This is a genomic window from Aquimonas sp. (assembly GCF_044377145.1).
GTDB lineage: Bacteria > Pseudomonadota > Gammaproteobacteria > Xanthomonadales > Xanthomonadaceae > Aquimonas.
The window spans coordinates 1-56,735 of record NZ_JBILJQ010000022.1; the positions used below are offsets into that span (position 1 = coordinate 1).

A 56,735-nucleotide genomic window follows, 5' to 3' on the forward strand; every position below is an offset into this window, starting at 1 on the left:
ACAGGCCGCAGCGGCGGTCAGGATGCGCTGCTTCACGGCTGCATTGAACTGGCGTCGGCTCTTGGTACGAGGAGCCAGCACTTCAACGGCGGAAGATGTTTCTGGCGGGCGAACCCGCAACGGCTTCGGCATGGGAGTCTCCGAACAAAGCCGCCCTAGAATGAGAGATAACGTGCTGCGTCACTGTCTCGTGGAGTGTAGGCGCGTAGGGCTGGCCGGCCACAAAGCGATGACCCGACAGCACCTGTGGGAGCGCTATCGCGAGGACCACCCCGACGGTCTACGCAACGCCCAGGGCATCCTGCGCATGTCGCGCGACTTCACGGCCGCACGACTGCAAGAAGCCTGCCGTCGAGCCTTGGGATTGAAGACACTCAGCTATCGCGCCGTACGCCGGCTGATCGAGCGTGTCGAAGCACCGCCCGCACCACAGCCCAACACCAGTCCAAATCGATGGCAAGCGCAGTGCTTGCTAGCACTTCAGAGTGGTCCGCACAGGGCGCTCATGGCAGCAGCCCGACACCTGAGCACAACGGGCTGCCGGATACAGCAGATCGATGCACACACCGCGCAAGAGCAACCGCAGTATGCAACCCAGCTCGTGGATCGACTCACGCGTCGGGTGGCGCAGTTGGCCCATCACCCCCACTCGGGAAGGATCGTGCTGGTGTATCGGCAGAATGAACTGCGCGAGTTGATCGAGTCCCGCCAGCGGATCAGCTACCGGCCCTTCGCCGAGCGCATCGATATCATCACGGTGCGCGATACCAGGCGTCGGCTGCCGCGCCGGCTGAGCGATCTGGAACGCCGCGGCATGGTTCACACCTGCTGATGCGAAGGGGGCATGGAAAATCCCGATTGCCTTGTGCCCAACGCGCCAAAGTTGTCACGCAAGGCCGGCCCAGGGCGTATGGCTGGGCCAACCCATCCGCTGCGAGGAGCAACGGGTATCGCCCGACACAAGAGATCGAGTGGTCGCCAGTCGCTGCTGCCTGCAGACCAAGACCTGCTTGCCAGACAGTTGAGCGGGGCGCGATGATCGGGTCCTGCCCGCCACACGCCAAGCGCGACCGTTGCCGCTTGTGGCTGCACGGCAACCGGCTTCACGCCCCTCCCCTTCAATGGAGTGCCGTCGGATAGCCCAGCACTTCCGTCTGGCGCCCTGTGACCGTCCAGCGCCGCATTTACGCCCACTCCGGCCCGCTCAGTCCAGAGAAGACCCGCCGCAGCCCTTCGCCCCACTGCTGGCGGATCAGGATCAGGTAGGGGTCGCCTTCTTCCAGTCGCTTCTGCAGTTCGATCGAGAAGCTGTCCTTCCGGTAAACCAGCACGTCCAGCGGCGGGCCGACCGAGATGTTGCTGCGCATGGTGCTGTCGAACGAGATCAGCGCGCATTTCACCGCGTCGTCGAGCGGTGTGCCCGGCACCAGCACGCGGTCGAGGATCGGCTTGCCGTACTTGACCTCGCCGATCTGGAAGAAGCTGGTGTCGTGCGAGCTCTCGATGAAGTTGCCTTCGGTGTAGACCATGAACAAACGCGGCGGCTCGCCCTGGATCTGCCCGCCGAGCACGAAGCTGGCCGAGGCGTCGATGTTGTTCTTGCGCATGTAGTCGCCATCGCGGCGCTGGATCTCGCGCATGGCTTCACCGATCAGGCAGGCCACGTCGTACATCGAATCGACATGCCAGACGCTGTTGGCGCCGCCCGCGCGGGCGCGCTGCTCGATCAGGCTGAGCACGTTCTGGGTCACCGACAGATTGCCGGCCGACAGGGTGACCAGCATGCGGTCGCCGCTGCGCGCATAGACGCGCATCTTCTCGAACTTGCCGATGTTGTCGACGCCCGCATTGGTCCGCGAGTCGGAAACGAACACCATGCCGGCGTCGAGGTTCATGCCGAGGCAATAGGTCATGGATTCAGGCGCTGCTGTAGAGGCGGAGGAGTGTAGCGGCGGCACCGCGGCGGCCCCAGCGTCGGCGGGCAGAGCGCGCAGCTGCGCGTCTGCTCGAAGACTGAGCGACCGGCGACGCGCGGGTCTGTACGCCAACGCACCGCCGCTAGGCCGCAACGATGTCGGTCGACATCATGAACTGGCGGTTGATGCCGTCGGAGATCGCATACAGCCGCGACATCACCGATTTCAGGAACGGGCTGGTGCCCTGCCCGAGCAGACTGTCCATGCGGCCATAGCGCAGTTCGGAGGCCAGCGCCCCACATTGGCGCACCAGCTCGGGCGCCTGCCCGCGACCGAGGCCTTCGACACTGCGATGGATGGCAGCCGTGCAGGACGCCAGCGATCGCGGCATGTCCGGCCGCAGCACCAGCATCTCGGCCACGCGGGCTGGCGTGATGGTGTCGCGGTAGATCTTGCGGTAGGTCTCGAACGCCGAGATCGCCTGCAGCAGGGCGCTCAAGCGGTAGTACTCGACCGCGCTGTGGGCCTCCTGCGAGGGCCGCTGGCGGGTTTCGCCGAAGTAGAGATCAAGCAGGCGCAGGGTGTAGTCGGCGCGCTCCAGAAAGGTGCCAAGGCTCAAGAAGGTGTAGGCCTCGTCGCGCACCAGAGTGCCGAGCGTGATGCCGCGGAAGGCGGCGGCGCGGCGCTTCATCCAGTCCAGAAACTGCGGCAGACCTTCGGCATTGAGCTGGTCCCAGTCGAAGTCGCGCACGCGCAGCCAGCTGGAGTTGATGTCCTCGTACATCTCGGCGCTGATCGCACCGCGCTGGGCCCGACCCGACTCGCGCGCGCCGTGCAGGCAGGCGTAGATCGAGCCGGGGTTGTCGGCATCGAAGATCAGGTACTGCAGCACCGAATGCTCATCCAGCCGGCCGTAGCGACGCGCGTAGTCTTCCTCGAAACCGAGCGCGCCGAGCGCGGCGCCCCAGGACTCGGTCAGCGCGCGGCCCTTTTCCAGGCGATCCGGCAACAGGGCGACACGGTGGGCGTAGTCGATCATTCGCGCGCAGTTGTCGACGCGCTCGATATGGCGCGCCATCCACAGCAGGTCACTCGCAGTTCGGCACAGCATCAGTCGGCCTCCACAACCCAGGTGTCCTTGGTCCCGCCGCCCTGCGACGAGTTCACCACCAGCGAGCCCTCGCGCAGGGCGACGCGGGTCAAACCGCCGGGCACGATGCGCACCTCTTCGCCGGACAGCACATAAGGACGCAGGTCCACATGGCGCGGCGCGATGCCGGCGGCGACGAAGGTCGGACAGGTCGACAGCGCCAGCGTCGGCTGGGCGATGTAGCCGGACGGATTGGCGAGGATGCGTTGACGGAAATCCTCGATTTCCTGCTTGGTTGACGCCGGACCCACCAGCATGCCGTAGCCGCCGGCGCCCTGGGTTTCCTTCACCACCAGTTCGGCCAGATGTTCCAGCGTGTACATGAGGTCATCGGCCTCGCGCAGCCGATAGGTCGGCACGTTGTGCAGGATCGGCGCCTCATCGAGGTAGAAGCGGATCATCTCCGGCACATAGGGATAGATCGACTTGTCGTCGGCAACGCCGGTGCCGATCGCATTGGCCAGGTTGACCCGACCGGCGCGGTAGGCACGCATCAGCCCGGGCACGCCCAGCATCGAATCGCTGCGGAACACTTCCGGGTCGAGAAAGTCGTCATCAACCCGCCGGTAGATCATGTGCACGCGCTGCAGGCCGCGGGTGGTGCGCATGTAGACGGTGTCGTCGCGGACGATCAGGTCCTGACCTTCGACCAGCTCGACGCCCATCTGCTGGGCCAGAAAGGCGTGCTCGTAGTAGGCCGAGTTGTAGGCGCCCGGCGTGAGCACCGCGACCGTGGGCTCCTCGCTGCCGGGTGAGGCCACCGAGCGCAGGATGTCGAGCAGCGCATCGGGATAGTCCTCGACCGGGGCGATGCTCTGGCGCGCAAACAGCTCCGGAAACAGCCGCATCATCATCTTGCGGTTCTCGAGCATGTAGGACACGCCCGAAGGCACGCGCAGGTTGTCCTCCAGCACGTAATACTCGCCGTCGCCGGCGCGCACGATGTCGATGCCGGCGATGTGGGCGTATATGCCGCCGGGCAGGTTCAGGCCGCGCATTTCGGGGCGGTACTGGGCGTTGAACAACACCAGCTCGCGCGGAATCAGGCCGGTTTCGACAATGCGCTGGGCGCCGTAGATGTCGCTCAGAAAAGCGTTCAGCGCGCGCACCCGCTGGCGCAGCCCGGCGTCCAGCATTTTCCACTCCTGCGCCGGGATGATGCGCGGAATGATGTCGAACGGAATCAGCCGCTCGGTGCCGGATTTCTCGCCGTAGACGGTGAAGGTGATGCCGACCCGGTGGAACGCGAGCTCGGCCTCGCGACGCTTCTGCGCAGTGCGCGGCTCGGGCGTGGTGCGCAGCCAATCCGAGAAGAACTGATAGTGCGGCCGCACCGGCGCATCCGCTTCCGGCCCCGCATGCATTTCATCGAAGAACACTCACACCCCCTGCGTGCTTTGGCCGATCCGCTTCCGTCCGTCTTCAGCCACTGCGGCGCTCTGCATCGATCTGCATGCGCCGCGGCTCGCGTGCTCCCCCGAGCACCGCGCTCGGCGGACGTGTTGCATCGCAATAGGACACAGACGCCTGAGGAGTTCAAGCCCGCGCGCTGTGCTTCAACCAAAGTCGCCGATGGGTCTGCACGCGCGAAGCCGTCCCAGAACGAACAAGGGCGGCCGCGCATGCACGCGGCCGCCCAGTCAGGAGCCAGAACTGGCTGCGAGGATCAGTCGGTCATCACCACGCGAGTGCCGGCGAGGAGGTCATGCAAGCAACGACGGTCGTCACGGAAGATAAACAGCACGTTGACGAGTCCGACCACGTAGCCGAGGAACGGAATCAGCTGTGCGAACTGGAACACTGCGTAGCGCAAGCCGAGCAGCTTGACGAACTCAGGCTTGTTGCCGTTTTCGTCGACGATACGCATCTTCAGAAGCTTCTTGGCGATGGTCTGACCAGAGCTGTGTAGGAAGTAGCCCTGCACCGCGACAAACACGACGAAACCCAGCACGACCGAACCGATCTGCATCAGCGGTCCCGGCTCAACCGCCTGCCCGGTAAACGCCGCACCAAGACCAAACACAAACGCGAGCGGAATGACCACGATCACCAGAATGATCGTGTCGATAACGGCGCCACCCAAGCGCAGCCAGCGCGAGGCCAGCTCACCGGTCACAGGCGCAGCATCCGCAACTCGCGCCTGCGGAGCAGCGTAGGGGTTGTGCGGCGCCTGTGGCGGGTTCTCGTTCGGTTCCATCGGTCTACTCCCTGGGAAAGCCGGTGCCTGACCGGCGACGTGCGAGTGTAGCAGTGTGAACGGATGTGACGACGGCCGACATGGTCATGCGAACAGGCGCCCACCTGAACCCGTGCACCCCGCTGGCTGTCACGCGGACGCCGCAACCTGCATCCTGTCGCCCTGTTTCCGCACTCACAGGATGTCCGCGCGTGGAGTTCTCCAACTACGTTCCAGCCTTGCTGCACACCCTCGCCGTTCTGCTGATCGTGGTCGGCCTGGCCGGTACCGTCCTTCCCGCCCTGCCCGGCATTCCGCTGATGTTCGGCGGCATGCTGCTGTCGGCTTGGGTAGGTGATTTCAGCCAACTGGGTTGGCCGACCTTGACCCTGCTCGGCGTGCTCACCGTGCTCTCGCTCGTGGCGGACCTAGTCGCCGGCCTGCTCGGTGCCAAACGCGTGGGTGCCAGCATGTGGGCCTTGGTTGGCGCTGCAATCGGCACCGTGGCGGGCTTGTTCTTCGGCCTGTTCGGCCTGCTGCTGGGGCCCTTTGTGGGCGCGCTGCTGGGCGAACTGATTGCCGGCAGCACCCTGCGCCGCGCCACCGATGTCGGAGTCGGCGCGTGGATCGGCTTCGTGGTAGGCGCGGTGCTGAAGGTGGCGATTGCGTTCGCGATGCTCGGCGTGTTCGTCTTCGCGCTGATCTTCTAGGGTGCTGGCCGGGCGGCGCGCTTCAATCGCCCCGACCGCGCCCATGCCCGCTTCGAATCCCGAATCCCGAATCCCGAATCCCGAACGAATGAAAGACAGCTTCCTCTGGTTCGACCTCGAAACCTTCGGCCGCAATCCGCGGCAAAGCCGGATTGCCCAGTTCGCCGGTCTGCGCACCAATGCCGAGCTTGAAGTGATCGACGAGCCGCTGATGCTGTATTGCCAGCCGGCGCTGGACCTGCTGCCCTCGCCCGAGGCGACCCTGATCACCGGCATCACCCCGCAGCGCGCGCACAGCGAGGGCCTGCCGGAACCCGAGTTTCTGGCCCGCGTTCACGCCGCCCTGGCCGAGCCCGGGACCTGCGGAGTCGGCTACAACAGCCTGCGGTTTGATGATGAGTTCATCCGTTACGGCCTGTACCGGAACTTCTTCGATCCTTACCAGCGCGAGTACGCGCGCGGCAACTCGCGCTGGGATCTGCTCGATCTGTCGCGCCTGCTGTATGCGCTGCGTCCCGAGGGCATCGAGTGGCCGCTGCGCGAGGACGGCCTACCCAGCTTCAAGCTCGAACACCTGGCGCGCGCCAACGGGCTCGGCCACAGCCGCGCCCACGATGCGCTCTCCGACGTCGAGGCCTTGATTGACCTCGCGCGACTGTTCCGGCGTGCGCAGCCGAAGATGTGGGACTACTACTTCGGTTTCCGCAAAAAGCAGCGCGCGCTCGGGCTGCTTGACGTCGCCCAGATGAAGCCGGTGCTGCACGTGTCCGGAATGTTCAGCGCCGAGCACGGTTGCGCCGCGATCGTGGCGCCGATTGCCGAGCACCCGGTGGTGCCCGGGCGGATCATCTGTTTCGATCTCGGCACCGATCCCCAGCCGCTCTTGGAGCTTGAGCCCGACGACATCGCCGATCGGCTCTATGTCGCCCAGGCCGATCTGCCTGAAGGCGAGCAGCGCATCGCGCTGAAGGAAATCCACCCCAACCGCAGCCCGGCCTTGGTCGAGCTGCGCCACGTCAGCGATGCCGAGCTGGCGCGCCTGAAGCTCGACCGGGCGCAGGCGGAAGTGCGTCACGCCCAGCTGCTGGAAGCCGAGGGGCTCGCCGCCAAGGTGCGGGCAGTGTTCGCGCGCGAACGCGACTTCGGCAGCGAGGACGCCGATGCCGCCCTGTATGCGGGTTTTCTGCCGGACGCCGATCGTGCGCTGTGCGAACAGATTCGCGCCGCCGCGCCAGCGCGCCTGGTCGACTTCGAACCGCGTTTGCGCGATGCGAGGCTGAAGACCTTGCTGTTCCGCTACCGCGCTCGCAACTATCCGCAAACGCTTTCGCTGTCCGATCAGGACCGCTGGCGCGAATATCTGCGCCAGCGTCTGGCGCCGGAGAGCGGGCTATCCGAATACAGCATTGAAGGCCATGCCGAGCTCATCGCCACGCTTCGACAGCAGCACGCTACGAATTCCGAAGTGCTCAGCTGGCTGGATGCGCTGGACGGTTGGCGCGGCGAAGTGCAGCTCGGGCTGTAGCTGCGCTGAGTACATGCGGCAAGCGCGTTGATCTTCGGCGCGAAGCAAACAGTGCGGTCATGATGACCCGACAAGCGCGCGCCTCGGGCTAACTCCGGCGCCAGCGCGCGCCCTTGCCGCGACCTTCGATCACCAGCTTGCCCTCGCTGCGCAGGCCGTCCAGCACACGCTTGATGCGCGCCGGCGCCAGCTGCGGAAACTGCGCCCGCAGCAGCGCGATCGGAAAGCCGTCCGGCAGTTCCTGCAGTGCGCTCAGGCGTATCCGCGTATCGAGGCCACCATCGGCGGGGCTGGCGCGGTAGTGCGCGGTGGCTTCGGCTACTTGCGGCAAACGCGGCTGGCGCAGTGCGCCCTGCACCGCCGCGAACCAGCGCTGGGTCCAGATGTTGGCCAACTTGCGGTTGCCGGCGAAGATGCACTGCACGTTCGGAAACAGCACCGGCAGTTCGGCCAACACCCGCAGCAGATGCGCCGCCGGCCAGCGACCGGACTTGTCGGCATCGCCGAAATCGGCGTACTGCGCCTCGATCACCAGCGCGGCATGCGGATAGTTCGCGAGTTCGGCCAACTGCTGGTGCAGGCCCTTCAACTCGCCCAGATCGGTCAGCAGGTTTTCAAGCGTCTTGCGCTCGACCACGGCGATGATGCGCTCATTGAAGATCAGTCCGTAGTCGCCCACCGGCAGCTTGCGGCGCTGCTCCTGCGCACCCGGAAAGCGCCAGGGATAGCGCTCGTGCGCGTCGATCACCACTTCGTAATCGTCGCGGGTGCTGAGCTCAACGCTCTTGGCGTTCTTGTGGCTGCGGGTGGCGGCCTCGGTGCGGAAGAACACCTGCTCGTAGCTGCCGCTGCCGTCGCGCAGCGGCTTCTCCAGAATCAGGAATTCGCAGCGCTTTCGCTGGGCGCGGTCGAGCGTGACCGAGATCTTGCGGCCGAGCCGGGTCAGGTGGGCCACCGCGACCTGCTCGATCGGCGTCAGCAGCTCATCGACCGGCGACTCGCGCTCGCGCAGGCAGAACACCTGGGTGCCGGCGCCCGGCCAGGCGGCCTTGGCGCGAAACGCGAACAGGGTGCGGCCGCCCTGTTCGATGACGATGCGAAACGGAAACTTGGGGTCCTGGGTGGTTTGCACCGTCCACGACGCCGACATTGCGCTCAGCTCCGCCGCGCGCGCGCGGCCACCAACTTCAGGCGGCGAATCCACTCGCCGTTGAGCTCGCGCGCATGCGCCGGCATACGCTGGGCCGAATTCAGCGATTCCTCGGCCAGGCTGGCGGCTTCGCTCAGTTCAGCCCAGTCCAGCAGGGCCTCGGCATAGCGAGCACGCGCCTCCAGCCCGGCGAAGCCGTGGATCACCGCCTCGAACTCTTCGCGCGCCTTGGCGCGATCACCGCTGGCGGCGACGGCTCGCGCATACACCAGATGCCCGCGCGCGGAGCGGAAATCCGGGCGTCGCAGAATCAGCGCGTCGAGCAACTCGCGCGCGCCGGCTGCATCGCCCGATTCAAGCAGCGCCTGCGCATGGCGCACGCCGATCTCGGGCTCATCCGCCTGCACACCCTGGCGCGCCTGTGCGTAGTGCGACAAGGACGCCTCTGCTTGGCCTGCCGCCAGCAGAGCATCGGCCAATCGTAGATGCGAGCCCGCACTCGGCGTCTGCTCCAGCGCCAGGCGCGCCTCGCGCAGCTCGCGGCCCGGGTTCAGCAGCCCGCTGGCGGTGCGCTGCACCGTGCGCAGCGTGCGGCTGCCGCGCATCTCCGGCAGCCACACGCCCAAGCCATAGACCAGACTGCCCAGCAGCGGGAATGCGAACAGGATGAACAACCAGTAGAACTCGCGGCCCGTGCGCAGGGCATGGATGGCGAAGTAGAGCGCGATCAGTACGTGCAGGCCGAGGCCGAAGATGTGCATGCGGGTGGGGCTCAGAAAGCGTTATGGATTTTCGAGTGCTTGCTCGGCGCGCTCAGGACAACCACAAGCGAGCATGCCTCGGCGCTCCGGGATGCAGCCGAACTACGAGGCCAGCGCGCCCCGAGCACCAGCCATCAGGAGAGACCCTGGTGCGAAACGAATCGAACAGGGCGGCAGACGCCCGGAAAACCACCGGATGACTGCAGTCGCGGCGGAGTCTAACAGCCCCTTCACGCGCCTGCTGACCGTGGCGCGTATGACGCGAGCAGGTGCTCGACCACCGCCTGCGGCTGCTTCAACCAGCCGAAATGATCGGCACGGCGCGGCGCGAAATCGGCGTCATGAAGGGTGTCGATTCGCCACTGCGCACGCGGCGACTTGCGCGCCAGTTGCTCCAGGGATGCTCGCGGGCACAGCCAATCGGAGGCCAGGTGCAGGCCTTGCACATCACCACGGAACTCCGTCAACGCAGCCTCGGGATCGAACGAGCTGCCGCGCAGGCGGTAACGGCCCTGCCGACCGCTATGCGCCCAGTCACGCATCAACCCGCGCGCCTCGCGGCCGGCGAATCCGAGTCGTTCACCGGGGTAATGGCCCAAGGCCACTGCGGTGGCCGGCAGCAGATGCAGCGCTGCCCAGATTCCAAGCCCATGCAAACGCGGATAGCTGCGCCAGTCCGGCAGGCCGCTGGCAACCAGGTGGACGCGCTGGAACAGCTTCGGCTGCAGCGCCGCGCTGAGCAGAGCCAGCTGGCCACCAAGGCTGTGCCCGGCAATCGACCATTGCAGCCCGGGCAGCGCTGATCGCGCGGCCTGCAGACCGGCCGGGATGTCGCCTTCGAGCAGCTCGCGATAGCCCCAGTCGCGGTCGCGTGCTGCGCGCAGGCTGCTGCTGCCGAGGCCACGCCACTCGTGGATGGCGACCGCAACACCGCGCTCGGCAAGCGCTGCAGCAAAGACTTCGTTCGGGCGGATGCCCACGCCCAGTGCGGGCAGCAGATACAGCGCCCGCGTCGGCTGCTCCGGATGAACCAAGCGCAGATCTGCGCTGGCGCCATCGCTGACACACACGCGCAGGGTGGTGAACGTTTGCTGCATCGCATTCATCGGCGCAGCCGTATTTGCTGAACTGGCGAGCATGCTAGCGCGCCGCATCGGCAGGCGTGACAAACTCCGCCAGCGCCCTGCGCTCCGTCTCACTGCATAGGATTGCCATGAACACCGCCACCCCGCTGCACCGCGAGGAGCTGTTCAACGCCTTCACCCACGGCATCGGTGCGTTCGCCAGCGCCGCTGCCGGCGCCGTGCTGATCACCCTCGCCGCACTGTGGGGCGATGGCTGGCAGCTGGCTGCCGCGATCATTTTCGTTACCACCCTGCTGCTGCTCTACATCGCCTCGACCCTGTATCACGCCGCTCGCCATGAGCAGCTCAAGGCACGGCTGAAGGTTCTCGACCACTGCGCGATCTTTCTGCTGATCGCCGGCACCTACACGCCGTTCACCCTGCTCGGCCTGCGCGACGGCTGGGGCTGGACCCTGTTCGCGGTGATCTGGGTGCTGGCGGTGCTGGGGGTGATCTTCAAGCTGTTCTTCACCGGACGCTTTCCACGTCTGTCGACCCTGATGTACATCGGCATGGGCTGGCTGGTGGTGATCGCGTTCGAGCCGATGCGCCAGGAGCTGGGCGCCGGCACCTTGATCTGGCTGTTCGCCGGCGGCCTGGCCTACACCTTGGGCACCGTGTTCTACCACCGCGATTCCCTGCCCTACGCGCACGCGATCTGGCATCTGTTCGTGCTGGCCGGCAGCGCATTCCACTTTGTCGCCGTCAGCACCCAGGTGCTGGCCACCACCTACTGATGGCGGGCCTGCCGCGGGTGCTGCTGACGGGCTTCGAGCCCTTCGGCGGCGAAGCGATCAACCCCGCACTGGAAGTGCTGCACGAGCTCAGCGGCGAGCGCATCGCCGGTCACCGGGTGGAACCTGCCGCGCTGCCGGTGTGCTTCGAGGCCGGCCCACGCGCGCTGATCGAGGCGATCGAACGGGTGAATCCCCGCTTGGTGATCTGCGTCGGGCAAGCCGGCGGGCGGACGCGGGTGTCGATCGAACGCGTGGCGATCAACCTCGCCGATGCGCGGATCGCCGACAACGCCGGCGCCCAGCCGATCGACCACGCACTGATCGAAGCTGCACCCGTGGCCTACTTCAGCAGCCTGCCGGTGAAGGCGATCCACGCCAGCCTCAACCAGCACGGCGTGCCGGCCGAGATCTCGCTGTCAGCCGGCACCTTCGTCTGCAATGCGGTGTTCTTCGCGCTGATGCATCACCTCGCCCAGCGGCGGCCACAGGTGCGCGGGGGCTTCATCCACATTCCCTACTTGCCCGAGCAGGCCTGCCGCCATGCCGGCGCGGCCAGCATGGCGCTGGGGACGCTGAGCAAGGGCCTGGGGATCGCCATCGGCACGGCGCTGGAGACGCCCACCGACCTGCGCATCGCCGGGGGCGTGGAGTGCTGAGCGGCGGCCCGCGTGATCACCTCAGGCGCAAACAAAACGGGAGCCACTGAGGGCTCCCGTCAAACTGGCTGATGCCGCCAGTGTTGTATTTTTTTGGCGCCGCGTGCGCGGTCGCTCTGCAGGGTGCTCGCTGATGGCTTTGGAACCGTCAGTTGGCGAGCGCAAGACTAGACCATGCAAGCACTTGATGCAATACCTGAGCTGTGTTTTGCATCAAGCTGAAAATACAGGCCTTTTTGTCACGCCCCCACTCATGCAGCCGGCACCGCCGCCTCGATTTCGTCGACCAAGGCGTCCGCGGCCAATCGGGGATCCGCCGCCTGACGGATCGGCCGCCCCACCACGATGTAGTCCGCGCCGTTGGCGAAAGCCGCCGCAACACCCACCGTGCGCTTCTGGTCATCGCCGCCAGGACCGTTGGGGCGAATGCCCGGGCAGACGATCAGGAAATCCTTGCCGCGCGCCGCCCGCAGGCTCGCGGCCTCCTGTCCAGAGGCGATCACCCCGTGACATCCAGCCGCCTGTGCCGCCTGCGCGCGCGTCAACACCTGTTCTGCCGGCGAACGGGTGATGCCATCGGCGCTGAGATCACCCGCATCCATCGAGGTGAGCACGGTGACCGCGAGGATCTTCATCGCCCCGGCGGCCCCGGCGGCCTCGGCCGCGGCGCGCATCATCGCCGGCTGCTGGCCATGGATGGTGCAGAAATCGACCGGGAAGCGGGCCAGTCCGCGTACGGCGTGCCCAACGGTCGCCGGCACGTCGTGAAACTTGAGATCCACGAAGATCCGCTTGTCCTGCTCGGCGAGATAGTCGAGGACGCGGAAGTAGTCGCCCGAGGTCAGCAACTCCAGCCCGATCTTGTAGAAGGCGACGCTGTCGCCCAGGCGCTCGATCCACGCATGCGCCTCGCGCGCGGTCGAGACATCCAGCGCAAAAATCAGACGCTGTCGGGCGGGGACGATGCGGCTCATAAGGCTCTCCGAAACGGCGGACGACGCGCATTGTAGGTGGGCGCGCCGCGCTGCGACGCCGGTGCCACCATCCGCAACTCACACGCATAAAGTCTGCGCACGCCTGCAGATGACAGGCTGGCGCTGCGCACAAGGCAGGCGCCACTCAATCGCCCAGCAAGGCCGCCAGTCGCGCCATGTGCGAGGCCGCCACATCCTCCTTGCGCTCGGCGTCCTTCTCGGCATCGCGGCCGATCCAGTGCAGCTCGGCGGCCGGGAGTTCTGTCAGAAAGCGGCTGGGCTCGTTGCGCACGACCTCGCCGAAGCGCTTGGCGCGCTTGGGATAGGACAGGTGCAGCAGCTCCTTGGCGCGGGTGATGCCGACGTACATCAGCCGGCGCTCCTCCTCCAGCCGTCCCTCGTCGAGGCTGGCCTCGTGCGGCAGCGAGCCCTCGTGCACGCCGATGATGAACACATAGCGGAACTCCAGACCCTTGCTGCCGTGCAGGCTCATCAGCCGCACGCTGGGGCCGGGATCATCGCGATCAGAGTGACTGAGCAAAGCCAGCTGAGCCGCCAGTTCACCGGGGCCACCTCCGCCACGCGCGGCCTCCAGCCAGCCGGCCAGCTCCTCCAGATTGCCGCGCCGGCGCTGGAACAGGCTGTCGTCGCGCGAGGTCGCGCGCACCTCGGCCAGCAGCCCGGAATCCTCGATCAGCTTGCGACACAACTCGCCGGCCGGCAGCGCGTTCGAAAGCTGGCGGAAGCGCCGGATCAACTGCGCGAAGCCATCCAATGCCGCCGAGGGCCGCGCTGGCAGCGCCTTCAGCACCTCGATCCGTTCGGCGGCTTTCAACAGGCTCTCGTGACGTGCGCCGGCCAGTTCGCCGAGCTTGGCCAGGGTGGTGCTGCCAATCTCACGCTTGGGCGAGGTGACCGCGCGCAGGAAGGCCGCATCGTCATCCGGGTTCGCGACCAGGCGCAGCCAGGCCAGGGTGTCCTTGACCTCGCCGCGATCCAGAAAGGCCGTGCCACCCGCCAGGTGATAGGGAATCCGCAGCAGCTGCATCGCTTTCTCAAGCGGCCGCGACTGGTAGTTGCCGCGGAACAGCACGGCGAAGTCCGTCCAGGGCGCGCGGTGTTTCTCGGCGAGATGCGCGATCTCGGCGGCGACGCGTTCGGACTCGTGCTCGTCATCGCGGCATTCGAACACGCGGATGGGCTCGCCCTCGCGGTGCTCGCTCCACAGCGCCTTCAGATGCTCGTGAGGGTTGTTGGCGATCAGGGCATTGGCCGCACGCAGGATGCGCTTGGCGCAGCGATAGTTCTGCTCAAGCTTTATCAGGCGCAGGTTCGGGTAGTCGACGCTGAGCTGGTTCAGGTTCTCCGGGTTGGCGCCGCGCCAGGCATAGATTGACTGGTCGTCGTCGCCGACGCAGGTGAAACGTCCGCGCGGCCCGGCCAGGAGCTTGACCATCGCGTACTGGGCCGGGTTGCTGTCCTGGTACTCGTCGACCAGCAGGTAGCGCAAGCGCTCGCGCCAGGCCATCGCCAGCGTCTCGTTCGCACTCAACAGCGCAACCGGCAAGCGGATCAGGTCGTCGAAATCGAGCGCATTGAAAGCGCCCAACCGACGCTGATACTCGGCGTAGATCTCCGCCGCCTCGCGTTCGCGCGGGCTGTGCGCGGCGGCCATCGCCTGTTCGGGGTTCAGCACATCGTTCTTGGCGCGGCTGATCAGGCCGCGCACGCCGTCGATCACATCGGGCTTGGCGCCCTTAGGCAGCAGCTCCTTGATCAGCGCCGAGCTGTCGTCGGAATCGAAGATCGAGAACCCGCGGCGCAGGCCGGCGGCCTCGTGTTCGATCTGCAGAAACTTCAAGCCCATCGCATGGAAGGTGCAGACGGTCAGCTCCTGCGCCTGCTCCGACTTCATCAGCTTGCCGACCCGCTCGCGCATCTCGCGCGCGGCCTTATTGGTGAAGGTAATCGCCGCGATTTTGTTTGGCCCAAGCCCGTCCTCGCGCACCAGACGGACGATTTTCTCGGTGATGACCTTGGTCTTGCCGGAGCCGGCGCCCGCCAGTACCAGCAGCGGGCCGGTGCGGTATGCCACCGCAGCGGCCTGTTGGGGATTGAGTCCGGACATCAGTGCTCGAAAGCAGAAGCGAAGGCTGCGGATTCTACGGTGCTATCGCGCTCATTCCTCGTAGGCCTCGAAGCCGCTGCTGAAAACGATGTCGGCACTCACGCTGTGCGCCGCGCTGGTGTTTGAGGGCAGATACTCGGCGCTACCCGCGTACTGCGCCTGCAGGCTGCGCGGGCCTGCGTCGCCCAGGTTGAGCACGCAGAAGCCGGCGGCGACGCTGCCGCTGCAGGTTTCGCCGGCCGCCGCCGTGACCGTCACCGTGCCGCTTGGCTGGCCGGCGCCGGGCGCCAGCGAAAGCACCTCGAAATCGATCCGAGAGTTGCTGCCAACCGCCGAAGGATTCGGAAAACTGCGCAGGATCCGGATTTGCGTGTTCGCCGGATTCACCTGATGCGCGGTCGTGCTCGTGCTGGGGGCGAAGTTGGCCGAGCCCGAAAAAGTGGCCGTCAAGGTGCGCAGACCGGCCTGCAGCGAGCTGAGCTGACAGGCACCAAAGCCTGCCGACAGCTGACTGCTGCAGCTCTGGCTGCCGTCCGACACGCTGATGCTGCCGTTGGGAATGGCGTTCGGACTGCTGACATTGAAGAACACGGTGTAGTTCTGGCCCACCAGCGAGGGGTCCGGACTGTCGCCCGTGATCGAGGTTACGGTGATCGCAGGATTGACCTGATGCGGCAGGTTGCCGGTTGAGCCGCTGAAGTTCGCATTCTCGGCGTAAGTGACGGTGAGTACGCGCTCGCCCTGTTGCGACAGCGTGAGCGAGCAGCCGCCCGCGGCAACCGTGGCGGTGCAGGTTTCCGGCCCGCCGCTGGCGCTGACCGTCGCGCTACCGCTGGGCTGGGCGGTGCTGGGTGCAAGCGCGGTCACTGCGAAGTTCACTGTCACCGGTTGGGCGAAACCCGATGGACTCGGCAGAGCCGAGACGATCACCGAACTGGTGCTTGCGCGGCTGACCAGGTGGCTGGCGGTGCCACTGCTGGCGCCAAAGTTGCCGCTGGGGCTGAAGCTCGCGGTCAGCGTCTTGGTGCCGGCGCTGGTCGAGTTCAGCGCGCAGCTCATGCTGCCGCTCGCCAGTGCGGCGGAGCAGCTGACGCTGCCGTCGCTGACGCTGACCGAACCCGTCGGTGTGCCTGCAGATGCGCCGACCTGCACGCTGACGGTATAGGGCTGACCCACCACGGTGGCGCTGGGATCGCGCGCGGTGATCGTTGTGATGGTCGGCGTGGTGTTGCTCACGGTGTGGGCAGCCGTACCCTCGCTGTAGTCGAACCCGCCGCGACCGAAAAAGCGCGCGCTCAAGGTTCGATTGCCGCCGCTGCTGCCGCTGAGCTGGCAACTGCCCTGCCCGTTCATCGCCGAGCTGAGCTCGAAGCTGCAGCTGGCACCGACGCCGTCGCTCACTTCCACCGTGCCGAAGGGATTGCCGTCGATATTGATCCCGGAGCCCTCCTGCACGCGCACGTTGACGCTGTAGTTCTGGCCGACCGGGCTGGGGTTCGGCGCGCTGGAAGTGATTGCGGTGGTGGTATTCGGCCCGGGTGAGTAGTACCAGTTGATGCTGTTGTTCATCGCCACCTGGGCCTGCACGATGCGCCAGTTGTCATTGCTGCCCAGGCTGCTGGCACTGACACCGCAGACGGCAAAGCCGGTGCTGCTGTCGATCCGGATCCGCACATTGCAGGCCACATTGCCCGGGTTGTTGAGACGACCGACATAGCGCAGCTGATAGCTGTAGTCATCGCCATTGCCCTGGCTGCGGTTCAAGCCGGCACGGGCGAGCCGCAGCGTCATCAGGTCGTCGTGCAGCAGATTGCGCTTGGCTTCGCGTGGTGGTGTGCCCTGCTGCATAACCGCCTCGGCATCGGCGAAGCCCAGGGCATTCATCACGTCGCGGTCGCCGTTGGCGGCGAAGTTGTGGCCGGCCGGCAGAAAGTTCAGCGCGCGCGCCATGGTGCTGCTGTCGGCGGTGGCCAGAAACACGCCGGGATTGTTCTGCCCGCGGATATACCAGTGCAGGTTGACATCATCGCCGCGCACATCGTCGCGCGAGCCGTGGATACCGTCGCTGCCTGCGCCTTGATTCAGCACGCCATTGCCGCCGGGCCCACTCTTGGTGCCGTTCGCCTGCGGATCCGACAGCCCGGACTCGCTGGCATGGTTGACATGGTTCAGGCCCTGGCAGTGGCCGATCTCATGCAGCAGCACCGATTCGAAATCGTAGCGCCCACTGGGTATATCGCTGGCGTTGTTGAGGCCGAAATTGTTGGCGGCCAGCGAACGTCCGCGGTTGAAGGTGGCGATCGCCTTGATCACCGCCGGCTCGGCCTGCACGGTCAGACTGCTGTTGACGCTGGTGTCCAGACACACGGTGAGGTCGGCCAGGCTGCCGCCGATGCCGCTGTAGACCTGCGGGTGCGCGACTGCATCCGGGAAGTCTTCCGCGAAGATGAAAGCACCACCCCAGGCCTGCGGCGACAGCAGGCAGATCGCCCCCAGCAGCGGCAGCCGCATCCTTGATGCGCTCATGGCTGCACCGCCACGGCCTGTAGGCCGTCGAGATCATCCAGCGCCAGCATCGCGCGCACCGCCTGCGCAGCTTCGGCCACGGCCGGCGCATCCGGATAGAACACCTCGTACTGGAACACCGAATCGAAGCGCAGCTGGTCCGGCTTGCGGCCGTGGAAATCCAGGACATAGACGGTCGGATGGGAAATGTAGTGCTTGAGTGGCGCGGTGCCGGCGGCGCGACTCGCCGTCGCCTCGGCCTCGGCTGCTGCCAGCACTGCGTCGGCCCGCATCGTACGCAGCGATTCCGAGCCGGTCACTTGCATCAGCATGGCCATCTGTTCGCCCTTCACCACGCCGCTGAACTGCCCCGGCGCGCGATGAAACCCGGGCCGGCGGATCGTCACGCAGCCACTTTCGTGCAGCCGGATATGCAGGCTGCGGTCCTCGCTGCGGACGTGGTCATTGACGACTCGCAGGCTGAGCAGGGGCGGATCCTCCATTGCACACGATGCCGTCGCCTGCAGCGGCGCAAGCAACAGCACAGCATGCAGAACGGCGGAGGTTGAAGGCATCAGGCGCAGGCGCGCGGCCGGTGTCGACATGGCGAGAATCTCAGCGGGGCTTGAAGTCGGGCATTCTGCCTGCAGGCACGCTGCAGCGCTGTGGCGACCGATCAAGGGTGTCAAGCCTGTGCCCGAACGGCAGTGCTCGGGCATACTTCGGGCGCGATTCAAGGCCCCGAGGCGCCACTTGGCAAAGCTCTATTTCTACTACTCGGCGATGAATGCCGGTAAGACCACCACCCTTCTTCAGAGCGCGCACAACTACACCGAGCGCGGCATGCGCACGCGCATTTTCACCCCGCGTCTGGATGATCGTTACGGTGCAGGAATCGTTGCCTCAAGGATCGGGCTGCAGGCTACCGGGGTGATTTTCGAGCGCCAGGACGAGCTGCTGGAGATGACCCGCCGCGACATCCAGGCCCATGGTCCGCTGCATTGTGTGCTGGTGGATGAGGCGCAGTTCCTCAGCAAGGCGCAGGTCTGGCAGCTGACCGAGATCGTCGACACCCTGAAGATTCCGGTGCTGGCCTACGGCCTGCGCACCGATTTCCGCGGCGAGCTGTTCGAGGGCAGCCAGTATTTGCTGGCCTGGGCGGACTCGATCACCGAGATCAAGACCATCTGCCACAGCGGCAAAAAGGCGACCATGGTGGTACGGGTCGACGCCAATGGGCGGGCTATGACCGAAGGCCCTCAGGTCGAGATCGGCGGCAACGAGCGCTACGTTTCGGTGTCGCGGCCGGAATTCAAGGCGATCATGGAGGGCCGCCACAGCATCGAGCCGCAGCAGCCGCGGCTGGCGCTTTAACCCCTTCATAACAAAACCTGCGAACGCTCCGGCCTACAGTGCCGCCGTCTGAATCCCTTCTCTTGGCCGCCTGAATGTATCTGCAGTTCTACGGCCTCACCGAGCCGCCGTTCTCGATCACGCCGGACCCGCGCTTCGTGTTCCTGTCGGAACGCCATCGCGACGCCTTGGCACATCTGCTGTATGGGATCGGCCAGGGCGGCAGCGGGGGCTTCGTCCAGCTGACCGGCGAGGTCGGCACCGGCAAGACCACGCTGTGCCGCCTGCTGCTGGAGCAGATGCCCGAGGACACCCGCGTCGCTCTGGTGCTGAACCCGCGGCTGTCGCCGGTCGAGCTGGTCGAGACGATCTGCGAAGAGCTGAAGATCGATATCGAGGCGGTGCGCGGCAGCCTCAAAGGCCTGGTTGATCGCCTCAACGCGTTCCTGCTGAAGGCCTACGGCGACGGCCTGCGCGCGGTGCTGATCATCGACGAGGCGCAAAGCCTGTCGTTCGAAGCGCTGGAACAGGTTCGGCTGCTGACCAATCTGGAAACCGCCACCCAGAAGCTGCTGCAGATCATCCTGCTGGGCCAGCCGGAGCTGCGCGAGACCCTGTCGCGACCAGAGCTGCGCCAGCTGACCCAGCGCATTACCGCACGCTTCCACCTGACCCCGCTGTCTCCGGACGAAACCGAAGAGTACCTTCGCCATCGCTTGGCGGTCGCCGGCTGCCGGCGGTTTCCGCTCAGTCGGCTGGCGGTCAAACGCATCCACCAGCATGCGGGCGGCGTACCGCGACTCATCAATGTGATCGCCGACCGCGCCCTGACCGCCGGCTACGTTAACGACCTGCCCCAGATCGGCGAGCGCGAAGTCGAGCGCGCCGCGCGCGAGGCAATGGCCTCACCAGCGCGGCGGGCCCGGCCTTGGCTGCTGGCGGGTAGCGTCGCCGCTGTCGTCGCAGTGGCAGGTTGGTTGCTGATGCGGCCGCACAGCGCCGACGAGCAAGCTCAAGCAACCCCGGTCGAGATGGCGCAGGAGTCAGCTTCAGAGACGAGCAACAGCGCTGCCGGCGCACGCCCACAGCTGGATGAAAACGATCTCCGCTCGCTCATCGAAGGCAGCCGCAACACCCAGTTCACCGCCTGGAACAGCCTGCTGGCGCTGTGGACACTGCGGTCCAGCGAGGCCGATGTACGCACCGCGCAGCGCTGCCCGCCACAGTTGGCACCGGGCGTGTTCTGCCTGCGCTCAGCCGGCAGCCTGACCAAGCTCGAAAAATTGCGTCGGCCGGTCCTGCTGCGGCTGTCATCGGGCAACCAGGAGGCCTGGGCCGTGCTGCTTGGCGCCGGTGAGCGTCGCGTGCGTCTTTCCATCGATGGCGAAACCGTTGAAACCAGCCGGCAGCGCCTGGAGCGCCTGTGGCTGGGGGAATTCCACGCACTGTGGCGCGCCCCCGCCTTCATCAGCGGCAATCTGCGCCGCGGCGACAATGGCGCTGCCGTCGACTGGCTGACTGCGAGTCTGGTCGAAGCCGGGCATCTGACTGCCGCGGTCACCGGGCCGCAAAGCTTCGATGCGGCGCTGGAGCAGGCGGTGCGGCGCCTGCAGGCGGCGCACGGGCTGGTGCCGGACGGCATCGTCGGCCCGGAAACGCTGTTGGCCGCCACCAGCCATATCGACCGCGGCCCGCGCCTGCGGCGCCTGCGCTAGGGGCGCCGGATGTCACTGATCCTCGAAGCGCTGAAGAAATCCGAAGCCGAACGCAGGCTGGGACATGTGCCGGGCCTGCTTGATCAAGGCCCCTTGCAGCGGCGTCGGCGCGGCACGAGCACGCTGCGCTGGATGGCGCTGCTGTTGCTGGTGCTGGGCGTGGCAGGCGCTGCGTTCTGGTTCGGCCAACGCAAGGCCTTGAAGCAGGAGGCCTCGCCCGCCGCAATCGCGGTAGACGCACCTGCCGCGACGCCCGAGCCCGTACTCCCGAACCCACCCGAACAGTCCTCAGCCAGCACGGCATCAGCGACTGCCGCTGTGCCTGCGGCTACGCCGATTAAGGTGCCGCCCAGTCGTCTGCCGCGCGATCCAGGCTTTGCCAGCATCGAACGCGAATCGCGGGCGCAGGTCGCGACGGCACTGCCGCCACCGCCGGTGACCCCGCCTGCTGCGGCGCCGGCGGCATCCATCGCTGCCGTGTCACCGCTGACGGCCTCGACCGCAGCCACGCCACAGGCAACGACCGAGCCGGTGCCAGCAGCCAGCGCCGAAAGCCTGCCCCATGTGTCCAGCCTTGACCCCGCAACACGCGGTCGCCTGCCGCCACTGAAGGTCAGCATGCACGTGTTCACCGAGGAACCCGCCGGTCGCGTGGTCATCATCGACGGTCGGCGCTTGCGCGAAGGCGACACGGTCAGCGACGGCGTGCGGCTGGCCGCGATCCGTCGCGACGGCAGCGTGCTGGAGATCGACCGACGCCGCCTGCTGCTAGTTCGGCCATGAGCGTATCGACTTGAACGTTTTTATCCACGTACCTTCGCGCCGCAAGCCACCGCTGCCCTGGGTCACGCCGGTCATCGTGGCCCTCAGCATGGGCGGTTTCGTCTGGCTGGCCACGCTTGATCTCAGCACACGCGCCAGCATGTTGCTGAGCTGGGGCACGGTGCCGGCCTCGCTGTTTTCGCCCGCGCTGATTACCACCGCCCTGCTCGACGGCCGCGCCTTCAGTCTGGTCAGCGCCTTGTTTCTGCACGCCAACTGGCTGCATCTGCTCGGCAATCTGCTGTTTCTGCTGATCTTCGGCCTGCCCGCTGAGCGCAGCCTCGGGCCGGTCCGCTTCCTCGCCTTGTTCTTTCTGTGCGGCGCCACCGCCAACCTGATGGCCGCGTGGTCACTGGATGGCACCGCGGCCGTGATCATCGGCTCCAGCGGCGCGGTGTCGGGTCTGATCGGCGCGTTCCTGGTGTTGTTCCCGCGCGCCGAACTCGCCATCGTGCTGCCGCTGGGCCTGTTCCTGGAATTCGTGCGCACGCCAGCATCAGTACTGATCGGCATGTGGGCGCTGCTGCAGCTGATGTTCGCATTCGTCGGCCCGACGTTCGGCGCCGTCGCCTGGTGGGCGCATCTGTCCGGCTTCGCCCTCGGCATGCTGCTGGCGCTGTCGATGCGGCGCGGCGTGGCACGCAAACTCCGACGCTCCTGAATGCCCGAACGGACACACTAGCGGTCGAACTGGGTACAAGCACGGACAGAAGTTTGGGCGTGGCGACCGTCCCCGCCTATACTCCGGGGTTGGTCCTGCCTTGATCCATCCATGTCCAACCACCGGCTCTTCAAGCTCACCTTCCACAACGGCGGCAAGATCTACGAGCTCTACGCACGCCGCGTGGTAAGCAGCAGCCTGTGGGGATTCACCGAGGTCGCGGATCTGGTCTTCGACAGTGCTGAATCGCTGGTCGTCGACCCCACCGAAGAGCGCCTGAAGGCCGAGTTCGCGGATACACGAATCTTGCATCTGCCGATGCAGTCGATCATCCGCATTGAGGAAGTCGAGCGTCGTGGCCAGCTCAGCATCCGTGACTCCACCACCGGCGAACGTGTCATCACGCCATTCCCGATGCCCGGCAAACCGCGCTGACCGCGCCCCAACCCTCAAGACCCTATGGACGTTTCCATGAACCGAGTCGCCGTATTCATCGATGCCGGATACCTGTACGCATCGGCGATCAAGCTGTTGACCGGCATCAAGCAGTCGCGCAGTGCGATCACCCTTTCGTACGAGGAATTCCTTGAGTACATCATCAAGCAATCCGAAGCCCTGACCCGGCGCGAGCTGCTGCGCGTGTACTGGTATGACGGCACTTCGTCCGGGCCCACCGGCGCGCACCGCAAGCTGGCCTACCAGTCCAATGTGAAGCTGCGCCTGGGCATGGTCAGCTTGGCTGGCGAGCAGAAGGGTGTGGATTCGCTGTTGATCATGGATATGGCCAACCTTGCACAGAACCGCGCGATGAGCGACGCGGTGGTGCTGACCGGCGATGAGGACATCCGCGTCGGTGTGGTACTTGCGCAGCAGTACGGCGTACGCGTGCACCTGATCGGCATCGCCGACCCCGACGGTGAGCGCAACCAGAGCTCGATGCTGCAGCAGGAAGCCGATACCACCGGATTGATCGGCATGGAGGAGCTGACCCGCTTCGCCACCGTCAACGACCGCTCCGCCGGCGAAGGCGATGAAGACGAATACGGTGAGGATGCGGGCGCAGCCGCCCTGGTCCAGCAGCTGCTGGACGAAGCAGCACACAGCCTGATCACGATGCTGGGGCCGGACGAGCTGATCCATGCTCGGGTCAGCCTGGGCACCGGCGCGCAATCGGTGCCGCCGCTGCTTGATCGCCAGCTGTTGATGGTCGGACGGCAGCGCATGCAGCGCGATTTGATGCCGCATGAGAAGCGCCAGCTGCGCGCCCGTTTCGTGACCCAGCTGAAGCGCGCCGCGCCCGATCCAAATGAGGCGATTGAAGCCTGAGCGTAGCCGCGAAGCCGCACGTGCGCTGGCGCCCTGCTGTTCGGGGCGCCGCAGTCAGTGACAGGCCTGCGGCTGTGGTGTCAGGCCTGAGTTGAGAAACAGCCCGACCTGTCGCGCCGCACAGTCATCCAGGTCGGTCAATCCGTGGCCACTGCGCGGCAGAACTAGGCGCGAAAGCTGCGGAAACGATTGCGCCGCTTGCAGCGCTGGCGTGGTCGGCGTCCGGGGATCGAACTCCGCCGCCAGCAGCAACACCGGCTGCTCGATCACGCTTGCAGCGAGAGGTTCCGCGCGCACACCGAGCCGGCCGCAGAACTGGTAGGCGACCTCTGGCAGCTCCAGCGCAGCACGCCACTGCGGATGTCGCGCCAGCAGTTCAGCCTGCTGCTCGCGGCGAACCGGTGGATTGTCACGACACTCGATCAGCGCCTGCGCCAACGTGCTGAACTCGGGGTCATTCATCAGCCACAGCCAATCGGTCAAGACGCTGGGCCAGACCTCATCGAAGCGGCCGTCGGCTGCCTGCTCCAGCAACATGTGCAGCTCTGCATAGCCCTTGCCTGCGGTGAGCTCGCTTTCGATCACGCTCAGCACGGTCTCGGCGCGAATCTGTAGCTCGCGCACCGGCGAGCCATCCTCAGGGTAGCCCTGCAGTTCCAAGGGTTCGGCCAGTACAACCCGCTGCATCGAGTCGTCGAGCCGCTGCATCGCCGCATCCAGCAAGCCGCGCAGTCCGGACGGTGCCGGGGCACAGCCACTGCGCTGCGCACATTCGCGTTCCATGGCGTCGAGAATCTGCACGAAGTCATCGGCGAAACGCGACTGCAAATCGACGCCGGCTGGATAGAACCCGTCCAGAACGACTCGTGAGACTTCGGGCAAGGGTTCGGACAGCATGACCTGGGCCAGACGGCTGCCGTAGGAGACGCCGTACAGGCGCACCTCCGTGTAGCCGAACTCTTCGTGCAGCGCCTGCACCAGTTCGCGCAGGTCCTGCGCCGCCGTGCGGGTGGAGTACAGGCCTTGGCGACGTTCCGCCTCCGGGACTTCAGTCGCGCAGGCCTCCATCAGCGGCATCAGCCGAGCCCAGCTGTCCTGCGCAGAGACGCCGGTGATCAACTGATGCAGGTATTCGCTATCGGCCGCCCCACAGCCAAGGCGAGGCACGGCATAGCCCGTGCCGCGCTGGTCGTACAGCACTAGGTCGTGGTCTAGATCGAGCCGCTGCATCCACTCGCGCCAGTAGGGCATAGCCTCCTGATACAGATAACTGGAGCTGCCGGGGCCACCACTGAGATAGACCGTCACTGCCTGCGAGCGCTTGATCAGCCCAGCGCGCAGCAGCACCAGTGGCAGCGCGGTGCGCGACTCACCCTGCAGGCTCGGATACAGCCAGGCGCAGTCGCTGCGCTCCAGCCAGCCGTCGCTGAACCAGCAGCGCACTTCGCGGCTGGTGCGCCCGGCTTCGCGCGTGTCGCCCTCCAGCCGATAGGTCTCGATGTCGTAGCGGAACTGCTGCAGCAGGGGCTCGATGCCGATCGCCAGCAACAGCAGCAAGGTAATGGCGGTGAACAGGAACTTCTTCATTGCAGATACGCGAACGCCCACCGCTGGGTGGGCGCTCGCTGGTTCCTCGTGGCGGTGAACCTCAGCGCGCGGCGACCAGGGCCACGGCCATGTCGAGCATGCGGTTGGAGAAACCCCACTCGTTGTCGTACCAGCTCAGTACCTTGACCAGATTGCCCTGCATGACCCGGGTCTGGGTGGCGTCGTAGACCGAGCTGTGCGGGTTATGGTTGAAGTCAACGCTGACCAGCGGCTTGGTGTTGATGTCGAGGATGCCCTTCAGCGGGCCTTCGGCGGCAGCCCGGACCAGCCCGTCAATCTCGTCCTTGCTGGTCGCGCGCTTGGCGACGAAGGTCAGGTCAACCACCGACACATTGATGGTCGGCACCCGCATCGCGAAGCCGTCGAGCTTGCCGTTCAACTCGGGCAGCACCAGGCCGACAGCGGCCGCCGCGCCGGTCTTGGTCGGAATCTGGCTCATCGTGGCCGAGCGTGCGCGGCGCAGATCGGAGTGGTACACGTCCGTCAGCACCTGGTCATTGGTGTAGGCGTGGATGGTGGTCATCAGGCCGTGCTCGATGCCGATGGCGTCGTGCAGGACCTTTGCCAGCGGTGCCAGGCAGTTGGTGGTGCAGCTGGCGTTGCTGATGACTTCGTGCGCGGCCTTCAGCTGGTCGTGGTTGACGCCAAACACGAAGGTGCCGTCGACATCGCTACCGCCGGGTGCGGAGATGATCACCTTCTTGGCGCCGCCCGCGATATGCGCCGCGGCCTTGGCCTTGGTGGTGAACAGGCCGGTGCACTCGAACACCACGTCGACGCCGTGCGCGCCCCAAGGCAGCTTGGCCGGATCGCGCTCGGCGAACACCTTGATGCGGTCGCCGTTGACGATCAGGTCGCCGCCGTCCACCGAGACTTCGCCCGGGAAGCGGCCGTGGGCGGTGTCGTACTGGGTCAGGTGGGCATTGGTTTCAGCGTCACCGAGGTCGTTGATGGCGACAATCGCGATCTCGTGGTTGCGCTTGGCTTCGTACAGCGCACGCAGGATGTTGCGGCCGATGCGGCCATACCCATTGATCGCGACCTTGATCGTCATTGTTCGAATCCTCGGAGTTTGGCTTCTGCAAGCCGGAAGGGGCGTTGACTGCAAAGCGCCGATGCGCGTTCCAGTCTGGCCCGACATTGTAGTGCCGGCCCGCTCACATTTCGATCCGAGCGGTCGCACACTGACTTTCCGGACTGTCGCCATGGCGATCCAGGGTCAAAGCTCTTCAGCCGTTCGACTCGCTGCCGAAAACCTCACGAATCATGCGCATTCGCAAACGCCTATCCGCCGCCTCCTTCCTCGCGCTTGCGCTGACGGCTTTTGCCAGCCCCGCCGCCGCCTGGAGCGCCAAGGGCCATCGCATCATCGCCGAACTGGCTGAGCGTGAACTCAGTCCGCAAACGCTGGCAGCGATTCGTACCCTGCTGGCGGACGAACCCACACCGACACTGGCTGGAGTAGCCACCTGGGCTGACGAAGTCCGCGACCAGGAGGCCTGGCGCCACACCGCGCGCTGGCACTTCGTCAATTTCCCGCGCGGGGACTGTCGCTACCGCGCCGCTCGCGACTGTGCCGACGGGCGCTGCATCGTCGCTGCGATCGAGTCCCAGCGCGCCGTGCTGGCCGATCGCCGAGCGCCCGCGGCGCAGCGCGTGCAGGCGCTGAAGTTCGTGGTGCATATGGTCGGGGACATCCACCAGCCGCTGCACGCCGGCTACGGCGATGATCGCGGCGGCAACGACACCCAAATCCGCTTTGATCGGCAAGGCTCCAATCTGCACGCCCTGTGGGACGGGCTGCTGTTGGACACCCGCCGACTCGACTGGCAAGAGCATGCACGCGTCATCGCCGCCACAGGGCCGCTGCCGGCCGCAGGCAGCATGCGCGGTCCGGTCGCGCAAGGCTGGGCCGAGGAGTCCTGCACGGTGCTGGACAGCGCACGGGTCTATCCGGGCGAGCGCCGCATCGACCGCAGCTACGTCGAGCGCAGCCTGCCCGTGGCCGAGGCCCGGATGAAACTGGCGGCCGCCCGCTTGGCAGCAACGCTGGAGGCGGCGCTGAGTCGCTGAGGTCTCGCGTCGCTCGCCCCAAACGCACTGCGCCCCGGCAAGCCGGGGCGCAGCAACGTCAACACGATTGCGATTCAGCGACTTCAGTCGACGCTGAGCGATCCGCGGGTGCGCTCGCGGCGACGGTCGTCGGCGGCGTCGAACTCACGCATGCAGCGATCCTGCTTGACCATCACGCACTCGAGGTAGTCCGTCGCCATGACCAGAGCGGCGCGGATCGCCTTGCCGGCCGGGGTGTTGTTCTCGTTCGCCAACGCGCCACCAAAGCCGCCGCGATACAGGCCGATACTCATGCCGCCGCTCTTGGCTTCGCCTTCGATGGTGCGGACGAACTCGATCTCGCCGGTTTCGCTGTTGACCACGCGCAGGTCGACCGCGACATAGGCCTTGCTCGATTTGCCGCCCAGCGACACACCGCGGAAGCTGATGCCGCCGCCGGTGCTGGCGGTGTCTTCTTCATAGCTGGTGACCGTGCCCATGACCAGGTACTGCGCGCCGGTCAGCTGGCCGATGCGCGCGCCTTCACCCGGGCGCATGCGGCCCGACGCAGCCAGGTTCTGCTCCTCCATCACCGACTCCAGGCGCGAACGCTCAACCACGCTGAAGGCACGGGTGGCGACCAGTTCGTTCGACAACATGCCGGACAGCTCCCAGCCGACACCGCCGCCCCACCAGCCTGCGCCGGATTCGTTCTTGAACTCGTCCACCGCCACGGTGATGCGCTCCCCACGCTGGGCGTGGACGCTGCCGGTGGCGACCAGACCGGCAACCGCAAGCGCGCAGCCCATCATCAACTTGATCATCATTGTTCTCCCTGTTGAACCCCAGGGCTGCGCCGATGCGAGGCAGCCGACTGAAAAACCCCGCTTGAAAGCCTACGCCTTCCGGGGCACTCAGACATCAGAAACGAGACATGAAGCAAATTCAGGCCATCGGTCACGCAAACGAATGCGATGGCGTTCAGGCAGGCTCCGGCGAGTTCTCGATCAAGGCGAAACGGTCGGCATCGAGCTGGGCCGGGAAGCGCAGCCTGTGCGCCATCAGCGCAGCGGCATCGAGCTGGGCGGTAGCGACCTGCGCTTGCGCCCCCAACTCGATGATTGGCTGACCGAGTGCGTCCAGCACCACGCTATCGCCTGCATATGCAAGTCCGTTGCCGTCCACACCGACACGGTTGACGCCAATCACACAGGCGAGGTTTTCGATCGCACGCGCTCGCAGCAGGGTCTGCCAGGCGTAGCGACGCTGAGCCGGCCAGTTGGCCACCCACAGGATCAGGTCGTAGTCGAATCGCTGCGCTGCGTGATCGAACACGTTGCGGGCAAACACCGGGAAGCGCAGGTCATAGCAGACCTGCGGACAGATCCGCCAGCCCCGCCATGCAAGCGTGAGCCGCGGGCCGCCGGCGGCGTAGCGTTCGTGCTCGCCGGCCATGCGGAACAGATGGCGCTTGTCGTAGTGCTGCAAAGCGCCGTCCGGCGTGGCGAACAGCAGGCGGTTGAACACCTGACCGGCTTCGCGGATCACCATCGAGCCAGTGACCGCGGCATCGGTCTCGCGTGCCAACTCACGCAGCCACGCGACACTGGGGCCGTCCATGGTTTCGGCGTCGCCGATGGCCTCGTTGGAGAAGCCCGAGGTGAGGGTTTCCGGGAGAACCACCAGATCGGTCTGCCCGGCCAAGGGTCGAACGAGATCGCCGTACAGCTCGCGATTTCCAGCCGGGTCGTGCCAGACCGTTGCGGCCTGGACCAGGGAGACTCGCAGATCGGAATTCGGCATGGCCTAGACCTGCGCCAGACGTTCGACGGCCGCGGCCATCGTCGCTTCGGTCTTGGCGAAGCACAGGCGCACGATCCTTTGCCCTTTCGGCGGCGCGGCGTAGAACGGCGACAGCGGGATCGCGGTGACGCCTTTCTCCACCGTCAGCCAGCGGCAGAACTCGAGGTCATCGAGATCCGAGATGGCGCTGTAGTCAACCAGCTGGAAGTAGCCACCGGGCACCGGCAGGCAGCGGAAGCGGGTGCTGGCCAGCTGGGCACGGAAGGCATCGCGCTTGTGCTGGTAGAACAGCGGCAGGTCGAGATGATGCTCGGGATGCTGGTCCAGCATTTCCGCCAGCGCCCACTGCGCCGGCGCGAAGCTGCAGAACGTGACGTACTGATGCACCTTGCGGAACTCGGCCGTCAGCGCTGCCGGAGCGACGGCATGGCCCAGTTTCCAACCGGTGCAGTGGTAGGTCTTGCCGAAACTGCTGACCACCACGCTGCGTGCGGCCAGCTCCGGATGGCGCAGCACGCTCATGTGCGGCTGACCATCGAACACGATGTGTTCGTAGACCTCGTCCGACAGCACCACGATGCCGGTGTCGCGCACGATGTCGGCGAGGGCATCGAGATCGGCAGCGGCAAACACCGCGCCAGAGGGGTTGTGCGGCGAGTTGATCATGATCATCCGCGTTTTCGCGCTGACCGCTTCGCGCACGAGCTGCCAGTCGACGGCGAAATCGGGAGAGGACAACGGAACATGGATCGCTAGCGCTCCCGCGAGATCGATCGCCGGTTCGTAGCAGTCGTAGCAGGGATCGAGCACGATCACCTCATCGCCAGCACGGACCAGCGCATGCACCGCCGCGAAGATCGCCTCGGTGGCGCCGCTGGTGACGGTGATCTCGCTGTTGGCATCAATGCGCGCGCCGTAGAGGGCCAGCGTCTTGGCTGCGATCTGCTCGCGCAGGGGCTGCACGCCATGCATCGGCGCGTACTGGTTACGCCCGGCGCGCATCGCGCGGATCAGCGCTTCCTGCAGAAACTCGGGCGTCTCGAAGTCCGGAAAGCCCTGGCCCAGATTGACCGCCCCGTGCTGCATCGCCAGCTGGGACATCACGGTGAAGATGGTGGTGCCGACCTTCGGCAGTTTGGTTTCGACCTGCATGGGGCGTCTGTCCGGAAGAGAATACGGGCGCGCAAGGGTAGCCGAACCAAACTACCGCGCGTACCACGATCACGCGGACGATTCGCCCTGTCGAATGCTCTAAGGGGCGCGCCCGGCGTCGAACACCGAGCCAGCGTGGCAAACCGCTGCCATCAGGGACTGCAGCCCGTGGGATCCGACAGTCGGTCCAGTGAATGCGTTCGATCCCAGCGTCCGCTGAGCGGCCCAGCCAGCTCCAGCGAGGCCGAGATGCTGCCCGACTGCAGGTCCGGGTAAGTCACCTGCAGCAGGCCGATGGGTGTTGTCGTCGGCGGGGCATAGGTGCACAGCGGGCAGGCGCCGCTGAACTGGAGCATTTCCAGTGCGGCCGCACCGAGCGGCGAGCTGCTGCCAAAGCTCCATCGAGCGGTTCCTTGATCGTCGTAGAAGAACAGGCCAACCGTTTCAAGTGTGGACGAGGCATCGATGCTGTAGCCAAAGCCCGAGTTGCGTTCGTCGTACCACAGCCCTCCCAGGTCGAGCGACCCGACTGTACCGGCCGCACACCGATCACTGCCGATCCAGATCAGGGGCTCGCTGCCGGACTGCCCGTCAAGCGTGAATGCGTACTGCAGGCTCTGGCTGTCTGAAACACTCAACGTCGCCTCTCCCACCACGGTGGGATGGACAAGCTGGCCGTCCCAGCTGTAGCGACTGAGCGGCACCGTCCATTGCGCCTGCGAAAGCGCGGGCTCCGGCGCCGAGCCGATGTACCAGGTCGGAGTTCCATCTTCGAGGTAGGTGTACCAGAGCAAGCCCCAATTGCCTGCGAAGCCGAAAAGATAGACGCCCGATCCCGCACGTGCAGGGTTGAACCAAGCGCCGAAACGCGGTTGTGATCGTTCCACCCCGTGCTCAATCGTTGCTTTGATCCGCACCTCAACGGTGCCGCCGCTGTCGTTGACGGGTGTCAGGTACCAGCGACCCGAGCGCAGCGAGGAGCCTTCGATGCGCAGCGGTGAGCTGTCGACGTCCACGCCGGGCGTGGCGGCCGTCGGCTCGGGTGCCCAGGCAACCTGCGGCTGCGCCGGCCAAGGTATGCGGGAGGCATACATCCTGACCCCGGCAGCTCCACTGATGCTCGCCTGCAGCAGGCGAGACCCCGGAGGCACATCGATAAAGAGCGACTGATGCGAGCTGCCGGGCGCAAGCCGCAGCCGCTGCTCCCGACCGCTCACCAGCAGACGCGATGCGGCCTGCGAGCCGACCCGACGCAATTCAACCGGTATCCGCGCGAAAGGCTCCAGCTCGGGCCGAGCCCGCAGGCTCAACAGGGTGACTCGGCGCTCACCCTGCAGAAAACCCGGATCATCCCAGGACAGCCGAAGCTGGAAGCGACTGAGGGCGGCGACACGCGCGGGCCCCGTGGCGACCGCGTCTGCCGTCGCGGAGGGCTTCGGGTCCAGCAGTTGCGCCTGCAGCCGTACAGGGTCGGGCGATGCAGAGCCGCCGCTTGCGCTGACGTTCTGCACCAGCACCCACACCGTCTGCGCGGAGCCCGACTGCAGGATCTCGAGATTGCAGCGCCGCTGTGCTCCGGCGCCGGTGCCGACGCACAGGCCCTCGCCAGCATCCGGCAGGCCGTTGGCGTTGTAGTCGATGCCGACAAACAGGGCGATCTGACGCGCCGAGCCGGAGCTGGCGCTTGCGTCCAACAGAAACCGGCGGCGCGAACCCTCAACCGCCGCCGGCACTCGCTGGGTCGAGAAGAAGCTGCCGCTGCCGATGTTGTCGTAGACCGAAGTCGGCGTTGGGTCTTGCGCAATGGAACGCAGCTCGTCGATCGGTGCGCTCAAGGCACCGGCTTCCGCTCGCAGATGGGTCAGGCGCGCAAGCCCTTCGAATGTGACATCGATGAAGCCAGCATCAGCCGCCACGTCGAAAGCAAGCTTTTCAGGAAGTTCACCCGGCTCGGCAAACACACCCAATGGCAGAACGGTGTCGCCGACGGTGCCCGGACCGCTCACGCGCGTGAGCCGGATCTGTCCATCCAGCCAACGGCCAAGGCCGCCGCTCTCGCGCAGGTCGACATCGAAGCTGAGCCGTTGGCTGCCGCCAGCGCTCAGCTCGAACTCCTCCGGGCTGACCCGAACGGCCCCCTCGGCAAGCTCAACTGTGGCCCGCCAGCGTCCTCCGCCCGCAAGGTCGGTAACCGTGCGCGCAAGAGTGCAGCGTTCGAAACAGCGCTCATGCACCAGACCGGGAAGATTGAGGTCGCGTGGCTGACCGCCGAGCGCAGGCCGAGCAGCGCGAAAATCCGCGCCTGTCACGTCCAACACCAAGCCGGCGCGCGCCGCGGCTGCGACATCCAGCCCGCCTGCCCCCCCGTCGATGCGACGCGCCGGGCTGAACCCGTCCGATTGCCGCAGCCCCGGTCGCGCACTGCCCATCAGTGCGGACTGAATCTGATTGACTCGCCACTGCGGTTTAGCGGCACGAAGCAGTGCCGCAGCGCCGGCGACATGGGGCGCAGCCATGGAAGTGCCGGACATCACCACCTGAGAACTCGCGGATACGGCCGCGGCAAGGATGCTGGTGCCGGGCGCGGAGATCGACGGCAGCATGACCCCACCGAAACTGACCGGCCCGCGCCCGCTGGAGGTAGCGACGCGATCGGCGAGCCGAGCGTCCTCAATCAGGCTGGCGCCGCCAATGCGCGCGCTCTGCCCTCCCTGCTGAAGCCACTGCAGCAGCAGCTGCCCTGCGGCGAAGCCGAGGTGGGTTGCCGGCAGGGAGTGCCGGTCTGCGGCCACATCCTCGCCATCGCCGACGGTGTTGAGCAGGATCATGCCGCCGGCGCCAGCGCGGCGAACGTTGTCGCTCTTGGCCAGTCGCGCCTGGGTGCCACGCAGGCACACGACGATTTCGCCATTGAAACGATTCGGGTTGTCGGCCCATGGGTTGGAGCTGCCATCCGGTTTACCGGCGGCATCGAGACCGAGCCCCTCAGCCACACCGCAGCCAGGGAAATCCTGCGGGACCACGATTCGCGCAGGCCCGTAACCGCTGGTGTCGCCCGCACCGATGAGATTGCCGTCCTGCGGCGGCGCAGCGCTGCCACCGCTGAAGTCGAGCAGGCGGTTGCCGATACTGCGGTTGTGGGTGGTGTTGGCGACGCTGATCACCCAAGGCGAATTGCCTGGCGAGGTGACCGAGCCAAGCGCCGGGCCCGCGTTGCCGGCAGCGACCACAGCAACGATTCCCGCCTCCCGCGCTGCCAGCAAGGCCAGCGCGTCGCTGGTGCTCCAAGGGTCGCGAGGGTCACCGCCGATCGAATAGTTGATGACATCCACACCGTCAGCGATGGCGGCGTCGATGGCCGCCAGCGTCCAGCTGCCCAAGCACTTGGCCTCGCGTTCGCAGGCCTTGTAGCTGATGAGATGCGCATGTGGCGCGACCCCCGAAACCTCGCGAGTGAGGGTTTCCGGGCCAGCCGAAACAGTAGCCAAGCGCCGGTTGCCCAGCGCAATCGACGCGACGTGCGTGCCGTGACCGTCAACGTCCAGGCCGTTGTTGGGTTCAGCACTCGATCCGCCGGTGGTCAGGTCACGCAGGCCGATCAGCTTGCCGTTGCAGGGCGCTGTATTGGCGGTCAGACACAGCGGCGTGGACAGCGCCCGCGGGCTGCTGTGGACATGAGCATCCATCGGCCCGAGCTGCGCGAAGGCGGCATGGCTCGCGTTGACGCCTGTATCGATGACGCCGATCACGATCCCTTCGCCTCGGGTCGGAACGCCCTCCTCGCCGCTCCACACTGCCGGCGCATTGACCCACGCGGGCCCGACATCGGTTTGCGGCCGCCGCACGAAGTCCGGCTCGATTCGGCTGACCTGCGGCAGATCCGCCACGGCCGCGGCTTCGCTGGGCTCCAGATCGATCACCAGCGCGTTCAAACCGAGGTCGAGGCTGAGCGTCGGCGCTACCGGCCGGCCCAGGGTTCGGCCCGCAGCCTGCTGAAACTCAGCGCGTTCCCCGGCCAGGTGACTGCGATAACTCTTGACTTCGGCCGCCTCGACGTCAAAGCGCAGGCGGCCCGTGGTCGCAGCGTGGGTGGGCTTCAGCAGTCGCTTCGCGGCCGGAGCATCTGCACCAAACCCTTCAAACAGCGTGGCGGGTGGTGAGGCGAGGTGGACGATATAGGCGGTGCGCGTCGGCACCGCCTTGTTGGCGAGCGCAAGCCCTGGAGTGGCGAGGAGCGCAACGACAATGGGGGAATACGCGAAAAATCCGGGGGATGACATGGCAATCGCCGCAGAGGTGTATGGGAACGAAGGCCCGAGTGTAACTTCTTGTGGCAAAAGCGAAAGTGACGACTGAATCAGTTGCGCACAGGCTTCGCCCTCGGTTCAGCCGTGTTGCAGCGCAGCGATTCTGCGGCCGGGAATCTGCCAGCTCGACTTGCAATACAGCGGGCTGGTGCAGGAACCATGGTCACGCCGGATCGCTTTCCTCATCGTCGATATCGACAACGGAACCGAACCCCACGCTACGCCGATAGGGCATCTCGATCCCGACCGTGCAGCCGCCCGCATCGATGGCGGCCACCGATTCCCACCGCGCGTCCCAGCTGCTGTCCTCGTTGCCGTTGGCGCCATCGTCGGCAGTGTCGCCTCGACCGCAGCGGCTGCATAGGCTCGTACGTGGGCGAATGCAGGCCGCAGGGTCAGGCTGGCCAACAGAAGAGTCGCGCTGGGCCGGACCAGATTCCGCGTGTGCGCTCGTGGTCAGGAACCGGTTGCCTCGAATTGATGCAGCCAAACCGCATTCGGCTTACTGATTGGCGGCATCGCGGGACGCGCAATCACGCGGGCTCGCGATCACACGATCGATTCGAGCGCTGCGCGGCCGCCTGGTGCAGCTCGACCTGCAGTTTCAGCAGGCTGTCCTGACTGACCTGGATCAGCCCGCGCCGCGGGCGATCGAGATCGACCACCACGAAAGCCAACAGCGCGATCTGCAGCACCAGCGCATGGGTGATAGCGGGTGGCCGCTCACTGGCAATGCCGACCGCATAGACGACGGTTCCGGCGGTCAGCACGAAACTCGCGAGCAGCAGGAGCAGAATCAGCCCGGGCACCTGGCGCTTGAGCTCGGCATCGCGACATTCGAGGCTGTCGATGGTGTCGTTCAGTGCCTGCAGGGACAGTCCGGTGCGGGCTGGCGCCGGATCGATCTGCGCGGCATCGACGCCGAGGGTCCGCAGCCGCCCGAGCAGCGCGGCGGATGGTGCGATCAGGGCATCGCGCTCGCTGAAGCGATCCGGACTTTCCCGGCTCGCCGCCACTCGCAGGTCCACATGCTCGGTGAGAAGCCGCTGAGCCGGCCCGCGCTGTGCTGGGGGGAGCAAATCCGCACGCAGCAAGGTTGTGCCGATCGAGTTGGCTTCTTCGATTTCAGTATCGCTGCGGCTGTCGAAGCGCTGCAGCACAAGCGAAAGCGTGAATCCCGGCAGCAGAGCCTACAGACCGGACAGCGAGCCCAGCGTGTTGCCGGCGTGGCTCTTCAGCGCCTCGCTGGCGCGCACGGCGCGACGCCGCCCAAGCCAGGCGCCCAGCTCTCCAGCAAGGCCAGCATCAGCACCACCAACGCGCCGATCAGCACGCGCGCATCCATGGCGTAAAGAGTGTCGTGCACAGTCACCTCGTTGGGGCGCTGGGTCCGTGTGCGCTCGCCCGCTACGGTGGTGCTGGTGCCACCCACATGCAGCGCAAGAATGGGCTCAGCCGCCGGCGTCCTTGATCGCCTGTCGCTGTGCCTCGGCCTGGGCATCGATCTGTGCCTGAACCGCCTTGGCCCGCTCAAGCGCCTGCAGCTGTGGATCCAGCACGGTGGGCGTGCGGGCCGGTGGCGGCGTATCGACTTCGGCGCCCGGCGGCGCGGTTTCGGCAGCGCGACCGCAGCCGGCCAGAACAACCGAGGAGGCGAAGATCAGCGCGATGACTGGGCGGCACATAGAGACCCTGATGCAGGTGGCCGGATTCGGCAGCGGCCTGAGTCTGCGCGCAGGCGTGGCGCTACGACAAGGCCACCGGCAGGCAGCGGCAGCGGCGGTGGCACGCTTTCCGAGCGGCGCACAGCGAGTGCTACGCTTCGGCCCCCTCTCAACCACCGCACCGAGCCCCCATGCACGCCGTCCGCCCCCGCCTGCTGCCCCTTTCCGCGTGTCTGGCCCTCGGCCTTGCAGCCTGCTCTCCGCCGCCGCCTGCGGCAACGACCAATGCACCGGCCGCTGCACCGAGCGCTGCCGATGCCGATGCCCTCGCCGCCCGCATCAATGCAGAAAACCGCGCCGAGTTCGCCGAAAGCAACTCGGCGGCATGGCTGTCCCAGACCTATATCGGCGACGACAGCGCACGCGTCGCAGCCAAGGCCAACGAGCGCGGCCTGACCCGGTTGAACGGCTATCTTGAAGCCGCTCGCGCATTCACTGGCCTGCAGCTGTCGGATGCCACGGCGCGCACCCTGCACCTGCTGCGGCTGTCGACCTCGATGCCCGCGCCGACTGACCCGGCCAAGCTGAGCGAGCTGGCCGCGCTGGCGACGCAGCTCGACGGCATGTATGGCGCCGGCAGCTACTGCAGCGACCCGCAGAACCCGTCGACCTGCAAGCAGATCGGCGAGCTCAGCGAGGTCTTGGCCGACCCCGATTCAAGCTACGCCGAGCAGCTGGAGGCCTGGAGCGGCTGGCACAGCATCGCGGTGCCGATGCGCGCGCCGTATGCGCGCTTTGCTGCGCTGCTGAACGAAGGCGCGCAGGGCATGGGCTTCGCCAATGCCGGCGATATGTGGCGCTCCGGCTACGACATGCAGCCGGATCCCTTCAAGGACGAAACCGATCGCCTGTGGTCGCAGGTGCAACCGCTGTACGAACAGCTGCACTGCTACACCCGCGGCAAGCTCGAAGCGAAGTACGGCGAGCAGTGCTCGGTTGGCGGCCTGCTGCCGGCGCATCTGACCGGCAATCTGTGGCAGCAGGACTGGAGCAATCTGTGGCCGATCCTGCAGCCCTATGCCAATGCCGGCTCGCTCGACATCACCGCCGCCCTGCAGGCGCAGCGTGATGCGATGTTCAAGGCCGAGGTGGCGAAGCTGGGGCCATCGCCGACGCCCGAAGCGCTGGTTGAAGCCGGGCGTGCGGCGGATCTTGAGATCGCCACGGCGATGACCCGCCGCGCCGAGGAGTTCTACGTCAACCTCGGCATGCCCAAGCTGCCCGACAGCTTCTGGACCAAATCACAGCTGATCAAACCCCGCGACCGCGATGTGGTTTGCCACGCCAGCGCCTGGGATATCGACCTCGCGGGCGATGTGCGGATCAAGATGTGCATCACCCCGACCGAGGAAGAGTTCACCACCATCTACCACGAGCTCGGCCACATCTATTACTACCTGGCCTACAACCACCTGCCACCGATGTTCCAGTCGGGCGCACACGACGGATTCCACGAGGCGATCGGCGACACCATCGTGCTCAGCCTGACACCCGACTACCTGGCCTCGATCGATCTGGTGGAGGCCCCGCAGCAGTCGCAGGAGGCGGTGATCAATGCGCAGATGCGGCAGGCGCTGTCGAAGGTCGCCTTCATGCCGTTCGGGCTGATGATCGACCGCTGGCGCTGGGGTGTGTTCGATGGCTCGATCACCGAGGCCAACTACAACAGCGCCTGGTGGAACCTGAAAGCGCAGTACCAGGGTGTGGCGCCGGCCACGCCGCGCGGCGAGGACTTTTTCGACCCGGGTGCCAAGTACCACGTGCCGGGAAATACGCCGTACACGCGCTACTTCCTGTCGCACATCCTGCAGTTCCAGTTCTACAAGGCGCTGTGCGATGCCTCCGGCCACACCGGCCCGCTGTATACCTGCAGCTTCGCCGGCAATGCCGAGGCCGGTCGCCGCTTCTGGGCGATGCTGCAGCAGGGCCAGAGCAAGCCCTGGCAGCAGACCCTGAAAGAACTCACCGGCGGCGAACAGATGGACGCCAGCGCGGTGCTGGAGTACTTCGCGCCACTGCAGAGCTGGCTGCAGGAGCAGAACCAGGGCCAGAGCTGCGGCTGGCAGCGCGGCTGAGTCAAGCGCCTGCGGCCGCTCGCCTCTGGCAGCGGCCGCAGGGCACGGCGCGATCTGATCAGCCAGACTGGAACGATCGCGGCGGCGCCCTGCCTTCTGGCACCCGCATCAGCCGGGCGCTGACGGCAAGGTGACAGCCTTTCCCGACTGTCGGACCCTGCCATGCGCCTTCGCCTGCCTCTCGCCTTTGGACTTGCTGCCGCGCTGTGTTTTGCCCTGCCCGGCCATGCCGAAGATGCCGCCAAGCCCGTGCAGCGGGTCGAAGCCGGCAACCGTATCAGCGAGAACCTGCCCGAGCTGCCGGCCGAGTTGATCCAGCGCCTGGAGCGCTACCAGAACACCCGCCCGGCTGCGTTCGCGGGTTGGGCCAGCGACGGTGAGCTGCTGATCAGCACGCGCTTTGGCGAAACCAACCAGGTGCACCGCGTGCGCAGTCCGATGGGCATGCGCGAGCAGCTCACCTTCCAGCGCGAGCCGGTGTCCTCGGTGCGCGCGCAGCCCGGCAGCAATGGCCGCGGCTTCGTATTCGGCCGGGATGTGGGCGGCTCGGAGTTCTGGCAGCTCTACCACTACGACCTCGAAACCCGCGGCACCCGGCTGCTGACCGACGGCGGCCGCAGCCGCAACGAACAGCCGCTGTGGTCGCACGATGGCCGCCAGCTGGCATGGACCAGCACCGCCCGCAACGGTCAGGACAGCGACATCTGGGTGCGCAGCCTCGACGGCGAAGCGCGCGCAGTTCTCACAGAAGGCGGCACCTGGTACGCCACCGATTTCTCACCCGACGGCAAGCGCCTGCTGGTGCAGCGCTACGTATCGATCAACGACAGCCGCCCGGGCGAGCTGGACCTGACCACCGGCAAGCTGGAGCTGTTTCCGGTCGACGGCGGTCGCGCCGCATTCGGGCCATTTCTGTACGCGCCGGACGGCCAGGGCGTGTACTACATCTCCGACGAGAGTCGCGAGTTCCGCAGCCTGCGATATCACAACCCGGCCAGCGGTGACATGGTCGACCTGACCGCCGATCTGCCGTGGAACGTGGTCGCCTTCGACATCGCCGCCGACGGCAAGCATCTGGCCTACGCCAGCAACGAGGACGGCATCTTCCGCCTGCATGTGTTGAGCCTGCCCGGCCACGAGCCGGTCCAGCTGCCGGCGCTGCCGGTCGGCGTGATCGGCGGCCTGGGCTTCGCGCCCGACGGCCAGCGGATTGCGCTGACCCTGAACGGTGCGACCTCGCCCAGCGACGTGTTCGTGGTCGACCTGAAAGACCGCAACCTGACCCGCTGGACCGAAGGTGAAGTCGGCGGTCTGGATGCCAGCCGTTTCGTCGCGCCGACCCTGGTCCGCTACCCGAGCTTCGACGGCTTGAGCATTCCGGCCTTCTACTACCGCCCGGCCCAGGTGCCGGCCGACCAACGCATTCCGGTGGTGATCCAGATCCACGGCGGCCCGGAAGCCCAAGCCTTGCCGATCTTCAACCCGAGCCTGCAGTTCATGCTCGACGAGCTCGGCGTGGCTGTTCTGGTGCCGAACGTGCGCGGCTCGGCCGGCTACGGCAAAACCTATGTCGACCTCGACAACGGCTTCAAGCGCAAGGATTCGGTCAAGGACATCGGCGCCCTGCTCGACTGGATCGAACAGCAGCCCGGCCTGGACGCCAAACGGGTCGGCGTCAGCGGCGGCAGCTACGGCGGCTACATGGTGCTGGCGACCCTGGTCGACTACGCCGACCGCATCGCCGCCGGCATCGACGTGGTCGGCATCTCCAGCTTCAGCACCTTTCTGGAAGCCACCGAAAGCTACCGGCGCGACCTCCGCCGCGCCGAGTACGGCGACGAGCGCGACCCGGCCATGCGGGCTTTCATGGACGAGATCGCACCGCTGAACAACGCCCAGCAGATCCGCTCACCGCTGTTCGTCGCCCAAGGCGCCAACGACCCGCGCGTGCCGCTGTCTGAAGCCGACCAGATCGTCAACGCGGTGCGCGGCAACGGCGGCGATGTCTGGTATCTGGTGTTCAAGGACGAAGGCCACGGCTTCGCCAAGAAGACCAATGCCGACTACTTCGGCGCCGCCAGCATGCTGTTCTGGCAGAAGCATCTGCTCGACGAGTAGACGCCGGCACTGGATCGGCACGGCAGCCGATCCCGGCCACATGCGGCAGCGGGCGGCCTCTAGCGCCCGCCCGCGCGTCACACCTCGAATGGCTCGCGAGCCTCGCCCCGAAGACCGTCAACAGACTCAGGGGCAGCTGGCTGGGTCAACCACCGCGGTGACGATTTCACCACCCTTGTCGTTCTTGAACACCTTGACGATACGGATGCCGAGCTTCACGTACTCCGCCTTCATTGCCGCGATCTCGCGACAGGCATCCGAAATCGCTGCCTGCTCCAGCGTGCGCCGCAGCGCGGTGTCCGCCGGGCCGGCCGGCAGCTGGGAGACAGTGACGGTGCTGACCACGTCGTTGCCCGACGCGACGATGCTGTCAAGCCGGAACCCATCACCCAGATCCATCGGAAGACTGACGCGCTTTTGCATCTCTCCGGCAAGAAGTTCAGCGGTGATTTTTGGCTGCGCCGGCGTCAGCATCTTTCCGATCACTGCCAGCACAACTAGAACGATCACGATACGCAGCGCCGATTTCGTCGATTTCAGTCTCCGGGCCCGAAGCGCGCGCCTTCAGACGAGTAAGTTGGGAGTGCGGGCCACGGTCCATTGCGACTCACGCACGCGCCGTCGCGCGCGGCGGCGACCACAAGTCTGACCGAGCGCCCGCGCCGCTGCCATCCGTCTTTGGGCCGAACCGGACAAAGCCGCACCCGATTCCCTTGCCTTGCCGAGACGCCGGCCTTCGCCACGCGCTCCGCGGACGGGGAAGCTCATGCACACATCGCGGTTCGGTTCCCGTGCCTGCGCCGCCACCAGCCTGCCGCTAACCGTGGCCGGATCGCCCGCGCGGGCGATCGATGGCCGCTACGCCGTGGACCCAATGAGTGGAAGGTGGCTGCGACTGGAGCCACGGCGGCGCCGATTTCGTTGAGCGGCAGCGATCGCGCCCTTGAGCGTTGAAGCAGGGCCTGCCGCCACGGAACTTCGGTGAGCCCGTCTGGCTTATGCTCATCGCCCATGTACGCCCTCGCCCGCCCCGCCCTGCATCTGCTGCTCATGCTCTGCCTCAGTCTGCAGGCTTGGGCAGCGCATGGCACCGCACAGGCGGAGAAGCAGGTCGAAAGCTCGGCAGACAGCGATTGTCCGCTGCACGCGGCGATGAAGGCGGAAGCGGCAGCCAAGCAGGCGACCGGTTTCCATGACTGCAGCGAGGGCGATTGCCGCTGCTGCCCGTGCGCACTCGCCCTGCAGCCGGCGCTGTCCGTCGCATCGGCCTTGATGCCGCCGACGCTGCAGGATGCTGCAGCGTCCCCGCCACCGGTATGGTCGCTGCACGGCACGTTCTACGGCCCGCTGCTGCGGCCACCGATCGTCTGAGACTCACGCACTCAAGCCCTGCCCCGCAGAACAGCGAGGCTCGCATCGTCCTTGGCCGCAGCCTGCGGCCGCGTGGAGTCGAACATGTCATCTCAAGTCATCACCGCGCCGCTGGCGCGCACCCTGGCGGCCGCCCTGATTCTGACCAGCGCCGGCTGCGCAAGCGTGTCGCCCGAACTGGCGCGAACGCAGTCGCGCGGGCACGCCGCCGAACACGTCGGCCCCGCCGCCACGATTGAAGCCGCCGCACACCGTCAGCGTCTGCTGGCCGCCCCACTCGACCGCGACAGCGCGGTCGCGCTGGCGCTGGCCTTCAACCCGCAAATGCGCATCACCTGGTCGCGCCTCGGCATTGGTGCGGCCGATGCATTCGAGGCCTCGCGACTTGCCAATCCAAGTCTCTCGTTCGCGCGCCGCTCCGGCAGCGAGGGCGTGCAGCGCAGCCGTAGCCTGGGTCTGAACGTGGCCGGCGTTCTGCTGTTGCCGCACAGCCGCCGGCTGGCGAGGCTGGACTTCGAAGCGCTGCAGCTGGAGGTCGCCGCGCGCATCGTCGATACCGCTCGCGAAACCGAGGCCGCGTGGTATCGCCACGTCGCCGCCGAACAGGCGGCCGCGCTGGCCGAAGCGGTGGCCGAAGCGGCGGGCGCCTCGGCCGAGCTGGCCGAGCGCTTCCACACCGCCGGCAATATCAGCCGGCTGGCGCTGGTGCGTGAACGCGCCGCCGCGGGTGAAGCGCGCGTGGCCGCGCTGCAGGCACGCGCGGCTGCCCTGGCCACACGTACCGAGCTCAGTGCGCAGATGGGCCTGGGCGGCGAGGACACGCAGCGCTGGCGGGCGCCGACCACCCTGCCGCTGCCGCCCGCGGACGAACCTGCGCTGGATGCCCTGCTGGTGCAGGCGCAGAACAATCGGCTCGATCTGGTCGCCGCTCGGCTGCAGGTCGAATTGCTGGCCGACGCCAAACTCGTTGGCCGCCGCTGGCGCTGGTTGGGCGCGCTGGAGCTCGACTACGAATGGGAGCGCGAGCCCGACGGCGCCCGCATGCGCGGGCCCGAGCTCAGTCTGGAGCTTCCGGTCTTCCAGCAGGGCCAGGCCGGGCTGTTGCGCGCCGAGGCCCGACTGCAGCGTGGCGAGGCTGAACTGGCCGAGCGCGCGCTGGCCGTAGAACTTGGCGTGATCGAAGCCCACGGCCGCCTGCTCGGCCAGCGCGCGATCATCGAGACCTACGCCTCCAGCATCGTGCCCGATCGCGCCGAGGCGGTCAGCCGCGAACTGGAGCGCTACAACTTCATGCTGATCGGCGCGTTCGAGTTGCTGTCGGCCAAGCAGTCGGAGTTCCAGGCCTACGCGGGCTGGATCGAGGCGGTGCGCGACTACTGGCTGGCTCGGACCGACCTCGCCCACGCCGCCGGCAGCGCCCTGCCGGCGGAACCAGCGGACGGCGCGCATACACCCGAACTGCAGCCGCTGATCCGTCCGGGTGGTTCGGGCCATGAACAGCATCAGAACGGCAACGCGGCGGCCGATGATCCGCATGCGGCGCATCGTGCTGCGGCGGCGGCTGAGGCTAAGGCTGCCGATCCACACGCGCACCACCGCACGCCCGCTGCGCCTGCAGATCCGCATGCCGCGCACCGTCGGGCCGCGGAGGCGGACGCCCCAGCACCGGACCCCCACGCCGCGCACCGGCGCGCTGCCGAAGCAGCCGCTGCTGAGACCGACGCAGAGGCCGCGAAGACGAATGCAGATGCAGATGCAGATGCAAAGCCCGAAGCCAAACACGATGACCCGCACCGCCATCACCACGCAACGCCAGAAGCCGAGCGCGATCCGCACGCCGGCCACGAACAACACCCGCAGCACCCGAACCGCAGCGAAGGAGATCGCGCATGAGCCTGTCCCGCCGTCATCTGCTGATCGGCGCAAGCGCCGGCGCCTTGGGCGCTGCCAGCACCGCCGCTCTCGCCAGCAGCGCAGCCGACACCGCCGCAGCGAGCGTGAGTACTCCGTCGGCTGAGGCCGGCGCGACCCGGCCCGCAGGTTCAGAGCCAGCTCCCAGCGTCGCCAACGCGGACGCCACCCCACGCCCCGGCACCGTTCACACCCCGAACGGCTGGAGCCTGCCCTCACGTCGGGTCGACGGCGTGCGCGAGTTCCATCTGGTGGCCGAAGAGATCGAACACGAATTTGCGCCGGGCTCCAAAGCCAAAGTCTGGGGCTACAACGGCACCACCCCGGGGCCAACCCTGGAGGCGGTCGAGGGCGAGCGCGTGCGCATCTACGTCACCAACCGTTTGGGCGAGCCGACCAGCATCCACTGGCACGGCCTGCTGCTGCCCTCCGGCATGGATGGCGTCAGCGGCCTGACCCAGCCCTCGATCAAGCCCGGCGAAACCTTCGTCTACGAGTTCGAGCTGAAGCAGCACGGGACTCACATGTACCACCCGCATGCCGACGAGATGGTGCAGATGGCGATGGGCATGATGGGCTTCTTCATCATCCATCCGCGCACGCCCGAGCCCGAGCGCATCGACCGCGACTACTGCATCCTGCTGCACAACTGGGCCCTGCATCCGGGCACCTACCGGCCCGACCCGTCGGTGCTGCAGGACTTCGACGTATGGACCTTCAACTCCAAGGCCTTCCCCGCGACCGCGCCGCTGGTGGCGCGCAGCGGCGAGCGGGTGCGCGTGCGGGTCGGCAATCTGTCGATGTGGAACCACCCGATCCACATGCACGGCGTGCAGTTCCTGGTCACCGGCGGCGACGGCGGACGCTGGCCACCCGCGCAGTGGCGCAGCGAGGTCACCGAGATCGTCGGGGTCGGCCAGGTGCGCGACATCGAGTTCATCGCCGTACCGGGCGATTGGGCCTTCCACTGCCATATGTCGCACCACACGATGGGGCCGATGGGCCATGACATCCCGAACACGATCGGCGTCGATCAGAGCGGCGTCGAGCAGCGCATCCAGTCGCTGCTGCCGGGCTTCATGGCGATGGGCGAGCACGGCATGTCCGAGCACCAGGAGCATGTCGATGCCGGCCATATGCCGGGGCCGGAGAACACGCTGGCGATGATGGCCGGCCAGGGCCCGTTCGGGAACATCGAGATGGGCGGAATGTTCACCGTCATCAAGGTCCGTGACGATCTCGCGCCAGGCGATTTCAGCGACCCCGGCTGGTATCGCCACCCGCGCAATGAGGTGGCGCACAAGGTCAGCAGCGACCCGGACTTCGGCCAACCGATCCGCCGCGGCACACCAGCGGTTGCCTCAAGCCGGACCCTGCCAACGCCGAAGCGCGGCGGCACCCACGATCACTGAGAGATCGTCTGCGACCCCACCCCCGCCGAAACCGGCGGGGGTGCTGGGCTACATCTGCCGGAACAGATGCAGATAGCTGCGGCTGACCGGCAGCCGCTCGGGACGCCGTTTCAGGTGCAGCTCGGCGCTGTCGGTATCGAGCCGTACGAGGTGGCTGATCGAGCGCAGATTGACCACCACCGAGCGATGCACCTGGGCGAACTCGGCCGGGTCGAGCTGGGCGATCAACTCCTTCAGGCTGAGCCGGATCAGGGCCTCGGCCGGCGCGCCGCCATCATCGCGCCAGGCCACCACGGTGTACTTACTGTCGGCGCGCAGGTAGTCGATGTCCTCGGTCGGGATCAGGCGCAGGGTGCTGCCGATCTGGGCGCGAATCCAGCGCAGCGGCGCCGGTGTCGATTCGCCCTTCAAATGCGCCGCCAGCTGCCGCAGCAGTGCCTGCGGATCGGCCAAGGGCTGCGCGGCCTGCAGGCGCTGCTGCAGGCGGGCCACTGTGTCGGCCAGACGCGCCGGCTCGACCGGCTTGACCAGATAATCCAGCGCGCCCTGCGCAAACGCCTGCACCGCGTAGTGGTCAAAGGCGGTGACAAACACCAGATGGGCGCGCCGGCCGATTCGCTGCGCGGCCTCGACTCCGGACAGGCCAGGCATCTGCACGTCAAGAAAGCACACCGCTGGCTGCAGTGCTTCGAACTGTTCCACCGCCTCACGTCCGTTGCGCGCCCGAGCGACGATGTCGAGCTCCGGCCAAGCCGCCGCCAGCTGCCGCTCCAGCGCCTCGCGCAGCAGGGGCTCGTCTTCGGCGATCAGGGCGGTCGGGCGCATCGCCATCAGCGCAAGTCCGCCGGCAGCGGCAGCTCGATCTCGGCGCGCAGCCCATGCGGATCGACCGCGCTGAGCCGCAGCGATGTCGACTCGCCAAAGGCCAGCCGCAAGCGTTCGCGCAGGGTCGATAGACCGGTCCCGAGTCCGCGGCTGTCGGGCTGCAGGCCGACCCCGGTGTCGCGGACTCGCAGTCGACAGCGGCCGTCGACCAAGCGCGCTTCGATATCGATCCGCCCGCCCTCTTCGCTGGGGTCGATGCCGTGGCGCACGGCGTTCTCGACCAGGCTCAACAGACTCAGCGGCGGGCAGCGCAGCCTCAGCAGCCGATCATCGATGTCGATACCGAACTGCAGCCGGTCCGGCATGCGCATCTGCATCAGCTGCAGATAGGCGCGCGCCAGCTCAAGCTCCTGGCCCAGATCGGTATCGGTTTCGCCCAGCCGCGGCACCGCGGCGCGCAGATAGCTGATCAGGCTGCCCAGCACGCTGGAGGCCTGGCCCGAGCCGCTGTCGACCAGGGCCTGTACGTTCGCCAAGGTGTTGAACAGAAAGTGCGGCGCCACCTGCGCCTGCAGCAGATGCAGGCGCGCGTCCACGGCCTGCCGCTCAAGTTCGCTGCGCTCCAGTGCGAATGCCAGCGCCTGATGTCGGGCCAGCGCATCCTTCTGCCGCACCAGCGCCGCCAGCGCGAACCAGGGTGCCAGCAGCAGGCCGCTGAGGCTGAGCAACAAGAAACCGATCAGTCGATCCTGCTCGCGATAGAACGGCGGCGCGCCGGGGTCCGTCGACAGGCTCCAGAACACCAGTGCGGTCAAGGGCACCACGGCGGCCACCGCCAGCACCTGCAGCACCCAGCGTGCGAGCCGGCGCGGCAGCCGCGACGGCCACTGCTCGAACAGCCCGAAGGCCAGCAGGGCGGCAGCCGCCACCGCGAGCACCCGGATCCACAGCGAGAGCAGACCGCTCTGCCAGACCAGGCTGAGCAGCAGCCCCCACAGCAATGCCGCGGCACCGACCCAGGCCAGGCGCGAGGGATTCAGCAGCAGGGCAAAGCCGGAGGCGCGCGGTGGGGAGAGGATGGACATGCGCGCCGATGCTAAACGAGTGCGACGCACGGCGCCGATCCGATCAGCCAAGCCTTTGGCCCGCTGACGCAACGCTCGCCGCACGCGCATCCGCTGGCGGGCTGATCGGTGCAAGCCCCCGCGCAAGCAGCCAAAGCGCCAGCAGCAGTTCGCTCAGCGCCAGCGGCGCCAGCAAGGGCATCACCACCTCGCCGCCGAGCAGCGGCTGCGCCACCGAGTACATCTGCAGCAGCGCGGCGAGCATGCCGAAGCCGGTGAGCAGGCGCGGCAGGCAGCGGCCGCGGAAAAGCAGCGCATGCATCACCAGCAGGCCGGCGCCACTGATCAACAGGTGGATGTAGTGCGCCCAGTTGCGCTGCGCTGCCACCACCCCGCGCAGTCCCTGATACAGCGCCTCGGCATCGGTGCCGGCGCGCTGGAAGTTCTCGCTCAGCGACAGCATTGAAAGCACCGCGCCCTGCTCGATCAGCGCGCCGACAAAGCTGGCGACCACCACGGCAGCGTAGACCCGCGCCAGCACCGGGCCGGCCTTCGACACCCACGGCCACAGCAGGCTCATCGCCAGCAGCGACAGCCCCGACCCGCCGATGCCCAGCAAGGCGGACAGGCCGATTCGTACTGGATGCTCGGCAGCGTTGTGCAGAAAGCCGGGCGGCTCGAACACCGGTGCCAGCAGGCCGAAGTTGATCCAGATACCGACCGCCATCTGCACCAGCAGCAGCGCCCCGAGGGTCCGTCCCACGCTCAGTTCGTTACGCATCCCTGTCTCCTTCGGGCTCACGAGCCTGCAGTGTCGCGCTCTGCATTCGCGGATCGGCAGGCTGCTGCGACCGAACGCGGAATACGCGGACGAAACGTCCGATTGCACGCCTGAGCGCCCGCTCGCGCCGCCAAGCGGGCGGGCGTTCGCGCGGGTGGCCGCAGAAAGACGCCGCGGGCGGCGCAGCGCCGGCTGTCGAAATCGGCTGCCCCGGTTCGACTGTAAAGTGTCGATGCAGAACGCCGTCGACGCTTTCCCTGACCCCTGCGAGGTATTGCGATGCTGATCCAGCCCTACCTGTTCTTCGATGGACGCGGCGAAGAGGCCGCTCACTTCTACCGCGATGCGCTCGGCGCCGAGATCGAGATGCTGATGCGATTCAACGAGGCCCCCGACCCGCCGCCCGCCGACACGGTGCCCGCCGATTGGGGCGACAAGGTGATGCACGCCAGCCTGAAGATCGGCGAGCTGCGGCTGATGCTCTCCGACGGCTGCGCCGGCGACGGCAGCACGCCGGCCGGCTATGCGCTGTCGCTGAGCGTGGCCGATGCCGGGACGGTGGATCGCACCATCGCCGCGCTCGCCGAAGGCGGCGAGATCACCATGCCTGCCGACGCGACCTTCTGGTCGCCGCGTTTCGGCATGCTGCGCGACCGCTTCGGCGTGCAGTGGATGGTCGGCATCGACGGCTGAGAAAACCTGTGCCCGCGGCGACTGCCCTTCATTTTGAGATCAACGCCGGCCGACGATTGCGCATCGGCGTGCGGAGCTGCTTTGGGCCCTCGTGGCACTCAGGAGCAGGCGGGTCACACCGCCGCACCGGCCGAGATGAGGCAACAGAAAAGGGCGCGCCTTTCGGCGCGCCCTTTTCATTCATCACTGCAACGAGTTACTGACAGCCAAACACGCGGATGTCATCGATCTCGAAGCCATTGGGCGCAGACGCCGCGGTGTTGTCGTCACCAGTCGCACGGAAGCGCAGGCGGATGGTCTGGCCGGCGAAGCCATTGAGATCGACCACCGAGTTGCGAGCACCGCCTGCCGAACGACACCACATCGGCACTCCGCCGCCGACCGGATTGGTGCCACCGGCACTGACGCCGTCGTAGGGGTCGGTCAACAATTGCCTGTTCAGCTGCTGCCAGCTGCTGCCGTTGTCGGTGCTGATGTCCAGCAGTGCGCCGTCCCAGCAGCCGGTGGCTCCGTCGATCTCAAACACGTGGAAGGTGCGGAAGGTCAACTGCAGCGGGCTCTGCGCGGCAGCCGGCAGAACGATCGGCGGCGAGATCAAGGGCTGATCATTCGGCTCGGTACTGACATTGCTGGCGCGCCAAACGGTGGATGTCATGCCGGTTCCGGTGGCAGCCGTGCGGACCCAGGTGTTGGCCCCAACGCCGACCGGCGTAGTCCAAGCGATCGCCGGGCTTTGGTTGTCGTCGAAGAACACCTGGTTGGCGGTGGTGCCCGCCGGACAGGTGCCAGGCGTGCCAGTGGTGAACTGGAAGCTGGCCGAGATCACGCCATCGCCGCAGTAGTTGATCGCTCGCACCCGCCAGAAGTAGCCGGTGTTGGCCAACAACACATTGGTCACTGCACTGGTGGCCTCCACGGTCTGGTCGAACACGATGCTGGCGAACCCGGCATCGGTCGCCACCTGCACGCGATAGCGCAGCGCGCCGGGCACCGCATTCCAGCTCAGGACCGGTCGAATCAGTTGACCCACCGCATTGTTGGTGGGCGCCACGAGCGTGGCGGCGACCGGCGCGGCGGACGACACGCTGAGCGTCACCGGCAGGCTGCGGACCTTGCCGTCAGCCGACGCGACGATGGCGCCGGAGTAGTCACCCGAAGCCAGGCTCGTTGCGCCGCCAAAGGTCACGCTGCCGGCGTTCGGCAGCGACAGCGGATTGGCGCTGAAGCTCGGCGTCACGCCCGGCAACCCGCTCAAGGACAGGGTGGCAGCGCCGCTCTGGCCCGACACGACGCCGGCGCGGAACTCGAACACCGGATTGCTGGCACTCGCCGCACAGATCTCGAAGCGAGCGGCCGACTGCGGCACCAGTCGGAAATCGGGCTGCCCGCATTCCGGGAAGCGGAAGCTGCAGATGCGCGTGGTCCAGCCGGCAGTTGAGGTGGTCGCGAGGTATTCGCTGGTGAACCAGAAGGTGCATTCGTCTTGCGGGTCGGTGCTCATCGAGGCGTAGTCGCCCCAGCGTCCGGAGGTGCTGGTCTGTGAGCCGTTGGCGATGCCGGCGGTGCAGCTGGCTTCGTCCAGCAGCATGCCGGGTGGGGTGGCGAAGGTCCGGCCGGTATAGCGGATCTGCGGGTTCAGCGTGGCGCTGGAAACCGAATAGCCGAGGCCCAGGTAACCGTTGCGATCGATGTTGATGCCGCCCATCCAGCGGTTGTGTGCGTCCGGCGAGTAGACGCCGTCTTCGACCAGGCCCTTGGCCAACAGTACCGGTGCAGCGGCAACCGGCGGCTCAAATCCGTCAGCGAACACAGCTACGCCCTGAACCACGGCAGGCGCACGGAGGTCGAAATGCGCCCAGCGGACGCCAAGCTCGGTGCCCCCCGCGTTGACCGTATGGTTGACGACCACAGAGGTCTCAGTCGGCGCGCCGTTTGGGAAAGCGCGGGCGCTGGCGCGGTACATCAGATTCTGGGCAAAGGTGTCGAGTCCCTGGGTGGTCCCCGCCTGCGGTGATTCACCGATTGCGTTCGAGAACGGTGCGCTGGCCGCGACCCGCGTTGGCGTCGTGCTCAAGGTCGAGTTGGCCGGCGTCGCCCAGTCCGCGCACAGATCCCAGAACAGGTAGTCCGAGGTGCTGCTGTCGAAGTGGACGAAAGGCGCGCAGGCACCGGCGCGGGCCTTGGTGGTGCCTTCCAGGTGCGCGGGCAAGGCGCCGTAGGCATCGATGCCAGGGAAGCGCAGCATGGAGACCTGCGAAGCCGGCGCGCCGGCCAGCATGCGGTTGCGGTCGACAGCGACAAAGGCCGCGCCTTGAAACGTTTGCCCCTGGAACTCGTGGACGACAAAGTAGTAGCCGTCACGGCCGGTCGAGGCGTCCTGCCAGATGCCGATGTGCGGATAGTCGTTGAACCGCGGGAACACGAACTCGTAGCGGCTGTACGGGCCCATCGGGTCTGAAGTCTGCGAGATCGCGAAGCACTGCCGCGGCACCGCCGAGCCGGTGAACTGGCTGAACACCCAGCGTTCGGCGGCATCGTCGTAAAGCACGATCGGATCACCAGCGTCGGTCGTTTCACACGCGCCGCCGAAACCCGCCCAGAAGATGTTGCCTTCCATCGGCGCGCCAATCGGCAGCCCCGTCGCCTTGTTGAATACGTTCCACTGCGTATTCACCCACTGGATGACGTGGGTGTCGCTGACATCGGCATTGGTGTCCGGCGGCAACGAGCCGTTGAGGCTGAGGCCGTTGAAGGACTGCAGCGGCGCAGGCACCGGCGGCGAACCCAGCGGCGAGGTCTGCACGCCCGACAACTCGGCCATCCAGCGCGGCTGGTTGCTGTCCAGCGGGGTTGGCTTCAGCAGGATGTTGGGAATTTCCGTGGTCGGACCGACGAAACGGGTCGGCGTAGAGCGCAGCAGTTCGCTAAGTGGCGGCGAGACGTCCGCGCGCACGGCCTTGGCGGTTTCCACTCGTGGGTCGACGCCCGACGCTGTAGGCGTCTCTGCGTAGGCCGGTACAACACTGGACAAGAGCCCACAGACAAGCAGGCTCAGGTGCGGTTTCAAGAACATGTTTTTCCCCAGATAGTGGCCAGCTGATCGCGATCACCCCCGCGCAGCGCCGCCGAGTGTACTCCCCAAGGCAGCCGGTGTTCGAACAGCAAGACCAAGGGCTATGCCAAGGTCGGAGACCACGTGCTGAGGCGAGCAAACCTGAGTCGTCTCCAGGAGCACAAGGCAATAATCGATGACGCCGAGCGTCCGCGGCGGAGCTCCGCCGCAGTCCGCATGGTGAGGCTCAGCCCTGGTTGGTTGTCATCGCCAGCAGTCGGCGACGATGGTCGAGCAGGAACTCGCGGGTGCCGGCGGCCAGGCTGGGCTCAGCCAGGGTCTGCTCGATCAGCGGCAGTTCGCGCTCCGGCGCCTGGCGTCGGATCGCATGCAGGGCCAGCTCGGACAGCGCTCCGTTTCCACATCCCACCCAGCGCACCAGGTGCTCAAGGGGCACCTCCACCCCATCGCGCTGGAGAATGCCGAAGGCCGTCCACATCAGGCCCTCGTTGGCTTGGCCCGGCGCTGTCGGCACCGACTCCCGCGCCAACAGCTGCGCCGCAACCGGCGCCCAACCATCGCCGTAGTGCACGGGGAAGATCAGCGCCGCCTCCAGCACCGTCGAGCGCGCCACGACTGTGCGATCGGTGCGCAGAACGAACGCGCGTAGCCGGCGCTGCTCCGACGCCCCCAGCTGCTGACGCAGCGAGGAGCGCGCGAACAGCTCGGCGGCGAACAGGCTCTGCATCTGCGGATCGTCGGAGCGCAGCCCGGCCATCGAACGCCGAAGGTGCTCGCGGCCGTTGAGGCGCTCGGCGCTCGGCGCCTGCAGCAGCAGTTCGCGGGTTTCTTCGCGGGCTTCCAGCAAAGCCGGACTCACTCCCTCACTCACCAGCAGCTGCGGCCCATCCGGCCGCATGACCCGCAACTTCTTGGTCGACGGCGAGCGCTGGGTTTCCTGCCAAGCGAGCACGTAGCGAACTCCAGGCTTGGCAAGTGCAATCGCATGCCCGTCGGCGCGTACTCGCACCTCGGTACGCGCCTCACCGCCGTGGACCACGCGCACATCGATGAAACGAAGGATGTCGGGTTCGGGCCGATCAGCAAACGTGGCTTCGGCCAAAACCGTGTCGCGATCCCACAGGGCATCGATTGGCGGTGGCACCACCGGTGCGGCCAGCGCAACCGGGAGTCCGAACAGCAGGGCGGCGAGTACGACCATCCCGAGGCAACGAAAAGAAGCGGACGAGGTATTCATCGGCGCAGCATGCCAGAGCCGGACGCCATCGCCCAAGTGGAAGGCAAGGCGGAACGCCCTTCCCTTTGTCTCGCACGCGGCTACCGACCTGTGCTGAGAGAATCGGGACCGCGGGATCTCGCATGCTGCGCTCGCACGCTGATTGGGAAGGTCGCGATCGTCTGCATACGCCGCCCACACGCACCAGCCCTCCACCGACTCTCACCCGGACTTGATGACACGCCTCATGGGGGCAGCACCACGATCAGCCTCGCCATTTTCCACACCACCTGGCCGCGACACCGCGCGCCAACGCAGGCAAGGCCGATCAGAAGAAACTGCGGATGGTGCTGTCAGGGGGGCGCAAGCAGCAGCTGCTGGCCGCTGCTGGGCAGATCAAAGTCGATGCCCTGGTGATCGACCTTGATCTGCCCGGTGAGCGCTGGGAAGCCGTGCTCGGCGCGCCAGATCGCGGGTTCAAGCGTTGGCTGAGTCTGATCGTGTCCGGCTTCGCAAAGCGGGACACGATCGAACCCCTGCGCGGCCCGCGCCGGCAGCTGTTGCGCGCACTGGTGAGCGCGCGCGCTGCGCTCGAACATGATCGGCTTGATTGTCGAGCACTTGGCCAGCACGCCTGCAGCGGCTGCCGCAGCAGGCGCGGAAACGTCGATGCTGCGGCGGAATCAACAGCCCCGTCTGTACGCGGAATATCTTTGCTGCGCCAGCCAGGCCTCCTTCGATCCCGATCCGATCCAGGTCAACGAGCCCGGCCGCAGCCTGCGGATCGGCTGGGAGTACCGGTTCTGAACCCTTGAACGCGATGCCGACCCGAAGCCGCTGCGCACAACGGTCGCGGTCGAGCTGATTGGCGTCGGAAGTCGCTACCCGCAGGTGCGCAACGCAGCTGCGACATTCGGTCGCATGGGCAGACGCGGCATCCGCGCCTAGGCTGCGCAGCCTCGCGCGGGCCCCGCGCTCAGCTGCGGCCAAGACGTGCTCACCAGGAACAATCTGCCAACCCGCAGCAGAAGCGATCAGCAGCGGGCACGTTTACCCCTGCTGATCCGCCTGCACCGTGGCCTGCTGTGGTTGGCCGCCCTGGCCCTGTTCGGCTGGGTGCTTTCCGGCCTGCTGCATCCGCTGATGGGCCTGCTGGGTCCGCGTCCACTAAGTTTCGGCGCACCGGCACTGGAGCTTCGCGCCGACGCGCTCACAGCCGGCCTCGGTTCGGTGCTGCCTCAGCTCGACGACGCTCGCATTGCCCGCGTGGTCGCCGGCCCGGACGGCCCGGTGTGGCAGCTCAGTGCCGACTCCCGGCAGCCGCGCCGCTACCTGCAGCTCGACGGCAGCCCGGCCGCACTCGACGACGCGGCCTACGCGCGCTGGTTGGGTGAGTTCTATACAGGGCTGCATGCATTGCGCGGTCCGCCGGTGCTGATGACGGAGTTCGATGACGACTACCCCTGGGTCAACCGGCTGTTGCCGGTATGGCGTCTGGACTACGACACGCCGCAGCAGCACAGCGCCTATCTGCACACCGAGACGGGCTCCCTCACCAGCTACGTCGACGCACGCAAGCGTGTTCTGCAGAACACTTTCCGCCAGGTCCACACGCTCGCCTTTCTGGATCAACTGCCGCCGCTGCAGCTCGCGCTGATCTGCGCGCTGATGCTGGCGCTGCTGGTGGTCGCCTGCACCGGCCTTTTGCTGGCACTGCAGCGCTGGGGTCGCAGCGGCACACCAACACGACGCTGGCATCGGCGACTCGGCCTGGTCGCGCTGCTGCCGGTGCTGGTGATGGCTGCCAGCGGCCTGCTGCACGCCGTGGTGACGCGCGGGCCGCCGCAGACGCCGGTGCTGGCGGCGGCTCCGGGCCTGCTGGCCACGAGCTTCGACGCGCTGAAGATCGATCCGGCGCGCTGGCAGCAGGCGCTGCCGGCACAACTCGATGCAGCGGCGCTGCGGCACGGGCCGGAGGGGCATGCATGGCTGGTGTTCCGGGCTGCGGCCCGTGCAGCTGACGCGGTGCCCGCACACGACGGACATCACCCGACGGCTGCAGCATCCGCTGCGCCCGCTGGCCTGCAGGCCCTGCAGCTGGATCTGCCGGCGCGATCTTCGATTGGGCTGAGCGAGCTCGGCGAGGCCTCAGTACGCAGCCATCTCGGCGCCCTGCCCGCCGGACAGCCGCGCTTCGGATTTGATCCGGACTACGACTTCCGCAACCGCCGCCTGCCGGCCTGGGGCGTGATCGAGCCCGGCAGCGGGGATCGCCTGAGCTTCGACCCATTGACCGGTCAGCTGCTGGATCGCGCGCCCGGCAGCCGCCGCTTCGAAGCCTGGGCGTTCTCCTGGCTGCACAAATGGAACCCCTTGAGCAGCGTTCTCGGCCGGATCGGTCGCGATGCGCTGCAGGCCGGCTGGCTGCTGCTGGCCCTTCTGGTGGCCGGACTCGGCATCGCCCTGCGCCTGCGTCGCACGCAGCGACCGGGCGCCCGAACCCGCACTTCCTGATCGCCCCCGAACTCTGCCGGAGCACACCCATGCAATCGACACCTTCCCTGCGACGCGGCGCACTCGCCGTGGCCATCGCGCTCACCCTGTCCGGCGTAGCGTTCGCTGCCACGCCAGCGCGCGAAGACGCGCGCCGTCTCGACGATGTCGAAGTCCGCGATCGCGCACCCGCGGCCGCGACACCGCTGGCGCTGGAGGCCGCGCGTCTGCGCATCGAGGAGCGCGCCGGCGGCGTCGGCATTGTCGATGGCGAGAGCTATCGTGACGGCCGCGTCAGCACGCTCACCGATGCCCTGGGCTATGCGCCCGGCGTGTTCGTGCAGTCGCGCTTCGGTGCCGAAGAAGCGCGGCTGTCGATCCGAGGCTCCGGCCTGCAGCGCACGTTCCACGGCCGCGGTCTGCGCGTGCTGCAGGACGGCGTGCCGATCAACCTCGCTGACGGCGGTTTCGACATGCAGTCGCTGGAGCCCCTCGCCGCCCGCTACATCGAGGTCTATCGCGGCGCCAATGCGCTGGAGTTCGGGGCCGCGGGCCTGGGCGGTGCGATCAACTTCGTATCACCCACCGGCCATGACATCGGCGCCACCCAGGCGCGGGTCGAGGCCGGCAGCTTTGGCTACCAGCGCAGCCAGGCTGCGCTGGGCGGCGTCCGCGAGCGACTGGACGGCGTGCTGAGCCTGTCGGGCTTCGTGCAGGACGGCTTCCGCAAGCACGCCGAGCAGGAAACCTACCGCGCCTTCGGCAACCTCGGCTGGCGCGTGTCCGACACCCTTGAGAGTCGCCTCTATGTCGCCCACGTGCAGACCCGCTCGGCGCTGCCGGGCGCCCTGAGCTTCGCCCAGTTCGCGCAGGACCCGAGCCAGGCCGCGCCGGGCAACATCGCGCTCGACCAGCGCCGCGACTTCGAGCTGTCGCGGCTGTCGGCGGTGCTGGCATGGCAGCCGGCGCCCGGCCATTCGCTGCAGGTTTCGAGCTTCTACAGCGACAAGCAGCTCGATCACCCGATCTTCCAGGTGCTGCTGCAGGACAGCCGCGATCGCGGTGTCGATCTGCGCTGGCGCAGTGAAGGCAGCCTGTTTGGACGCCCCAATGTGCTGATCGCCGGGGTCGGCTTCGCGCGTGGCGACACCCGCGACGATCGTTTCGCCAACGTGCTCGGACAGCGCGGTGCGCGCACCGGCCAGAGCGACCAGGCCGCTCGCAATCGCGAGGCCTACTTCGAGAACCAGTGGCAGTTCGCACCGCGCTGGACGCTGGCCGTTGGCGCACAGGCGCCGCGCGCCGAACGCGATTTCGACGATCTGTTCCGCGCCGGCAACGTCAACCGCAGCTTCGCCACCCGCTACAGCGGCAGCAGCCCCAAGCTGGGCCTGCGTTTCAGTGCCAGCGACAGCCTCAGCGTCTTCGGCAACGTGAGCGACAGTCGCGAGCCGCCGAGCTTTGGCGAGCTGGCCGGTGGCCCCGGCATCACCCAGGTCGATGATCAGCGCGGCCGCACGGCCGAACTGGGCCTGCGCCTGCGCACCGATGCACTGGTGCTGGACGCAGCTGCCTATCGCGCGCGCCTGCGCGGCGAGCTGCTGGCGCTGACCGATGCCGCCGGCAATCCGCTCGGCACGATCAACGCGGATCGCACCGTGCACCAGG

At 66.9% G+C, this 56,735-nt stretch carries 48 protein-coding genes (1 of these 48 running past the window's edge); 21 read left to right on the forward strand and 27 right to left on the reverse strand.

Going from position 1 to position 56,735, the window contains the following annotated elements; all coding sequences use genetic code 11:
* Positions 1–160 precede the first annotated feature (160 nt).
* Positions 161–832, forward strand: a complete 672-nt coding sequence (locus tag ACIQ7H_RS08815; protein ID WP_395790488.1) for a type II toxin-antitoxin system RelE/ParE family toxin — start codon at positions 161–163, stop codon at positions 830–832.
* 352 nt (positions 833–1,184) lie between these two features.
* Here ACIQ7H_RS08815 and ACIQ7H_RS08820 read toward each other — a convergent pair whose 3' ends face one another.
* The 4 genes from ACIQ7H_RS08820 to ACIQ7H_RS08835 all read right to left on the reverse strand — a co-directional run bounded on the left by ACIQ7H_RS08820 (position 1,185) and on the right by ACIQ7H_RS08835 (position 5,263).
* Positions 1,185–1,913 (reverse strand): peptidase, encoded by a 729-nt coding sequence (locus ACIQ7H_RS08820; protein WP_395790490.1) that lies wholly within the window; start codon positions 1,911–1,913, stop codon positions 1,185–1,187.
* A 145-nt stretch (positions 1,914–2,058) separates the two neighbouring features.
* The gene (locus tag ACIQ7H_RS08825) at positions 2,059–3,027 is read right to left on the reverse strand and encodes an alpha-E domain-containing protein (protein ID WP_395790492.1); all 969 of its coding nucleotides are present in this window, start codon (positions 3,025–3,027) and stop codon (positions 2,059–2,061) included.
* The gene (locus tag ACIQ7H_RS08830; protein WP_395790597.1) at positions 3,027–4,430 is read right to left on the reverse strand and encodes a circularly permuted type 2 ATP-grasp protein; all 1,404 of its coding nucleotides are present in this window, start codon (positions 4,428–4,430) and stop codon (positions 3,027–3,029) included. The genes ACIQ7H_RS08825 and ACIQ7H_RS08830 overlap by 1 nt, the downstream gene beginning before the upstream one ends.
* 302 nt (positions 4,431–4,732) lie before the next feature.
* Positions 4,733–5,263 (reverse strand): RDD family protein, encoded by a 531-nt coding sequence (locus ACIQ7H_RS08835; RefSeq protein ID WP_395790494.1) that lies wholly within the window; start codon positions 5,261–5,263, stop codon positions 4,733–4,735.
* Positions 5,264–5,454: 191 nt separating this feature from the next.
* On the opposite strand from ACIQ7H_RS08835, the gene ACIQ7H_RS08840 reads away from it, so the two are divergent.
* Both ACIQ7H_RS08840 and sbcB read left to right on the forward strand, forming a co-directional pair.
* A complete protein-coding gene (locus ACIQ7H_RS08840; protein ID WP_395790496.1) occupies positions 5,455–5,952 on the forward strand; it encodes a DUF456 domain-containing protein in 498 nt (165 codons plus the stop codon).
* A gap of 88 nt (positions 5,953–6,040) precedes the next feature.
* The gene (gene sbcB, locus ACIQ7H_RS08845) at positions 6,041–7,477 is read left to right on the forward strand and encodes an exodeoxyribonuclease I (RefSeq protein WP_395790498.1); all 1,437 of its coding nucleotides are present in this window, start codon (positions 6,041–6,043) and stop codon (positions 7,475–7,477) included.
* A gap of 88 nt (positions 7,478–7,565) precedes the next feature.
* On the opposite strand, the gene ACIQ7H_RS08850 is transcribed toward sbcB, so the two are convergent.
* From ACIQ7H_RS08850 to ACIQ7H_RS08860, 3 genes are all read right to left on the reverse strand, one after another.
* The gene (locus ACIQ7H_RS08850; protein WP_395790500.1) at positions 7,566–8,627 is read right to left on the reverse strand and encodes an ERCC4 domain-containing protein; all 1,062 of its coding nucleotides are present in this window, start codon (positions 8,625–8,627) and stop codon (positions 7,566–7,568) included.
* Positions 8,628–8,632: 5 nt separating this feature from the next.
* Complete coding sequence (locus tag ACIQ7H_RS08855) at positions 8,633–9,388, reverse strand: hypothetical protein (protein WP_395790502.1); 756 nt, start codon at positions 9,386–9,388, stop codon at positions 8,633–8,635.
* 230 nt (positions 9,389–9,618) lie between these two features.
* Positions 9,619–10,527 carry an alpha/beta fold hydrolase gene (locus ACIQ7H_RS08860; protein ID WP_395790504.1) on the reverse strand — a complete coding sequence of 303 codons (909 nt, stop codon included), beginning with the start codon at positions 10,525–10,527 and terminating at the stop codon, positions 9,619–9,621.
* 74 nt (positions 10,528–10,601) lie between these two features.
* Here ACIQ7H_RS08860 and ACIQ7H_RS08865 point away from each other — a divergent pair, with 74 nt between their 5' ends.
* Both ACIQ7H_RS08865 and pcp read left to right on the forward strand, forming a co-directional pair.
* A complete protein-coding gene (locus ACIQ7H_RS08865) occupies positions 10,602–11,249 on the forward strand; it encodes a hemolysin III family protein (RefSeq protein WP_395790506.1) in 648 nt (215 codons plus the stop codon).
* On the forward strand, positions 11,249–11,905 hold the full coding sequence (gene pcp / locus ACIQ7H_RS08870) for a pyroglutamyl-peptidase I (protein WP_395790508.1): 657 nt from the start codon (positions 11,249–11,251) through the stop codon (positions 11,903–11,905). Before ACIQ7H_RS08865 ends, pcp begins: the two co-directional genes overlap by 1 nt.
* Before the next feature lie 251 nt (positions 11,906–12,156).
* On the opposite strand, the gene pyrF is transcribed toward pcp, so the two are convergent.
* From pyrF to ACIQ7H_RS08890, 4 genes are all read right to left on the reverse strand, one after another.
* A complete protein-coding gene (pyrF, locus tag ACIQ7H_RS08875) occupies positions 12,157–12,879 on the reverse strand; it encodes an orotidine-5'-phosphate decarboxylase (protein WP_395790510.1) in 723 nt (240 codons plus the stop codon).
* A 145-nt stretch (positions 12,880–13,024) separates the two neighbouring features.
* On the reverse strand, positions 13,025–15,007 hold the full coding sequence (locus tag ACIQ7H_RS08880) for a UvrD-helicase domain-containing protein (protein WP_395790512.1): 1,983 nt from the start codon (positions 15,005–15,007) through the stop codon (positions 13,025–13,027).
* Between the two features lie 51 nt (positions 15,008–15,058).
* Entirely contained in the window at positions 15,059–17,533 is a 2,475-nt protein-coding gene (locus ACIQ7H_RS08885; protein ID WP_395790515.1) for an Ig-like domain repeat protein, read from the reverse strand.
* Positions 17,530–18,117: a hypothetical protein gene (locus ACIQ7H_RS08890; RefSeq protein ID WP_395790517.1), complete on the reverse strand. Its 588-nt coding sequence runs from the start codon at positions 18,115–18,117 to the stop codon at positions 17,530–17,532. The genes ACIQ7H_RS08885 and ACIQ7H_RS08890 overlap by 4 nt, the downstream gene beginning before the upstream one ends.
* A gap of 148 nt (positions 18,118–18,265) precedes the next feature.
* Between ACIQ7H_RS08890 and ACIQ7H_RS08895 the strand changes: the two genes are divergently transcribed.
* The 6 genes from ACIQ7H_RS08895 (at position 18,266) to ACIQ7H_RS08920 (ending at position 23,389) form a co-directional block, all read left to right on the forward strand.
* Complete coding sequence (locus ACIQ7H_RS08895; protein WP_395790519.1) at positions 18,266–18,886, forward strand: thymidine kinase; 621 nt, start codon at positions 18,266–18,268, stop codon at positions 18,884–18,886.
* 74 nt (positions 18,887–18,960) lie between these two features.
* Positions 18,961–20,580, forward strand: a complete 1,620-nt coding sequence (locus ACIQ7H_RS08900; protein WP_395790521.1) for an AAA family ATPase — start codon at positions 18,961–18,963, stop codon at positions 20,578–20,580.
* Between the two features lie 9 nt (positions 20,581–20,589).
* Positions 20,590–21,363, forward strand: a complete 774-nt coding sequence (locus ACIQ7H_RS08905) for a general secretion pathway protein GspB (RefSeq protein ID WP_395790523.1) — start codon at positions 20,590–20,592, stop codon at positions 21,361–21,363.
* 10 nt (positions 21,364–21,373) lie between these two features.
* Positions 21,374–22,063: a rhomboid family intramembrane serine protease gene (locus ACIQ7H_RS08910; RefSeq protein ID WP_395790525.1), complete on the forward strand. Its 690-nt coding sequence runs from the start codon at positions 21,374–21,376 to the stop codon at positions 22,061–22,063.
* A 111-nt stretch (positions 22,064–22,174) separates the two neighbouring features.
* Positions 22,175–22,498, forward strand: coding sequence for a DUF1820 family protein (locus tag ACIQ7H_RS08915; protein ID WP_395790527.1), 324 nt, complete (start codon positions 22,175–22,177; stop codon positions 22,496–22,498).
* A gap of 36 nt (positions 22,499–22,534) precedes the next feature.
* Positions 22,535–23,389 (forward strand): NYN domain-containing protein, encoded by an 855-nt coding sequence (locus ACIQ7H_RS08920; protein ID WP_395790529.1) that lies wholly within the window; start codon positions 22,535–22,537, stop codon positions 23,387–23,389.
* 54 nt (positions 23,390–23,443) lie between these two features.
* Here ACIQ7H_RS08920 and ACIQ7H_RS08925 read toward each other — a convergent pair whose 3' ends face one another.
* Positions 23,444–24,976 carry an alpha/beta hydrolase gene (locus ACIQ7H_RS08925; protein ID WP_395790531.1) on the reverse strand — a complete coding sequence of 511 codons (1,533 nt, stop codon included), beginning with the start codon at positions 24,974–24,976 and terminating at the stop codon, positions 23,444–23,446.
* Positions 24,977–25,037: 61 nt separating this feature from the next.
* Positions 25,038–26,051: a type I glyceraldehyde-3-phosphate dehydrogenase gene (gap, locus tag ACIQ7H_RS08930; RefSeq protein ID WP_395790533.1), complete on the reverse strand. Its 1,014-nt coding sequence runs from the start codon at positions 26,049–26,051 to the stop codon at positions 25,038–25,040.
* Positions 26,052–26,263: 212 nt separating this feature from the next.
* On the opposite strand from gap, the gene ACIQ7H_RS08935 reads away from it, so the two are divergent.
* Positions 26,264–27,070, forward strand: a complete 807-nt coding sequence (locus tag ACIQ7H_RS08935) for a S1/P1 nuclease (protein ID WP_395790535.1) — start codon at positions 26,264–26,266, stop codon at positions 27,068–27,070.
* 83 nt (positions 27,071–27,153) lie between these two features.
* On the opposite strand, the gene ACIQ7H_RS08940 is transcribed toward ACIQ7H_RS08935, so the two are convergent.
* From ACIQ7H_RS08940 to ACIQ7H_RS08970, 7 genes are all read right to left on the reverse strand, one after another.
* A complete protein-coding gene (locus tag ACIQ7H_RS08940) occupies positions 27,154–27,873 on the reverse strand; it encodes a CsgG/HfaB family protein (protein ID WP_395790537.1) in 720 nt (239 codons plus the stop codon).
* A 157-nt stretch (positions 27,874–28,030) separates the two neighbouring features.
* On the reverse strand, positions 28,031–28,852 hold the full coding sequence (locus tag ACIQ7H_RS08945) for an amidohydrolase (RefSeq protein ID WP_395790539.1): 822 nt from the start codon (positions 28,850–28,852) through the stop codon (positions 28,031–28,033).
* A gap of 3 nt (positions 28,853–28,855) precedes the next feature.
* Entirely contained in the window at positions 28,856–30,004 is a 1,149-nt protein-coding gene (locus tag ACIQ7H_RS08950; RefSeq protein WP_395790541.1) for a pyridoxal phosphate-dependent aminotransferase, read from the reverse strand.
* A 152-nt stretch (positions 30,005–30,156) separates the two neighbouring features.
* Positions 30,157–34,284, reverse strand: coding sequence for a S8 family serine peptidase (locus ACIQ7H_RS08955; protein WP_395790543.1), 4,128 nt, complete (start codon positions 34,282–34,284; stop codon positions 30,157–30,159).
* A 560-nt stretch (positions 34,285–34,844) separates the two neighbouring features.
* On the reverse strand, positions 34,845–35,327 hold the full coding sequence (locus ACIQ7H_RS08960) for a hypothetical protein (RefSeq protein WP_395790545.1): 483 nt from the start codon (positions 35,325–35,327) through the stop codon (positions 34,845–34,847).
* A 218-nt stretch (positions 35,328–35,545) separates the two neighbouring features.
* Complete coding sequence (locus tag ACIQ7H_RS08965; RefSeq protein WP_395790547.1) at positions 35,546–35,677, reverse strand: hypothetical protein; 132 nt, start codon at positions 35,675–35,677, stop codon at positions 35,546–35,548.
* Between the two features lie 85 nt (positions 35,678–35,762).
* On the reverse strand, positions 35,763–35,996 hold the full coding sequence (locus ACIQ7H_RS08970) for a hypothetical protein (RefSeq protein WP_395790549.1): 234 nt from the start codon (positions 35,994–35,996) through the stop codon (positions 35,763–35,765).
* Positions 35,997–36,166: 170 nt separating this feature from the next.
* On the opposite strand from ACIQ7H_RS08970, the gene ACIQ7H_RS08975 reads away from it, so the two are divergent.
* The gene (locus tag ACIQ7H_RS08975) at positions 36,167–38,110 is read left to right on the forward strand and encodes a M2 family metallopeptidase (RefSeq protein ID WP_395790551.1); all 1,944 of its coding nucleotides are present in this window, start codon (positions 36,167–36,169) and stop codon (positions 38,108–38,110) included.
* Between the two features lie 162 nt (positions 38,111–38,272).
* Positions 38,273–40,228, forward strand: a complete 1,956-nt coding sequence (locus ACIQ7H_RS08980) for a S9 family peptidase (RefSeq protein WP_395790553.1) — start codon at positions 38,273–38,275, stop codon at positions 40,226–40,228.
* A gap of 126 nt (positions 40,229–40,354) precedes the next feature.
* On the opposite strand, the gene ACIQ7H_RS08985 is transcribed toward ACIQ7H_RS08980, so the two are convergent.
* Positions 40,355–40,723, reverse strand: a complete 369-nt coding sequence (locus ACIQ7H_RS08985; protein ID WP_395790555.1) for a hypothetical protein — start codon at positions 40,721–40,723, stop codon at positions 40,355–40,357.
* A 516-nt stretch (positions 40,724–41,239) separates the two neighbouring features.
* Here ACIQ7H_RS08985 and ACIQ7H_RS08990 point away from each other — a divergent pair.
* From ACIQ7H_RS08990 to ACIQ7H_RS09000, 3 genes are all read left to right on the forward strand, one after another.
* Positions 41,240–41,599 carry a hypothetical protein gene (locus ACIQ7H_RS08990; RefSeq protein ID WP_395790557.1) on the forward strand — a complete coding sequence of 120 codons (360 nt, stop codon included), beginning with the start codon at positions 41,240–41,242 and terminating at the stop codon, positions 41,597–41,599.
* Between the two features lie 84 nt (positions 41,600–41,683).
* Positions 41,684–43,492 carry a TolC family protein gene (locus ACIQ7H_RS08995; RefSeq protein WP_395790559.1) on the forward strand — a complete coding sequence of 603 codons (1,809 nt, stop codon included), beginning with the start codon at positions 41,684–41,686 and terminating at the stop codon, positions 43,490–43,492.
* Positions 43,489–44,922: a multicopper oxidase family protein gene (locus ACIQ7H_RS09000; RefSeq protein WP_395790561.1), complete on the forward strand. Its 1,434-nt coding sequence runs from the start codon at positions 43,489–43,491 to the stop codon at positions 44,920–44,922. The genes ACIQ7H_RS08995 and ACIQ7H_RS09000 overlap by 4 nt, the downstream gene beginning before the upstream one ends.
* Positions 44,923–44,970: 48 nt before the next feature.
* Here ACIQ7H_RS09000 and ACIQ7H_RS09005 read toward each other — a convergent pair whose 3' ends face one another.
* The 3 genes from ACIQ7H_RS09005 to ACIQ7H_RS09015 are packed head-to-tail and all read right to left on the reverse strand — an operon-like array spanning position 44,971 to position 47,592.
* Positions 44,971–45,753 carry a LytR/AlgR family response regulator transcription factor gene (locus ACIQ7H_RS09005; protein ID WP_395790563.1) on the reverse strand — a complete coding sequence of 261 codons (783 nt, stop codon included), beginning with the start codon at positions 45,751–45,753 and terminating at the stop codon, positions 44,971–44,973.
* Complete coding sequence (locus tag ACIQ7H_RS09010; protein WP_395790565.1) at positions 45,753–46,832, reverse strand: sensor histidine kinase; 1,080 nt, start codon at positions 46,830–46,832, stop codon at positions 45,753–45,755. The genes ACIQ7H_RS09005 and ACIQ7H_RS09010 overlap by 1 nt, the downstream gene beginning before the upstream one ends.
* Before the next feature lie 43 nt (positions 46,833–46,875).
* Entirely contained in the window at positions 46,876–47,592 is a 717-nt protein-coding gene (locus ACIQ7H_RS09015; RefSeq protein ID WP_395790567.1) for a DUF4386 family protein, read from the reverse strand.
* 279 nt (positions 47,593–47,871) lie between these two features.
* Here ACIQ7H_RS09015 and ACIQ7H_RS09020 point away from each other — a divergent pair, with 279 nt between their 5' ends.
* Positions 47,872–48,285: a VOC family protein gene (locus ACIQ7H_RS09020; protein WP_395790569.1), complete on the forward strand. Its 414-nt coding sequence runs from the start codon at positions 47,872–47,874 to the stop codon at positions 48,283–48,285.
* 196 nt (positions 48,286–48,481) lie between these two features.
* Here ACIQ7H_RS09020 and ACIQ7H_RS09025 read toward each other — a convergent pair whose 3' ends face one another.
* The 3 genes from ACIQ7H_RS09025 to ACIQ7H_RS09035 all read right to left on the reverse strand — a co-directional run bounded on the left by ACIQ7H_RS09025 (position 48,482) and on the right by ACIQ7H_RS09035 (position 53,173).
* Positions 48,482–51,358, reverse strand: coding sequence for a hypothetical protein (locus tag ACIQ7H_RS09025; RefSeq protein ID WP_395790571.1), 2,877 nt, complete (start codon positions 51,356–51,358; stop codon positions 48,482–48,484).
* A 226-nt stretch (positions 51,359–51,584) separates the two neighbouring features.
* Positions 51,585–52,559 (reverse strand): hypothetical protein, encoded by a 975-nt coding sequence (locus ACIQ7H_RS09030; RefSeq protein ID WP_395790573.1) that lies wholly within the window; start codon positions 52,557–52,559, stop codon positions 51,585–51,587.
* 368 nt (positions 52,560–52,927) lie between these two features.
* A complete protein-coding gene (locus ACIQ7H_RS09035) occupies positions 52,928–53,173 on the reverse strand; it encodes a hypothetical protein (protein WP_395790575.1) in 246 nt (81 codons plus the stop codon).
* Positions 53,174–53,195: 22 nt separating this feature from the next.
* Between ACIQ7H_RS09035 and ACIQ7H_RS09040 the strand changes: the two genes are divergently transcribed.
* The 3 genes from ACIQ7H_RS09040 to ACIQ7H_RS09050 form a co-directional block, all read left to right on the forward strand.
* A complete protein-coding gene (locus ACIQ7H_RS09040) occupies positions 53,196–53,381 on the forward strand; it encodes a hypothetical protein (RefSeq protein WP_395790577.1) in 186 nt (61 codons plus the stop codon).
* A gap of 186 nt (positions 53,382–53,567) precedes the next feature.
* Positions 53,568–55,088, forward strand: a complete 1,521-nt coding sequence (locus ACIQ7H_RS09045; RefSeq protein WP_395790579.1) for a PepSY domain-containing protein — start codon at positions 53,568–53,570, stop codon at positions 55,086–55,088.
* A 29-nt stretch (positions 55,089–55,117) separates the two neighbouring features.
* Positions 55,118–56,735 carry the 5' portion of a TonB-dependent receptor family protein gene (locus ACIQ7H_RS09050; RefSeq protein WP_395790581.1) on the forward strand. Its footprint extends 449 nt past the window's final position, so only the first 1,618 of its 2,067 coding nucleotides appear in the window; the start codon lies at positions 55,118–55,120; its stop codon lies beyond the right edge, outside the window.

What these genes read in the sequence shown, in the direction of transcription:
- ACIQ7H_RS09025 (WP_395790571.1), bottom strand. Translation starts at nt 51,358, where the DNA reads ATGTTCTTGAAACCGCACCTGAGCCTGCTTGTCTGTGGGCTCTTGTCC.
- ACIQ7H_RS08815 (WP_395790488.1), top strand. Translation starts at nt 161, where the DNA reads ATGAGAGATAACGTGCTGCGTCACTGTCTCGTGGAGTGTAGGCGCGTA.
- ACIQ7H_RS08820 (WP_395790490.1), bottom strand. Translation starts at nt 1,913, where the DNA reads ATGACCTATTGCCTCGGCATGAACCTCGACGCCGGCATGGTGTTCGTT.
- ACIQ7H_RS08850 (WP_395790500.1), bottom strand. Translation starts at nt 8,627, where the DNA reads ATGTCGGCGTCGTGGACGGTGCAAACCACCCAGGACCCCAAGTTTCCG.
- ACIQ7H_RS08890 (WP_395790517.1), bottom strand. Translation starts at nt 18,117, where the DNA reads ATGTCGACACCGGCCGCGCGCCTGCGCCTGATGCCTTCAACCTCCGCC.
- ACIQ7H_RS08835 (WP_395790494.1), bottom strand. Translation starts at nt 5,263, where the DNA reads ATGGAACCGAACGAGAACCCGCCACAGGCGCCGCACAACCCCTACGCT.
- ACIQ7H_RS09030 (WP_395790573.1), bottom strand. Translation starts at nt 52,559, where the DNA reads ATGGTCGTACTCGCCGCCCTGCTGTTCGGACTCCCGGTTGCGCTGGCC.
- ACIQ7H_RS09000 (WP_395790561.1), top strand. Translation starts at nt 43,489, where the DNA reads ATGAGCCTGTCCCGCCGTCATCTGCTGATCGGCGCAAGCGCCGGCGCC.
- ACIQ7H_RS09005 (WP_395790563.1), bottom strand. Translation starts at nt 45,753, where the DNA reads ATGGCGATGCGCCCGACCGCCCTGATCGCCGAAGACGAGCCCCTGCTG.
- ACIQ7H_RS08935 (WP_395790535.1), top strand. Translation starts at nt 26,264, where the DNA reads ATGCGCATTCGCAAACGCCTATCCGCCGCCTCCTTCCTCGCGCTTGCG.
- pyrF (WP_395790510.1), bottom strand. Translation starts at nt 12,879, where the DNA reads ATGAGCCGCATCGTCCCCGCCCGACAGCGTCTGATTTTTGCGCTGGAT.
- ACIQ7H_RS08885 (WP_395790515.1), bottom strand. Translation starts at nt 17,533, where the DNA reads ATGAGCGCATCAAGGATGCGGCTGCCGCTGCTGGGGGCGATCTGCCTG.
- ACIQ7H_RS08900 (WP_395790521.1), top strand. Translation starts at nt 18,961, where the DNA reads ATGTATCTGCAGTTCTACGGCCTCACCGAGCCGCCGTTCTCGATCACG.
- ACIQ7H_RS08975 (WP_395790551.1), top strand. Translation starts at nt 36,167, where the DNA reads ATGCACGCCGTCCGCCCCCGCCTGCTGCCCCTTTCCGCGTGTCTGGCC.
- ACIQ7H_RS09020 (WP_395790569.1), top strand. Translation starts at nt 47,872, where the DNA reads ATGCTGATCCAGCCCTACCTGTTCTTCGATGGACGCGGCGAAGAGGCC.
- ACIQ7H_RS08880 (WP_395790512.1), bottom strand. Translation starts at nt 15,007, where the DNA reads ATGTCCGGACTCAATCCCCAACAGGCCGCTGCGGTGGCATACCGCACC.
- ACIQ7H_RS08995 (WP_395790559.1), top strand. Translation starts at nt 41,684, where the DNA reads ATGTCATCTCAAGTCATCACCGCGCCGCTGGCGCGCACCCTGGCGGCC.
- pcp (WP_395790508.1), top strand. Translation starts at nt 11,249, where the DNA reads ATGGCGGGCCTGCCGCGGGTGCTGCTGACGGGCTTCGAGCCCTTCGGC.
- ACIQ7H_RS08970 (WP_395790549.1), bottom strand. Translation starts at nt 35,996, where the DNA reads ATGTGCCGCCCAGTCATCGCGCTGATCTTCGCCTCCTCGGTTGTTCTG.
- ACIQ7H_RS09035 (WP_395790575.1), bottom strand. Translation starts at nt 53,173, where the DNA reads ATGTTCGAGCGCAGCGCGCGCGCTCACCAGTGCGCGCAACAGCTGCCG.
- sbcB (WP_395790498.1), top strand. Translation starts at nt 6,041, where the DNA reads ATGAAAGACAGCTTCCTCTGGTTCGACCTCGAAACCTTCGGCCGCAAT.
- ACIQ7H_RS08920 (WP_395790529.1), top strand. Translation starts at nt 22,535, where the DNA reads ATGAACCGAGTCGCCGTATTCATCGATGCCGGATACCTGTACGCATCG.
- ACIQ7H_RS08855 (WP_395790502.1), bottom strand. Translation starts at nt 9,388, where the DNA reads ATGCACATCTTCGGCCTCGGCCTGCACGTACTGATCGCGCTCTACTTC.
- ACIQ7H_RS08980 (WP_395790553.1), top strand. Translation starts at nt 38,273, where the DNA reads ATGCGCCTTCGCCTGCCTCTCGCCTTTGGACTTGCTGCCGCGCTGTGT.
- ACIQ7H_RS08990 (WP_395790557.1), top strand. Translation starts at nt 41,240, where the DNA reads ATGTACGCCCTCGCCCGCCCCGCCCTGCATCTGCTGCTCATGCTCTGC.
- ACIQ7H_RS08830 (WP_395790597.1), bottom strand. Translation starts at nt 4,430, where the DNA reads ATGCATGCGGGGCCGGAAGCGGATGCGCCGGTGCGGCCGCACTATCAG.
- ACIQ7H_RS08825 (WP_395790492.1), bottom strand. Translation starts at nt 3,027, where the DNA reads ATGCTGTGCCGAACTGCGAGTGACCTGCTGTGGATGGCGCGCCATATC.
- ACIQ7H_RS08925 (WP_395790531.1), bottom strand. Translation starts at nt 24,976, where the DNA reads ATGAAGAAGTTCCTGTTCACCGCCATTACCTTGCTGCTGTTGCTGGCG.
- ACIQ7H_RS08865 (WP_395790506.1), top strand. Translation starts at nt 10,602, where the DNA reads ATGAACACCGCCACCCCGCTGCACCGCGAGGAGCTGTTCAACGCCTTC.
- ACIQ7H_RS08905 (WP_395790523.1), top strand. Translation starts at nt 20,590, where the DNA reads ATGTCACTGATCCTCGAAGCGCTGAAGAAATCCGAAGCCGAACGCAGG.
- ACIQ7H_RS08860 (WP_395790504.1), bottom strand. Translation starts at nt 10,527, where the DNA reads ATGCTCGCCAGTTCAGCAAATACGGCTGCGCCGATGAATGCGATGCAG.
- ACIQ7H_RS08940 (WP_395790537.1), bottom strand. Translation starts at nt 27,873, where the DNA reads ATGATCAAGTTGATGATGGGCTGCGCGCTTGCGGTTGCCGGTCTGGTC.
- ACIQ7H_RS08915 (WP_395790527.1), top strand. Translation starts at nt 22,175, where the DNA reads ATGTCCAACCACCGGCTCTTCAAGCTCACCTTCCACAACGGCGGCAAG.
- gap (WP_395790533.1), bottom strand. Translation starts at nt 26,051, where the DNA reads ATGACGATCAAGGTCGCGATCAATGGGTATGGCCGCATCGGCCGCAAC.
- ACIQ7H_RS08950 (WP_395790541.1), bottom strand. Translation starts at nt 30,004, where the DNA reads ATGCAGGTCGAAACCAAACTGCCGAAGGTCGGCACCACCATCTTCACC.
- ACIQ7H_RS08945 (WP_395790539.1), bottom strand. Translation starts at nt 28,852, where the DNA reads ATGCCGAATTCCGATCTGCGAGTCTCCCTGGTCCAGGCCGCAACGGTC.
- ACIQ7H_RS08955 (WP_395790543.1), bottom strand. Translation starts at nt 34,284, where the DNA reads ATGTCATCCCCCGGATTTTTCGCGTATTCCCCCATTGTCGTTGCGCTC.
- ACIQ7H_RS09015 (WP_395790567.1), bottom strand. Translation starts at nt 47,592, where the DNA reads ATGCGTAACGAACTGAGCGTGGGACGGACCCTCGGGGCGCTGCTGCTG.
- ACIQ7H_RS09010 (WP_395790565.1), bottom strand. Translation starts at nt 46,832, where the DNA reads ATGTCCATCCTCTCCCCACCGCGCGCCTCCGGCTTTGCCCTGCTGCTG.